At 71.0% G+C, this 56170-nt stretch carries 52 protein-coding genes, 1 pseudogene and 2 riboswitches (1 of these 55 only partly in view); of the genes and pseudogenes, 24 read left to right on the top strand and 29 right to left on the bottom strand.

Features of this window, described 5'->3' with window-relative positions; translation table 11 throughout:
* Positions 1-286 precede the first annotated feature (286 nt).
* Positions 287-844 carry an SAV_6107 family HEPN domain-containing protein gene (locus QF035_RS37665; RefSeq protein WP_307525411.1) on the bottom strand — a complete coding sequence of 186 codons (558 nt, stop codon included), beginning with the start codon at positions 842-844 and terminating at the stop codon, positions 287-289.
* Positions 845-1013: 169 nt separating this feature from the next.
* Here QF035_RS37665 and QF035_RS37660 point away from each other — a divergent pair, with 169 nt between their 5' ends.
* The 5 genes from QF035_RS37660 (at position 1014) to QF035_RS37640 (ending at position 7265) form a co-directional block, all read left to right on the top strand.
* Positions 1014-1850 carry an ATP-binding cassette domain-containing protein gene (locus QF035_RS37660; RefSeq protein WP_307525409.1) on the top strand — a complete coding sequence of 279 codons (837 nt, stop codon included), beginning with the start codon at positions 1014-1016 and terminating at the stop codon, positions 1848-1850.
* Entirely contained in the window at positions 1822-3906 is a 2085-nt protein-coding gene (locus QF035_RS37655) for a YhgE/Pip domain-containing protein (RefSeq protein ID WP_307525408.1), read from the top strand. The genes QF035_RS37660 and QF035_RS37655 overlap by 29 nt, the downstream gene beginning before the upstream one ends.
* Positions 3907-3917: 11 nt before the next feature.
* Complete coding sequence (locus QF035_RS37650; RefSeq protein ID WP_307525406.1) at positions 3918-4559, top strand: TetR/AcrR family transcriptional regulator; 642 nt, start codon at positions 3918-3920, stop codon at positions 4557-4559.
* A 359-nt stretch (positions 4560-4918) separates the two neighbouring features.
* A complete protein-coding gene (locus QF035_RS37645) occupies positions 4919-5533 on the top strand; it encodes a DUF4126 domain-containing protein (RefSeq protein ID WP_307525404.1) in 615 nt (204 codons plus the stop codon).
* Between the two features lie 220 nt (positions 5534-5753).
* Entirely contained in the window at positions 5754-7265 is a 1512-nt protein-coding gene (locus QF035_RS37640) for a phytoene desaturase family protein (protein WP_307525402.1), read from the top strand.
* 81 nt (positions 7266-7346) lie between these two features.
* Here the strand turns inward: QF035_RS37640 and QF035_RS37635 are convergent, their stop codons facing one another.
* The 6 genes from QF035_RS37635 to QF035_RS37610 all read right to left on the bottom strand — a co-directional run bounded on the left by QF035_RS37635 (position 7347) and on the right by QF035_RS37610 (position 12366).
* The gene (locus QF035_RS37635) at positions 7347-8318 is read right to left on the bottom strand and encodes an SCO2102 family sporulation regulator (RefSeq protein ID WP_307525400.1); all 972 of its coding nucleotides are present in this window, start codon (positions 8316-8318) and stop codon (positions 7347-7349) included.
* A gap of 57 nt (positions 8319-8375) precedes the next feature.
* A complete protein-coding gene (gene metF, locus QF035_RS37630; RefSeq protein WP_307525399.1) occupies positions 8376-9299 on the bottom strand; it encodes a methylenetetrahydrofolate reductase [NAD(P)H] in 924 nt (307 codons plus the stop codon).
* 119 nt (positions 9300-9418) lie between these two features.
* On the bottom strand, positions 9419-10069 hold the full coding sequence (gene thiE, locus QF035_RS37625; protein ID WP_307525398.1) for a thiamine phosphate synthase: 651 nt from the start codon (positions 10067-10069) through the stop codon (positions 9419-9421).
* Between the two features lie 77 nt (positions 10070-10146).
* Positions 10147-10518, bottom strand: a complete 372-nt coding sequence (locus QF035_RS37620) for an Rv2175c family DNA-binding protein (RefSeq protein WP_189840287.1) — start codon at positions 10516-10518, stop codon at positions 10147-10149.
* Positions 10519-10725: 207 nt separating this feature from the next.
* A complete protein-coding gene (locus QF035_RS37615) occupies positions 10726-11955 on the bottom strand; it encodes an NAD(P)/FAD-dependent oxidoreductase (RefSeq protein ID WP_373466797.1) in 1230 nt (409 codons plus the stop codon).
* Between the two features lie 66 nt (positions 11956-12021).
* Positions 12022-12366: a hypothetical protein gene (locus tag QF035_RS37610; protein ID WP_307525396.1), complete on the bottom strand. Its 345-nt coding sequence runs from the start codon at positions 12364-12366 to the stop codon at positions 12022-12024.
* A gap of 52 nt (positions 12367-12418) precedes the next feature.
* Positions 12419-12532: riboswitch (TPP riboswitch) on the top strand.
* On the opposite strand from QF035_RS37610, the gene thiO reads away from it, so the two are divergent.
* From thiO to QF035_RS37585, 5 genes are all read left to right on the top strand, one after another.
* On the top strand, positions 12530-13744 hold the full coding sequence (thiO, locus tag QF035_RS37605; RefSeq protein ID WP_307525394.1) for a glycine oxidase ThiO: 1215 nt from the start codon (positions 12530-12532) through the stop codon (positions 13742-13744). It overlaps the preceding riboswitch by 3 nt.
* Positions 13745-13746: 2 nt before the next feature.
* Positions 13747-13947: a sulfur carrier protein ThiS gene (gene thiS / locus QF035_RS37600; RefSeq protein ID WP_307531730.1), complete on the top strand. Its 201-nt coding sequence runs from the start codon at positions 13747-13749 to the stop codon at positions 13945-13947.
* A gap of 3 nt (positions 13948-13950) precedes the next feature.
* Positions 13951-14745: a thiazole synthase gene (locus QF035_RS37595; RefSeq protein WP_055612072.1), complete on the top strand. Its 795-nt coding sequence runs from the start codon at positions 13951-13953 to the stop codon at positions 14743-14745.
* A 142-nt stretch (positions 14746-14887) separates the two neighbouring features.
* On the top strand, positions 14888-16822 hold the full coding sequence (gene pknB, locus QF035_RS37590; RefSeq protein ID WP_307525393.1) for a Stk1 family PASTA domain-containing Ser/Thr kinase: 1935 nt from the start codon (positions 14888-14890) through the stop codon (positions 16820-16822).
* A 107-nt stretch (positions 16823-16929) separates the two neighbouring features.
* Positions 16930-17799, top strand: coding sequence for a deoxyribonuclease IV (locus QF035_RS37585; protein WP_307525391.1), 870 nt, complete (start codon positions 16930-16932; stop codon positions 17797-17799).
* Between the two features lie 44 nt (positions 17800-17843).
* On the opposite strand, the gene QF035_RS37580 is transcribed toward QF035_RS37585, so the two are convergent.
* Complete coding sequence (locus tag QF035_RS37580) at positions 17844-18476, bottom strand: sulfite oxidase-like oxidoreductase (RefSeq protein ID WP_189840281.1); 633 nt, start codon at positions 18474-18476, stop codon at positions 17844-17846.
* Between the two features lie 185 nt (positions 18477-18661).
* Between QF035_RS37580 and bfr the strand changes: the two genes are divergently transcribed.
* On the top strand, positions 18662-19141 hold the full coding sequence (gene bfr / locus QF035_RS37575; protein WP_143637901.1) for a bacterioferritin: 480 nt from the start codon (positions 18662-18664) through the stop codon (positions 19139-19141).
* 13 nt (positions 19142-19154) lie between these two features.
* On the opposite strand, the gene QF035_RS37570 is transcribed toward bfr, so the two are convergent.
* Entirely contained in the window at positions 19155-19397 is a 243-nt protein-coding gene (locus QF035_RS37570; protein ID WP_307525389.1) for a (2Fe-2S)-binding protein, read from the bottom strand.
* 162 nt (positions 19398-19559) lie between these two features.
* Entirely contained in the window at positions 19560-20912 is a 1353-nt protein-coding gene (locus tag QF035_RS37565) for a class II 3-deoxy-7-phosphoheptulonate synthase (RefSeq protein ID WP_055612067.1), read from the bottom strand.
* 95 nt (positions 20913-21007) lie between these two features.
* Here QF035_RS37565 and QF035_RS55930 point away from each other — a divergent pair, with 95 nt between their 5' ends.
* Both QF035_RS55930 and QF035_RS37560 read left to right on the top strand, forming a co-directional pair.
* Positions 21008-21109 (top strand): trp operon leader peptide, encoded by a 102-nt coding sequence (locus QF035_RS55930; protein WP_373467012.1) that lies wholly within the window; start codon positions 21008-21010, stop codon positions 21107-21109.
* Positions 21110-21226: 117 nt separating this feature from the next.
* On the top strand, positions 21227-23113 hold the full coding sequence (locus QF035_RS37560) for an anthranilate synthase family protein (RefSeq protein WP_307525387.1): 1887 nt from the start codon (positions 21227-21229) through the stop codon (positions 23111-23113).
* 559 nt (positions 23114-23672) lie between these two features.
* Here QF035_RS37560 and QF035_RS37555 read toward each other — a convergent pair.
* The 4 genes from QF035_RS37555 to QF035_RS37540 form a co-directional block, all read right to left on the bottom strand.
* Entirely contained in the window at positions 23673-24701 is a 1029-nt protein-coding gene (locus QF035_RS37555) for a 6-phosphofructokinase (RefSeq protein WP_143637909.1), read from the bottom strand.
* Between the two features lie 144 nt (positions 24702-24845).
* Positions 24846-25526, bottom strand: a complete 681-nt coding sequence (locus tag QF035_RS37550; protein ID WP_307525384.1) for a response regulator — start codon at positions 25524-25526, stop codon at positions 24846-24848.
* Between the two features lie 70 nt (positions 25527-25596).
* Complete coding sequence (gene macS, locus QF035_RS37545; RefSeq protein ID WP_307525382.1) at positions 25597-26847, bottom strand: MacS family sensor histidine kinase; 1251 nt, start codon at positions 26845-26847, stop codon at positions 25597-25599.
* A 34-nt stretch (positions 26848-26881) separates the two neighbouring features.
* Positions 26882-27682 carry a 1-acyl-sn-glycerol-3-phosphate acyltransferase gene (locus QF035_RS37540; RefSeq protein WP_307525380.1) on the bottom strand — a complete coding sequence of 267 codons (801 nt, stop codon included), beginning with the start codon at positions 27680-27682 and terminating at the stop codon, positions 26882-26884.
* Between the two features lie 320 nt (positions 27683-28002).
* Between QF035_RS37540 and QF035_RS37535 the strand changes: the two genes are divergently transcribed.
* Together QF035_RS37535 and QF035_RS37530 are read left to right on the top strand one after the other, a co-directional pair.
* Complete coding sequence (locus QF035_RS37535; protein ID WP_307525378.1) at positions 28003-28812, top strand: alpha/beta hydrolase; 810 nt, start codon at positions 28003-28005, stop codon at positions 28810-28812.
* Positions 28805-29482 (top strand): hypothetical protein, encoded by a 678-nt coding sequence (locus QF035_RS37530; RefSeq protein WP_307525375.1) that lies wholly within the window; start codon positions 28805-28807, stop codon positions 29480-29482. The genes QF035_RS37535 and QF035_RS37530 overlap by 8 nt, the downstream gene beginning before the upstream one ends.
* 64 nt (positions 29483-29546) lie before the next feature.
* Here the strand turns inward: QF035_RS37530 and QF035_RS37525 are convergent, their stop codons facing one another.
* From QF035_RS37525 to QF035_RS37500, 6 genes are all read right to left on the bottom strand, one after another.
* Positions 29547-30320 (bottom strand): endonuclease/exonuclease/phosphatase family protein, encoded by a 774-nt coding sequence (locus QF035_RS37525; RefSeq protein WP_307525373.1) that lies wholly within the window; start codon positions 30318-30320, stop codon positions 29547-29549.
* Between the two features lie 160 nt (positions 30321-30480).
* Complete coding sequence (locus tag QF035_RS37520; protein ID WP_055612056.1) at positions 30481-31434, bottom strand: ROK family glucokinase; 954 nt, start codon at positions 31432-31434, stop codon at positions 30481-30483.
* Between the two features lie 53 nt (positions 31435-31487).
* On the bottom strand, positions 31488-31967 hold the full coding sequence (locus QF035_RS37515; RefSeq protein WP_200398791.1) for a DUF5304 domain-containing protein: 480 nt from the start codon (positions 31965-31967) through the stop codon (positions 31488-31490).
* Between the two features lie 93 nt (positions 31968-32060).
* Positions 32061-33242, bottom strand: coding sequence for an ArsA family ATPase (locus tag QF035_RS37510; protein WP_307525372.1), 1182 nt, complete (start codon positions 33240-33242; stop codon positions 32061-32063).
* Between the two features lie 177 nt (positions 33243-33419).
* Positions 33420-33863: an SRPBCC family protein gene (locus QF035_RS37505; RefSeq protein ID WP_055618724.1), complete on the bottom strand. Its 444-nt coding sequence runs from the start codon at positions 33861-33863 to the stop codon at positions 33420-33422.
* Between the two features lie 138 nt (positions 33864-34001).
* Positions 34002-34826 (bottom strand): metallophosphoesterase family protein, encoded by an 825-nt coding sequence (locus tag QF035_RS37500; protein WP_307525369.1) that lies wholly within the window; start codon positions 34824-34826, stop codon positions 34002-34004.
* Between the two features lie 311 nt (positions 34827-35137).
* On the opposite strand from QF035_RS37500, the gene QF035_RS37495 reads away from it, so the two are divergent.
* Positions 35138-36934: an AMP-dependent synthetase/ligase gene (locus QF035_RS37495; RefSeq protein ID WP_307525367.1), complete on the top strand. Its 1797-nt coding sequence runs from the start codon at positions 35138-35140 to the stop codon at positions 36932-36934.
* Between the two features lie 214 nt (positions 36935-37148).
* Here the strand turns inward: QF035_RS37495 and QF035_RS37490 are convergent, their stop codons facing one another.
* Entirely contained in the window at positions 37149-38291 is a 1143-nt protein-coding gene (locus QF035_RS37490; protein WP_269652366.1) for a glycosyltransferase family 4 protein, read from the bottom strand.
* Between the two features lie 139 nt (positions 38292-38430).
* Between QF035_RS37490 and QF035_RS37485 the strand changes: the two genes are divergently transcribed.
* Entirely contained in the window at positions 38431-39663 is a 1233-nt protein-coding gene (locus QF035_RS37485; protein ID WP_307525365.1) for a glycosyltransferase 87 family protein, read from the top strand.
* A 157-nt stretch (positions 39664-39820) separates the two neighbouring features.
* On the opposite strand, the gene QF035_RS37480 is transcribed toward QF035_RS37485, so the two are convergent.
* From QF035_RS37480 to QF035_RS37460, 5 genes are all read right to left on the bottom strand, one after another.
* Positions 39821-41083, bottom strand: coding sequence for a hypothetical protein (locus QF035_RS37480; protein WP_373466796.1), 1263 nt, complete (start codon positions 41081-41083; stop codon positions 39821-39823).
* A gap of 32 nt (positions 41084-41115) precedes the next feature.
* On the bottom strand, positions 41116-42129 hold the full coding sequence (locus QF035_RS37475) for a C40 family peptidase (RefSeq protein WP_307525363.1): 1014 nt from the start codon (positions 42127-42129) through the stop codon (positions 41116-41118).
* A gap of 239 nt (positions 42130-42368) precedes the next feature.
* Positions 42369-43400 (bottom strand): C40 family peptidase, encoded by a 1032-nt coding sequence (locus QF035_RS37470; RefSeq protein ID WP_307525361.1) that lies wholly within the window; start codon positions 43398-43400, stop codon positions 42369-42371.
* A 376-nt stretch (positions 43401-43776) separates the two neighbouring features.
* Complete coding sequence (locus QF035_RS37465) at positions 43777-45129, bottom strand: NYN domain-containing protein (RefSeq protein WP_307525359.1); 1353 nt, start codon at positions 45127-45129, stop codon at positions 43777-43779.
* A 35-nt stretch (positions 45130-45164) separates the two neighbouring features.
* On the bottom strand, positions 45165-45404 hold the full coding sequence (locus QF035_RS37460; RefSeq protein ID WP_055615920.1) for a hypothetical protein: 240 nt from the start codon (positions 45402-45404) through the stop codon (positions 45165-45167).
* A 156-nt stretch (positions 45405-45560) separates the two neighbouring features.
* On the opposite strand from QF035_RS37460, the pseudogene QF035_RS37455 reads away from it, so the two are divergent.
* The 7 genes and pseudogenes from QF035_RS37455 to QF035_RS37425 all read left to right on the top strand — a co-directional run bounded on the left by QF035_RS37455 (position 45561) and on the right by QF035_RS37425 (position 52038).
* A pseudogene (locus QF035_RS37455) lies at positions 45561-46302 on the top strand (rhomboid family intramembrane serine protease).
* Positions 46299-46580 (top strand): Lrp/AsnC family transcriptional regulator, encoded by a 282-nt coding sequence (locus tag QF035_RS37450; RefSeq protein WP_055615922.1) that lies wholly within the window; start codon positions 46299-46301, stop codon positions 46578-46580. The pseudogene QF035_RS37455 and the gene QF035_RS37450 overlap by 4 nt, the downstream one beginning before the upstream one ends.
* 147 nt (positions 46581-46727) lie before the next feature.
* Positions 46728-46991, top strand: a complete 264-nt coding sequence (locus tag QF035_RS37445; protein WP_307525355.1) for a small secreted hydrophilic protein — start codon at positions 46728-46730, stop codon at positions 46989-46991.
* Between the two features lie 16 nt (positions 46992-47007).
* On the top strand, positions 47008-48486 hold the full coding sequence (locus QF035_RS37440) for a sensor histidine kinase (protein ID WP_307531725.1): 1479 nt from the start codon (positions 47008-47010) through the stop codon (positions 48484-48486).
* A gap of 56 nt (positions 48487-48542) precedes the next feature.
* Entirely contained in the window at positions 48543-49205 is a 663-nt protein-coding gene (locus QF035_RS37435) for a response regulator transcription factor (protein ID WP_269654581.1), read from the top strand.
* A 144-nt stretch (positions 49206-49349) separates the two neighbouring features.
* Positions 49350-50804 (top strand): SLC13 family permease, encoded by a 1455-nt coding sequence (locus QF035_RS37430; RefSeq protein WP_307525353.1) that lies wholly within the window; start codon positions 49350-49352, stop codon positions 50802-50804.
* A gap of 43 nt (positions 50805-50847) precedes the next feature.
* On the top strand, positions 50848-52038 hold the full coding sequence (locus QF035_RS37425; RefSeq protein WP_307525352.1) for a glycerate kinase family protein: 1191 nt from the start codon (positions 50848-50850) through the stop codon (positions 52036-52038).
* Between the two features lie 33 nt (positions 52039-52071).
* Here the strand turns inward: QF035_RS37425 and QF035_RS37420 are convergent, their stop codons facing one another.
* From QF035_RS37420 to qcrB, 3 genes are all read right to left on the bottom strand, one after another.
* Positions 52072-53454, bottom strand: a complete 1383-nt coding sequence (locus tag QF035_RS37420) for an aminotransferase class V-fold PLP-dependent enzyme (protein WP_307525350.1) — start codon at positions 53452-53454, stop codon at positions 52072-52074.
* A gap of 162 nt (positions 53455-53616) precedes the next feature.
* A riboswitch (SAM riboswitch) is annotated at positions 53617-53733 on the bottom strand.
* A gap of 204 nt (positions 53734-53937) precedes the next feature.
* A complete protein-coding gene (gene trpD / locus QF035_RS37415; protein ID WP_307525348.1) occupies positions 53938-55002 on the bottom strand; it encodes an anthranilate phosphoribosyltransferase in 1065 nt (354 codons plus the stop codon).
* Between the two features lie 171 nt (positions 55003-55173).
* Positions 55174-56170: the 3' portion of a cytochrome bc1 complex cytochrome b subunit gene (gene qcrB / locus QF035_RS37410; protein ID WP_307525346.1), read on the bottom strand. The gene runs 641 nt beyond the window's last position; only the last 997 of its 1638 coding nucleotides appear in the window; its start codon lies beyond the right edge, outside the window; the stop codon is at positions 55174-55176.

Genomic DNA, 56170 nt, shown 5'->3' with positions numbered 1-56170 from the left:
CTCCGTCTCGCGCGCCGGACGCCGCCCGCCTGCGGCCCGCCCTGCCGGACGGACCGGCGGACCTGCCCGGCACCGACCTGCCCGGCAGCGAACGCCACGGCGGGCACCGCGCCTCGCCGGACAGGAGCCGCGCCGGACGGCCTGGGCGGCCTCTGGCGCCCCGACACCGGCCCGGGACCCCCGGGCGCCCCCGACCGGCCACAAGGCCTGTACCGACCCGTACAGGCTCACCGGCACGGTCTCCGGCGGCTCCTGGCGGCACCCCGGACGCGGTCCCGGACGCCGTTCATCCCGCGTCCGGCACGTCCGGTGCGTCCGGCGTCTCCTGCTCGGGCTCCTGCCGTGGCTGCGGCAGGACCGGCTGGAGCACCAGCATGCGCTCGACGAGGCGGAGGAACATCGCCACATCGCGCAGCAGATCGTCGGCGTCGCGGGTGGTCGCCGCGCCCTGGATACCGGCCTCCGCGCGGGCACGGCGGCGGGCACCGGCGGCGAACAGCGCGCTCCACTCGGCGAGTTCGGGCGCTATCTCGGGGAGCACTTCCCAGGCGCTCCGGATCTTGGCCCGGCGCCTCGCGCTGGGCTCCGGCCGCCCGCGGGCGGCAAGCACGGCGGCGGCGGTGCGCAGGGCGGCGAGATGGGCCGTGGCATACCGCTCGTTCGGCGTTTCCAGCAGGGCTGCCTCGTCGAGTCCGGCACGGGCCTGGGCGAGCAGGTCGAGGGCGGCGGGCGGGGCCGTGGCCCGGCGGAGCACGGGGTGCACGTCGCTCGCCGGGCCGGTCAGTGAGGGGGCAGGGCCGGTGGCGCGTCGCCGACGGGCGGCGGCTGCGTGGTAGGTGGCCATGACGAACCTCCTGTCGTCTGTGTGACGGCTCTGTGGCCGTATGTGTCCATCGTGAGGTATGCCACTGACAATCCGTTCTGACCTGGGCTTTTGCCTCGATCACAGGTTCGGTATAGCTTTTGCACTGACCAGTCAGTTCAAAAACCCGGTCGGCTCAAGGGCCCGGAGGGTGGGGGAAGTTGTGGACGGTCCGCACGGACTCGGCGTAAGGGCCGAGGACTTCGGGCTCAAGGGGCCCCGCGGGTGGGCGTTCCGCGGTCTCGGCGTCGACGCGGAGCCCGGCTCGCTGATCGCGATCGAGGGGCCGTCGGGCTCGGGGCGTACGTGTCTGCTGCTCGCGCTCACCGGGCGGATGAAGCCCACCGAGGGGCAGGCTCGGGTCGGGCAGTCGGAGTTGCCGAAGCAGATGGCGGCCGTCCGCCGGTTCAGCGCGCTGGCCCATGTGCCCGGTGTCACCGACCTGGAGCCCGCCCTGTCCGTCGCCGAACACCTTCGGGAACGGGCCCTTCTCCAGCGACGGTTCGGCGGTTCCGTCCGCGGACTGCTGCGGCCGCGCGCGGAGCGGGTGACGGAGGCGCGGCTGCGCGTCGACAGCGCGCTGGCCGCCGCCGGGCTCGACCGGGAGGCCCTGCCCAAGGGGTCCCGGACCGCGGTGCGCGACCTGGAACGTGTCGAAGCGCTGCGGCTGTCCGTGGCGCTCGCCCTCATCGGCCGTCCCCGGCTGCTGGGCATAGACGACACCGACCTGAAGCTCTCGGGGGCCGAAGGGGCCGAGGTCTGGGCGTTGTTGCGCTCGCTGACCGAGGCCGGGACCACGGTCGTGGCCGTGTGCAGCGAGGCTCCCGAGGACGCGGTCGTGGTGTCCACAGGGCCCACCGACGGACCGGCCCGCCAAGAAGGCCGCACGACTCCGAAGGCCCAGAAGGACCAGGGCGACTCGGAAGACCGGAAAGACCCGGAAGACAAGGAGACCGCGGATGCGCTCGCCGAAGCTGGCCGCGCTTGAGCTCAGGCGCTTCGGCAGAGGAAGGCTCCCGCGCGCGGCTCTCGTCGCGCTCCTGCTGCTGCCCCTGCTGTACGGCGCCCTCTACCTGTGGTCGTTCTGGGACCCGTACGGCCGTCTCGACCGCATCCCCGTGGCGCTCGTGAACGACGACAAGGGGGCGACGGCGGCCGACAAGAAGATCGTGATGGGCGACGAGATCACCAAGGGGCTGCGCGAGAGCAAGACCTTCGAGTGGCACGAGGTGAGCGCCGCCGAGGCCCGCGAGGGTGTCGAGGACGGCAGTTACTACCTGTCGTTGACCATGCCGTCCGACTTCAGCAAGCGGATCGCCTCCAGTTCGGGCGACTCGCCGGAGACGGGCGCCCTCCAGGTGCGTACGAACGACGCGAACAACTACATCGTCGGGCAGATCTCGCGGACGGTCTTCGCGGAGGTGCGTACGGCCGCCTCGACCAAGGCGTCGCGGTCGTTCCTCGACAAGATCTTCGTCTCGTTCTCCGACATCCACGGGGAGACCGCGAAGGCCGCGAAGGGGGCCGACACGCTCAAGGGCGGGATCGGGAAGGCCAAGAAGGGCTCGAAGGACCTCGCGGACGGTCTGAAGGACGCGGAGGCGGGCAGCGGCAAGCTCTCCGCCGGCCTGAAGAAGCTCGACAAGGGCGCGGGCGACCTCGAGGACGGTTCGCGCCAGGTCTCGGAGGGGACGCAGACGCTCGCGGACAAGGTCAACGGCGTCGCGGACAAGGTGGGGCCCTTCCTGAAGGGCAACGAGAAGGAGATCGGCGACACGGCCCAGCTCGTCGCGGACTCCGCCTCGGCGATCCGCCGCAACCTCGACACGCTGGTGAAGACGGCCCCGACGGCTGCCGAGGACGCCCGCACGGCCTCCGACACGCTGAACGGCGTCTACAAGGCGCGCTGCGAGACCCTGCCGCTGCCCGACGCCGCCTGCCCCGAGCTGAAGAAGGCGAAGGAGGCCGCCGCCGACGTTGCGAAGGTCGCCGACGACGTCAACACGCTGGTGGCCGGCCAGGACGGCGACCTGGACACGCTCGACAAGCATCTGGCCGCCCTGGAGAAGCAGGCCCAGGCGCTGGCCGACCGCTCGCCGCACCTCTCCGAGGACCTCGCCACGACCGTCTCCAAGGTCAACGCGCTCAACAAGGGGGCCGGAAAGGTCGCCAAGGGAGCGAAGACACTGCACACGGGGCTCGGCACCGCCAAGTCCGGCGCGGCCGACCTGGACACCGGTGTCGGCGAACTCAGTACGGGAGCGGGCGACCTCGAAGGGGGCATGTACAAGCTCGTCGACGGCTCGGGGAAGCTCGCCGGCGGACTGCACGACGGCGCCGGCCGGATCCCCGACTACGACAAGAGCGACCGCGACCGGCGCACCGAGGTCATGGCCGACCCCGTACAACTCGCCTCGAAGGACCTGCACAAGGCACCCAACTACGGCACGGGTTTCGCCCCGTACTTCATTCCGCTCTCCCTGTGGGTGGGCGCGATGGTGGCCTACATGCTGATTCCGCCGCTCAACCGGCGCGCGCTCGCGGCGGGCTCCTCCGCCTGGCGCATCGCGCTGGCGGGCTGGCTTCCGGTGGCCGCCCTGGGGGCGCTCCAGACGGTCGCGCTGATGTCCGTGCTGCACTGGGGAATCGGCCTGGAAATGGCGCGCACGGCCGGGACGGTGGGCTTCCTGTTCCTGGTGACGGCCTGCTTCGCGGCGATCGTGCAGTGGCTGAACGCCCGCTTCGGAGCGGCCGGCCGGATCCTCGTCCTCGCCTTCCTGATGCTGCAGCTGACGTCGGCGGGCGGCACGTATCCCGTGCAGACCAGTCCCGGGTTCTTCAACGCGATCCACCCCTTCATGCCGATGAGTTACGTGGTCGAAGCCCTCAGGAGGCTCATCACGGGCGGCGGCCTGGGGCCGGTCTGGCAGGCGTGCGCCGTCCTCGCCGCGTTCACCGCCGGCGCCCTCGCACTGACCGCCGTGTCCGCGCGGCGACGGCAGGTGTGGACCCTCGACCGACTGCACCCGGAGCTGAGCCTGTGACAATCGGGGCCATGGAAAGCAGCAGGACGGTGGACAGCGGCGGCGGCCGGAGACAGGCGACCCGGCAGAAGCTCTACGAGGCGGCGGTGACCCTCATCGCGGAACAGGGCTTCTCGGCCACGACGGTCGACGAGATCGCCGAACGCGCCGGCGTGGCCAAGGGCACCGTCTACTACAACTTCGCGAGCAAGTCCGTCCTCTTCGAAGAGCTCCTCCGGCACGGAGTGGGACTCCTCACCGCCTCCCTCCGGGAGGCGTCGGAGAAGACCGCCCGGGATGGCGGCAGCACGGTCGACGCACTGGACGCGATGATCCGGGCGGGCCTCGTCTTCATCGACCGCTACCCGGCCTTCACGCAGCTGTACGTGGCAGAGCTGTGGCGCACCAACCGGGCCTGGCAGTCCACCCTGATGGTGGTCCGTCAGGAGGCCGTCGCGGTCGTCGAGAACGTCCTGCGCGACGGGATCGCCAACGGCGAGCTGAGCGACGAGATCGACACCCCGCTGACGGCGTCGGCGCTGGTCGGCATGGTGCTGGTGGCGGCCCTGGACTGGCAGGCCTTCCAGCCGGAGCGCTCCCTGGACGACGTCCACTCGGCGCTGTCCCGGCTGCTCCAGGGAAGGGTCAGCGGGGACGGGCTCGGACACAAGTGAAGCGCCGGTCCGAAGTGGCCGCGTCCCCCGCGGGCCACGCCGGACCGGCGCCCCTTTTGTGCTCCCCCGTGTTTCCCCGTACTCCCCCGTTGGTTTCCCCCGTTGCGGTCTCCCCCGGGTCCCCCGTGCCTCGCTCCCGCCGAGTTTCTCGGCGGAAGGAGCGGTTAAGGGCGCTGCACCGTTCCGCCGCCCCGTGTCGGCGGTACCGGAGCCGCGCCCCTTTCCGTGCCTCCACTCTCTCGTTCACGCAGGTCGGCACCCATCCGCGCGCGTACTCAACTCACTCACTAGGTACGGATACTCAGCCGTACGCACTCAGGCCCAGGACGTGCCGTTGCCGACTGGTTACGATCGCCTCCGTGTCCGTACTCCCCCTGGTCTTCACCAGCGGCTGGGCCAGCGGCGTCAACGCGTACGCGGTGGTGCTGCTCCTCGGCCTCTTCGGCGCGACCGGGCTGACCGACGAGGTGCCCGAGTCGCTGCAGCGCCCCGAGGTCCTCATCGCGGCGGGCGTCCTGTTCGCCTGCGAGGCCGTCGCCGACAAGATCCCGTACGTGGACTCGGTGTGGGACAGCGTCCACACCGTGATCCGCCCGGTGTCCGGGGCCGTCGTCGCGGCGCTGCTGGCCGGGCAGAGCGGTTCGCTGTCCGAGCTGGCGGCCGGCGCGATCGGCGGCTCGTCGGCGCTCGCCAGTCACGTCGTCAAGGCCGGGACGCGGATGGCGGTCAACACCTCGCCGGAGCCGTTCAGCAACTTCGTGCTGAGCACCGCCGAGGATCTCGGGGTCGCCGGGATCATCACCTTCGCGATGTTCAACCCGCAGGCCGCGGCGATCATCGCGGGCGTCCTGCTGGTGACCGGTCTGGTGGTGCTCTACTTCCTGGTCTCGCGGATCAGACGTTTCCTGCGCCGCAGGGCCCAGCGCCGCGAGGAGAAACGGCTCGCGGAACGGGTGGGGCGCCGACCGGGCTGACCGGCGGCCGACCTGGCGGCTCCGAGCAGCCCCTCAGCGACTCCTGGCCGGCCCCAGCGGCCCCGGGCCTCAGCCGGCTCCCGGTCGGTCCCAGCCCATTCCTGGCGGGCCGCCGGCGCCTCTGAGTGACCGTGCCCGCCCCTTGGCCGACCGGTCGGCGTACCCCCTGCCGCACAGGCCCGGAGACCGGCTGTCGGTGGCGGCCGATAAAGTCCCTGGCATGGCACGAATTGCGGTGATCGGCGCAGGCGTGGGCGCGATGGCGGCCGCCGCCCGGCTGGCCGTCGCGGGCCACCGGGTGGTGGTGTACGAGCGCGCGGCGACGTACGGCGGGGCGGTGGGCCGCTTCGAGCGCGACGGCTTCGCCTTCGACACCGGCCCGGGGCTGCTCCACCTGCCCGCGGTCTACCGCGACCTGTTCGTCAAGACGGGCAAAGAGCCTCTGGAGGCCTGCGTCGACCTGGTCCAGGTCGACCCGGCGGCACGGCACGTCTTCGCCGACGGCACGGAGGTCTCGCTGCCCAACGCCTCCCGCGCGGGCGTCGTCTCGGCCCTGGGCGAGGCCCTCGGGGCGGGCGCCGGTGAGCGCTGGGGCGACTTCCTGGTCCGGGCGCGCGAGGCCTGGGACCGGACGCGCCGCCCGCTCCTGGAGGAGCCGCTGTGGCCCAACTGGCAGGTGCTGGCCGAGCGCGAGCCCTACCCCGCGCTGCGGCAGCGCCGACTGCTGCGCACCCGCACGGCACGGACCCTCGCGGAGGTCGGCGCGTGGGAGCTGGCCGACCCCCGCCTCGCCGCCCTCCTGGAGAGCCACGCACTCGCGTACGGCCTCGACCCGAACACCGCCCCGGCGAGCGCGGCGGTCCTGCCGTACATGGAGCACGCCTTCGGCGCCTGGTATCTGCGCGGCGGGATCCGGGAGTTGGCGCGCGCGGTGTACGAGCGGTGTGTGGCCCGCCGGGTGGAGTTCGTCTTCGACGCCGAGGTCGTCTCGGTCACGGAGAAGGACGGCCGGGCGGCTGGCGTGGAACTGCGCGACGGGACCGTCGCCGAGGCGGACTTCGTCGTGGGCGGCCCGCCGCAGCTGCTGGAGTCCCTGACGGGTCGCGACAGCCTGTACGAGGGTGACGCGCCCGAGTCACACCCCGGATCCCTGACCTGCGGCAAGGTCGTCGTCTGCCTCGCCCTGCGCGGCCCGCGCGAGCCCGGCACCGTACACCGCACGGTCGTCCACACGACGGACCAGGCCGACGAGATGACCCTCTTCGAGATCGGCAGGCCGGCGACGCGGCCCACCGTGTGGGTGGACCGGCCTGACGACGCGCTGCTGCGTCCGGACGACGACCACGAGTCCGTGGTGCTCACGGCGACGGTGCCGTCGCTGGCGCACCACGACTGGACCGCCGAGGGTGACGCCGACCTCTTCGCCGACCGCATGGTCACGGCCGCCGAGCGGGCGATACCGGGCCTGCGTGAGCGCGTGCTGTGGCGCGAGGTCCGCACCCCGGTGGACACCGAGCGGGAGACCGGTGCCGAGGGCGGCGCCGTACCCGCTCCCGCGCTGGCCGGTGTGGGCGGCGCGCTCCTGCGGCCCGCCAACAGCACCCGCGTACCGGGCCTGTTCACGGTCGGCGGCTGGGCGCACCCCGGCGGTGGACTGCCGCACGCGGGGATGTCCGGCGCGCTGGTGGCCGGACTCGTCGTGGAGGGGCCGGACTTCCGGGGCTCGCAGTGAGTGAAGGCGACGCGGCTACGACCGGGGCGCGTTGAGCCCCGGTCGGCACCGGATCATTCAGAACCGTTACTGCCGGCTCGCTCAGAACCGGTACTGCTCGTCGTACCCGCCGCCCTGCTGTCCGTTGCCGCCATTGGTCCCGTTGTTCCCGTTGCCGTCGTACGGATACGGCTGCTCCGGCGGGAGTTCGCCGCCGTACGGGTCCTCGGTGTTGCGCTGCTGCGGCACCCAGACACCGCCGGCCGGGGTCTCGCCGACGTAGCCGCCGTTGGTGGCGTACGGGTCCTGGGTGTAGCCCTGCTGCGTGTACTGCTGCTGAGAGGCGTCGTAGGGCTGGCCGTACGAGGCGGCGTCATAGGACTGCGTGCCGATGTACGGGTCGGAGTAGGCGGCGTACTGCTGTTGCTGCCCGGTGTCGTAGCCGTACTGCTGCTGGTCGTAGCCGGAGTAGCCGTCGTACCCGTAGTTCTGGCCGAGCGGGTCCTGGCCCTGTTGCCCCTGAGCCTGCGCGGCGGCCGCGTACGCCGGGTCGGTGGCGGCAGCATAGGCGGCGTCGCTGTAGACGCCGTACTGCCCCGTGTCGTCGGGCAGCGGCTGCGGCTCGTACACGGACGTCGACTGGGCAGCGGTCTCGGGGCGTTGTCCGAAGACCGAGTCGTCGCGCCCGTAGGGGTCGTCCTGGCCGAAGTCCTGGCTGGGAAACGTCGTGGTCTCCGCGGCGTGGAGGTCGGAGACCTCCAGCGTCGGGTCCTTGCGCTCCTCGCCGCGGCGGCGCTTGCTGGCGCCCGGGCGTCCGCCGAGGCCGTTGACGGCCCAGCCGGAAGCGAATCCGCTGCGGAACGAGAGCGTGACGTACGTCTGCCCGACGGCGAAGGCCGCGGCACCCAGGCCGATGACCAGCACGTTCGGAATCAGGACACCGAGGACCACTCCGAGGAAGCCGGCGAAGGCCAGCAGCCGCCAGCGCAGCCGCGCCTTGTACTGCAGAAGTACCTCACCGAGCAGCCATAGCGCGACGATGCCGAATGCGATGTAGAGGACCGTCCAGCCCATGTACGCCCCTCTCCCAGGTGGCCGCTACGCAGTGTGTCGTACGACAATGCGACCGGTCTAGGCCTGCTGTGGGTGATGCAGGCCCAGGTTCTCGTAGATTTCCAGCGTCGCGGTGGAGTTGTTCAGCGTAATGAAATGCAGTCCGGGGACTCCCTCGGCCAGCAGCCTCGCGCAGAACTCCGTGGCGAACTCAATGCCAATGGAGCGTACAGCCGCCGGATCGTCTTTGGCTGTGAGGATCCGCTCTTTGAGGGCGTCGGGGAACGAGGCGTTGCTGAGCTTGGGCAACCGTTCCAGCATCTTCACGCTGGTCACCGGCATGACCTCGGGGATGACCGGGGTCTCGCAGCCCGCCGAGTCGACCCGGTCACGCAGCCGCAGATACGACTCCGGCTGGAAGAACATCTGTGTGATCGCGTAGTCCGCACCGGCCCGGCACTTGTCGACGAAGTGCGCGACGTCACGGTCCCAGTCGACCGAGCGCGGGTGCATCTCCGGGAAGGCCGCGACGCCCACGCAGAAGTCGCCGGATTCCTTGATGAGCCGGACGAGTTCGGCCGCGTACGTCAGGCCCTGGGGGTGTGCCACCCAGTCGGCCATCGGGTCGCCGGGCGGATCGCCGCGCACGGCGAGCATGTTGCGGATCCCGGCGTCCGCGAACTGGCCGATGATGTTGCGCAGCTCAGCGATGGAGTGGTTGACCGCGGTGAGGTGGGCGACCGGGGTCAGGGTCGTGTCGGCGACGATCTGCTCGGTCTCCCTGACCGTGCCCGCCCGGGTCGAACCGCCCGCGCCGTACGTCACCGACACGAAGTCGGGGGCCACGGCCTCGACCCTGCGCAGCGCGTTCCACAGGTTCCGCTCGCCCTTCGGGGTCTTCGGCGCGGAGAACTCGAACGAGTACGTCGCCTTGCCGGTCGCGAGCATGTCACGCACCGTGCGTGCGCGGTCCGTCCTGGTGGAAGCAGATCCGAGGGCCATACCCGCAGGTTAGTCAGGGGGCGACGGTCCCCCAACCGGATCCGGGAAATTTGCCCGGTTTGTCGATTTGTTGTCCACCACTCGGACAACCGCACCCCCGGGCTCCCACCTCGGGTCGCCTACGCGTGGCGCAGGCGCTTCGCGAATTCCGCCGCGGCCGCGGCCGGATCGTCGGCCTCGGTGATCGCCCGTACGACGACGACACGGCGGGCGCCCGCTTCGAGCACCTCGTCGAGGTTGCCGAGGTCGATGCCGCCGATGGCGAACCAGGGGCGGTCGGTGGCCAGCCCGGCCGTGTACCGGACCAGTCCGAGGCCCGGCGCGTGGCGGCCGGGCTTGGTGGGGGTCGGCCAGCAGGGTCCGGTGCAGAAGTAGTCCACGCCCTCCTGGCCGGCGGCCGCCGCGGCCTCCGAATCGGCGTGCGTGGAACGGCCGATCAGGACGTCGTCGCCGAGGATCGCCCGGGCGGCGGGCACCGGAAGGTCGCCCTGGCCCAGGTGCAGCACGTCGGCGCCGATGGCGTGGGCGACGTCCGCCCGGTCGTTCACCGCGAGCAGCGTGCCGTGCCGACGGCAGACGTCCGCGAGGACGGCGAGGTGCTCCAGCTCCTCGGCCGCCTCCATGCCCTTGTCCCGCAGCTGCACGATGTCCACGCCGTTCGCCAGGACCGCGTCCAGGAAGTCGGCGAGGTCGCCCTGGCGCTTGCGGGCGTCCGTGCAGAGGTACACCCGGGCGTCGGCGAGCCGGGCGCGTGCGGTGGATTCGGGCATGCGTGGGTCCCCCGTGTCGTGTCGGTGGCGTACGGGCCGTGAGGATCGCGGCCCGTACGCCGGACGGCGTGATCAGGTCAGACGGCGAGCGCCTGGGCGCGACGCTTCACCTCCGTGCCGCGATTCTCGCTCAGAGCCTGCGCGGGCGTACCGGGCAGGCTCTCGTCGGGGGTGAAGAGCCACTCGAGCATCTCTTCGTCGGTGAAGCCGTCGTCCCGCAGGAGCGTCAGGGTGCCGGTCAGGCCCTTGACGACCTTCTGCTCGGCCCCGTCGATGAAAGCGGCGGGGACGTGCAGCGCGCGGTTCTCACCACGGCGTACGGCGATGACCTGGCCTTCCTTGACCAGTTGCCGGACGCGGGTCACCTCGACGCCGAGCAGTTCGGCGATGTCGGGGAGGGTGAGCCAGGCGGGGACGAGAGCATCGATCTTTGCGTCAATCTCGGTCACGGACACAAGCCTGCCATCTCGGACTGACAGTCGGTACCCGGGCCGGTGCGACCGTGTCACGCCCGCGGCCCCGTCAGGGGCGCGGGGCCGTGACGTGCGCGGCTCCGCCGCGTGGGCACGATCAGCCACGGACGGCCTGCAGACATCGGCCGGCCCCCGACCAGGCGGCCCAGCGGAGCGCCACCGCGGAGCGCCACGGCCGAGCACTCAGGCCGTCGCGCCCTTGAGCGGCAACGCCGGATCCGAGAGGAGCCCCGAGTCCATCGGCGTGCCCGCCTCGATCAGCCGCTTGCCCTGTGCCAGGTCCCGTGGCCGTCCCACCGCCAGGACCGCGACCAGGCGGTCCTCGCGGAGCCAGCACACCGACCAGGACGGTCCGGCCGGGTCACTGCGCCGGACCATGGCGTCGGCGGACCCGTGATGGCCCGCGTACTGGACGAAGCGGCCGAACTGCTCGGACCAGAAGTACGGCACGGGGTCGTACGCGGCGGGCGTCTCGCCGACGATGTTCGCGGCGACCGTGCGCGGGCCCTGGAGCGCGTTGTCCCAGTGGTGGACGAGCAGACGCTCCCCGTAGCGGCCGGACGGGAACGAGGCGCAGTCGCCGACCGCGTACACGTCCGGGGCGGAGGTGCGCAGGTGGTCGTCCGCGACGATCTCGCGACGGGCTCCGAGCTCGATCCCGGAACCGGCCAGCCAGGCCGTGGCGGGCCGCGCCCCGATGCCCACGACGACGGCGCCCGCGGGCAGCCGCGAGCCGTCGTCGAGCACCACCTCGCCGGGCTCGACGCGCTCCACGCGCGCGTGGGTGCGCAACACCGCCCCGCTGTCCGCGTACCAGGCGGCCATCGGAGCGGCCACCTCCTCGGGCAGCACACCGGCGAGCGGCCGGTCGGCGGCCTCCACGACGGTCACCGCGCAGCCCGCCTCGCGCGCCGCCGTGGCGAACTCCGCGCCGATCCAGCCCGCGCCCACCACCACGATGTCGTGCTGCCGGGCGAGAACGGGGCGCAGCCGCGCGGCGTCGTCGAGCGTGCGCAGCAGATGGACGCCGGGTACGCCCTGGGCGCCCGGCAGTTGGATCGGCTCGGCGCCGGTGGCGATGACGAGGACGTCGTACGGAACCGGGCCGTCGACCGTGTCGAGTTCGTGCCGCGAGGGGTGCACGCCGGTCACTTCGAGCCCCAGGCGGAGCTCCACGTCGAGCGCTTCGAAGTCGACGTCGAAGGCGGAGTCCTCGGCCTTGCCGAGCAGTACGGCCTTGGACAGCGGGGGCCGGTCGTACGGCTGGTGGGGCTCCGCGCCGATCAGGGTCACGCTTCCGGTGAAGCCCCGTTCCCGCAGGGCGACGGCGGTCTGTACGCCGGCCATGCCCGCCCCGACGATCACGGCGCTCCGTCGCGCCGCCGGGCTCCGTCCCTGCGTCTGCTCACTCACACGATCACCATAGACACTGGTGAAATCGTCGGTCAGGGGGCGCGATCGGTGAGCTGTTGCACAGCGTCAGCCCTCGTTGACCTCTTCGACCACACTTGTCCCGCTGCCCTCCTGGGACTCCCACTCCCAGGTCTCCTCCAGGCGCACCCGTCCGTCGGGCAGTTCGACGACCAGGGAGACGCAGTGCCCGGACGAGGTGCTGCCGTCCACCTTCAGCTGCACATACCGGAAGTCGAGCCGGTCGCCCGCGCGCGTGCCCACGAGGTGACCGCGTACGACGTCGCCGCCCGCGTACTCGGCCCAGATCTCGCCGTCCTTCTCGTGGTAGGCGAACCGGGTGCGGGTGCCCACCTGGCCCGGTGCCTGGTCGGCGACCGGGGCGAGGAAGAGTCCGTCGAGCGAGCGGGCCATGCGTGAAGGCTCCCTTACAGGCTGTTGGGGCGAAGGGCTAGGGTGGCCAACGTAAAGCACTCGCGGGAGTCCGGACGCACCGGGCTGAGAGGGAGGCTGGGACGGCCTCCGACCGTACGAACCTGATCCGGGTCATGCCGGCGAAGGGAGGGGCTGGACGCCCATGTCGCGTACACCGGAGACACCCGTAGCACCCGATAGGCCCGATACGCCCGATAGAAGGCGCACGTCAGACGTCCTGGTCGTCGGGGGCGGGATCATCGGGCTCGTCACGGCCTGGCGGGCCGCGCAGCGCGGGTTCACGACCGCGCTCGTGGACCCGGAGCCCGGCGGCGGCGCGGCGCAGGTGGCGGCCGGGATGCTGGCCGCCGTCACCGAACTCCACTACGGCGAGCAGACCCTGCTCGGCCTCAATCTGGCCTCGGCGCGCCGCTATCCGGACTTCGCGGCCGAGCTGACCGAGGCGACCGGCCAGGACGTCGGATACCGGCAGTGCGGCGCACTGGCCGTCGCGCTCGACGCCGACGACCGCGCCCATCTGCGCGAAGTGCACGCCCTGCAACGCCGGTCGGGCCTGGAGTCGGAGTGGCTCAGCGGCCGTGAGTGCCGACGTCTGGAGCCGATGCTCGCGCCGGGCGTGCGCGGCGGGCTCCGGGTCGACGGCGACCACCAGATCGATCCGCGGCGGCTCGCCGGGGCCCTGGTCACAGCCTGCGAGCGGGCCGGAGTGGCCTTCCACCGGACGTGGGCCGACCGCCTGACCGTCGTACGGGACCGGGCCACCGGAGTCGTCGCGGCGGACGGTACCGAGCTCTCGGCGGGCCAGGTCGTGCTCGCCGGGGGCAGCCTCAGCGGGCGTCTGACGGGCGTCCCCGACGACGTACTCCCGCCGGTGCGCCCCGTGAAGGGACAGGTGCTGCGGCTGACCGTTCCGAAGCGGTACGCGCCCTTCCTGAGCCGCAGCGTGCGGGCGGTCGTGCGCGGCAGCCACATCTATCTGGTGCCGCGGGAGAGCGGCGAACTGGTCGTCGGCGCGACCAGCGAGGAGCTGGGCTGGGACACCACGGTGACCGCGGGCGGCGTGTACGAGCTGCTGCGGGACGCCCACGAACTCGTCCCCGGCATCACCGAACTGCCGCTCACCGAGACGCGGGCCGGACTGCGCCCGGGCTCCCCCGACAACGCGCCCCTGCTCGGCCCGACCGAACTCCCCGGTCTGCTGCTGGCGACCGGCCACTACCGCAACGGCGTACTCCTCACGCCCGTCACCGGGGACGTCATGGCGCACGCCCTGACCACCGGTGAACTCCCGGACGAGGCCCGCCCCTTCACACCCAGGCGGTTCGGCGCCGTCGCACTCTCGGAGCAGCGCGCATGAGCATGAGCATCTTCGTCAACGGGGAGCGGCGGCAGTTCGCTCCGGACACGGCCCTCGACACCCTCGTCGCCGCGCTCACCGCGGCTCCCTCCGGGGTCGCCGCCGCACTCAACGAAACCGTCGTCCCGCGCGCGCAGTGGTCGAAGACCCTCCTCTCCGAGGGAGACCGCGTCGAAGTCCTCACCGCCGTCCAAGGAGGCTGACCCATGGCCGACGATCCCTTCGTCCTCGGCGGTACGTCCTTCACGTCCCGTCTGATCATGGGCACCGGTGGCGCGCCCAGCCTCGACGTCCTGGAGCGCTCGCTCGTCGCGTCCGGCACCGAGCTGACGACGGTCGCGATGCGCCGCGTGAACCCCAGGGCCCACGGCTCGGTCCTGTCCGTGCTCGAACGGCTGGGCATCCGTGTGCTGCCCAACACGGCGGGCTGTTTCACCGCCGGAGAGGCCGTCCTGACGGCCCGGCTCGCGCGTGAGGCGCTCGGCACTGACCTCGTCAAGCTGGAGGTCATCGCCGACGAGCGCACGCTGCTGCCCGACCCGATCGAGCTGCTCGACGCCGCCGAGACCCTGGTCGACGACGGCTTCACGGTCCTTCCGTACACGAACGACGACCCGGTGCTCGCCCGCAAGCTGGAGGACGTGGGGTGCGCCGCGGTCATGCCGCTCGGCTCGCCGATCGGGTCCGGGCTCGGCATCCGCAACCCGCACAACTTCCAGCTGATCGTGGAGCACGCGCGCGTGCCGGTGATCCTGGACGCCGGTGCCGGTACGGCGTCGGACGCGGCGCTCGCCATGGAGCTGGGGTGCGCGGGTGTGATGCTCGCCTCGGCCGTGACCCGGGCGCAGGAGCCGGTGCTGATGGCCGAGGGCATGCGGCACGCGGTCGAGGCGGGCCGGCTCGCGTACCGGGCGGGGCGCATCCCCCGCCGTCACTTCGCCGAGGCGTCGTCTCCCGTGGAGGGCGTAGCCCGGTTGGACCCGGAAAGGCCCGCTTTCTGAGCTTTGGCCTGAACACCTGTCTGAATCCAGACGCCGCACGGGATCGGTCACCGTGCGACGTCCGTCACAGCTCGGCTGCAGTACCGCCCCGGAATCGCCCGTGCGGGCGGCGTTGACAGTGGCGGCTCGTACACTCACCTGCGTGGATACGACCCTTCAGGACCCGCTCGTCGGGCACGTGCTCGACGGCCGCTACCGCGTCGACGCGCGCATCGCGGTCGGCGGGATGGCCACGGTCTACCGGGCCGTGGACACCCGCCTGGACCGGGTGCTCGCGCTCAAGGTCATGCACCCGACGCTGGCGGCCGACGGCACGTTCGTCGACCGTTTCATCCGCGAGGCCAAGTCGGTGGCCAGGCTCGCCCACCCGAACGTGGTGCAGGTCTTCGACCAGGGCACGGACGGCAGTTACGTCTATCTGGCGATGGAGTACGTGGCCGGATGCACCCTGCGCGACGTGCTGCGCGAGCGCGGGGCGCTGCAGCCGCGGGCGGCGCTCGACGTCCTGGAGCCGGTCCTCGCCGCGCTCGGCGCCGCGCACCGTGCCGGGTTCGTACACCGCGACATGAAGCCGGAGAACGTCCTGATAGGGGACGACGGCCGGGTGAAGGTGGCGGACTTCGGTCTCGTACGGGCCGTGGACACGGTCACCAGCACGACGGGGGCCGTGCTCGGCACGGTGTCGTATCTCGCACCGGAGCAGATAGAGAACGACACGGCCGATCCCCGGGTCGACGTGTACGCGTGCGGCATCCTCCTCTTCGAGATGCTGACCGGCGACCGCCCGCACTACGGGGACTCGCCCGCCACCGTGCTCTACAAGCACCTCCACGAGGACGTGCCCCAGCCGTCGGCGTCCGTGCCGGGCCTGGCCTACCAGCTCGACGAGCTCGTCACGACGGCCACCGCGCGCAACCCCGACCTCCGTCCGTACGACGCCGTCGAGCTGCTCTCGCAGGTCCTGGACGCACGGAACGCGCTGAGTGCCGACCAGCTGGACGCCGTCCCGCCGCAGGCGGTCACCACGGACCACCAGAACGCGGACGACCGTACGAGCGTGATCCCGCTCTCGCTGTCGGTGCAGCGGCCGCTCCCGGTGAACGACGACGACGCCGAGCTGCACCGCACGAGCTATCTGCCGTCCCCGCCGCCCGAGCCACCGCGCCGCGGACGTGGCGGCCGCTCGATGGCGCCCCGCCGGGGCCTGCTCGCGATCGTCGCCGCGGTGCTGCTGGCCCTCGGCCTGGGCGCGGGCGTCTGGTACATCAACTCCGGCCAGTTCACCAATGTCCCGGCGGTGCTCTCGAAGACCGAGGCGCAGGCCAGGAAGCAGCTCACGGACGCCGGTCTCGACGTGAAGTACGTCAAGCGCAGCTTCAGCGACACCGTCAAGCCCGGCCGGGTCATCAGCAGCGACCCGAAGCCCGGCGCCCGGATCCGGGACAACGACACCGTGACCCTGACGGTCTCCAAGGGCCCGGAGATCGTGCGCGTGCCGGACCTGGAGGGCTACTCGCTGGACAAGGCCAAGCAACGCCTGAAGAACGAGGGCCTGGTGGCGGGCATGATCACCAAGGGCTTCAGCGACGACGTGCCCGTGGGCTTCGTGATCCGTACGGAACCGGGGGCGGGCACCGAGCGCCGCGGCGGTTCGGCGATCGCTCTCACCGTCAGCAAGGGCAGCCCGGTGGACGTGCCCGACGTCGTGGGTGACGACCTCGAGGACGCCAGGCAGGAGCTGGAGGACGCCGGCCTGACGGTCGAGGTCGCCTCCCAGCAGGTCACGTCCGAGTACGAGGCCGGTCAGGTCGCCAGGCAGTCGCCGGACCCCGACACCAAGGCGGGCGGGGGCGACACCGTCACGCTGACGGTGTCCAAGGGCCCGGAGATGATCGAGGTCCCGGACGTCGTGGGCGACAGCGTCGACGACGCGAAGCAGGAGCTGGAAGCGGCCGGCTTCAAGGTCGAGGAGGACCGCGATCTGCTCGGCCTCTTCGGCGACACGGTCAAGAGCCAGTCGGTGGACGGCGGCGACACGGCCCCCGAGGGATCGACGATCACGATCGAGATCCGCTGACGCAGACGCAGACGGGCACAACAGCACACAGGCATGCCGGGCGCCCAGGCACCCGCAGGGACATGGCCGCCGACCGGGCGACCGGGACCGCGTGACACCCTGAAGGGGTGAGCACACAGCAGTCCCGCAACCCCGTCGGCGGCCATGTCCCCGTCGCCGGAGGCCTCGCCTCCGTCGGCCTCTCGTACGCGCGCGAGCTGGCCGCCGAGACCGTCCAGGTCTTCGTCGCCAACCCGCGCGGCTGGGCGACTCCGCCCGGAAACCCCCTCCAGGACGACGAGTTCCGCGCGGCCTGCGCCGCCGAGTCGATCCCCGCGTACGTCCACGCGCCCTATCTGATCAACTTCGGCTCGCACACCGAGGCGACCGTGGAGAAGTCGGTGGAATCGCTGCGGCACTCGCTGCGGCGCGGGCGGGCCATCGGGGCGCTGGGCGTCGTCGTGCACACAGGGTCTGCGACCGGCGGCCGGGAACGCTCGGTCGCGCTGAGGCAGGTCCGCGAGCACCTGCTGCCGCTGCTCGACGAGCTGACCCACGAGGACGACCCGTTCCTGCTGCTGGAGTCGACCGCCGGACAGGGCTCTTCGCTCTGCTCACGGACCTGGGACTTCGGGCCGTACTTCGAGGCGCTGGACTCCCATCCGAAGCTGGGCGTCTGCCTGGACACCTGCCACATCTTCGCGGCGGGCCACGACCTCACCGGGCCCAGCGGGATGCACCAGACGCTCGACCTGCTGGTGGACACGGTCGGCGAGGGCCGGCTGAAGCTGATCCACGCCAACGACTCCAAGGACGTGGCCGGCGCCCACAAGGACCGCCACGAGAACATCGGCGCCGGGCACATCGGCGAGGACCCGTTCCGTGCGCTGATGACCCACCCGGCCACCGAGGGCGTACCGCTGATCATCGAGACGCCCGGCGGCAAGGAGGGGCACGCGGCGGACGTGGAGCGGCTGAAGAAGCTCCGGGACGGCTGAGCCAAGCCGCCAAAAGCCCAGGAGACCCAGGGAAACGGCGGGGCCTACAGCTCGGGGCCGTCCCCGGGCTCCTCCTGGTACGAGTACCGCTGCTCGCGCCAGGGGTCGCCGACGTTGTGATAGCCGCGCTCCTCCCAGAAGCCGCGGCGGTCGGCCGTCATGTACTCGACGCCGCGGACCCACTTGGGGCCCTTCCACGCGTACAACTGCGGCACGACGAGGCGCAGCGGGAAGCCGTGTTCCGCGGTGAGCAGTTCGCCGTCCTTGTGGGTGGCGAAGATGGAGCGCTCGGACGCGAAGTCGTCGAGCCGCAGATTCGAGCTGAAGCCGTACTCGGCCCAGACCATCACATGGGTGACGGTGGGCGCCGGCGGGGCGATCTCCAGGATCGTACGGGCCGGGATGCCGCCCCACTCCGCGCCGATCATGCTGAACTTGGTGACGCAGTGCAGATCGGCCACGACCGTGGCGTACGGCAGGGCGGTGAACTCCTCGTGGGTCCAGCAGTGCTTCTCGCTGTCGGCGGTGGCGCCGAAGACCCTGAACTCCCAGCGCTCGGGACGGAACTTCGGTACGGGCCCGTAGTGCGTGACCGGCCAGCCCCGCTGAAGTCGCTGTCCCGGCGGAAGCTCCGACTGCGCTGCTTCTCCAGATTCACGACCCACCGGCTGACCCATGACTCCATCCTGACAGACCCCGGACGATGGGCATGACCAGGTACGCACCGACTCTGACAACTCTGAACAAACGGGACTAAGCAAGTACTAACTTACTAAGCATGCACTTACTGGACGATCTTCTACGCCGGTGCAATCATGCGGCGCAACCTGCCAGTTCCCCCCGCTTGGAAGGAGCCTCTGCGATGCAGGGCGACCCCGAGGTCATCGAATTCCTCAACGAGCAGCTGACCGCCGAACTCACCGCGATCAACCAGTACTTCCTGCACGCGAAGATGCAGGAGAACTTCGGTTGGACGAAGCTCGCGAAGTACACGCGGCACGAGTCCATCGACGAGATGAAGCACGCGGAGATCCTGACCGACCGCATCCTCTTCCTGGACGGCCTGCCGAACTACCAGCGGCTGTTCCACGTCCGCGTCGGGCAGACGGTCACGGAGATGTTCCAGGCGGACCGGCAGGTCGAGGTCGAGGCGATCGACCGGCTCAAGCGCGGTATCGAGGTGATGCGGACCAAGGGCGACATCACGTCCGCGAACATCTTCGAGTCGATCCTCGAGGACGAGGAGCACCACATCGACTATCTGGACACCCAGCTGGAGCTGGTGGAGAAGCTCGGCGAGGCGCTCTACATCGCGCAGCTCATCGAGCAGCCGGACAGCTGAACCAGCCGGACGACTAAGCGGCCTCTTCCAGCGCTTCCACTTCGGAGAGCACGGGCATGCCCTGGTCGGCCAGCTCACGCCGGGGGCACTCGCCCCTGCCCAGCAGTGCCTGAATGCGTCGTACGCATGAGCCGCAGTCGGTGCCCGCCTTGCAGGCCGACGCTATCTGCCGCGGGGTGCAGGCACCGCCCTCCGCGTGCTTCTTCACCTGCGCCTCGGTCACCCCGAAGCAGTTGCAGACGTACACGCGGTTCACCTCCCGACGGGCTTTCCCTAGGTCGCGCCATCCCGATAACCGGTGAGGCTAACCTAACCTTACCCGCCGGGCCGGAGCCGCAAAAGTGCGATGGGGCGCGGATCGTATGTGATCCGCGCCCCAATACACGCTCTTGTAACAACCGAAACGGCTGCTGACCCACTACTGGTCCCGGTACATCTCCGCCACCAGGAACGCCAGGTCAAGGGACTGGCTGCGGTTCAGCCGCGGGTCGCAGGCCGTCTCGTAGCGCTGGTGCAGATCATCGACGAAGATCTCGTCGCCGCCGCCCACGCACTCGGTGACGTCGTCACCGGTGAGCTCGACGTGGATACCGCCCGGGTGGGTGCCCAGGCCCTTGTGGACCTCGAAGAAGCCCTTGACCTCGTCGAGCACGTCGTCGAAGCGGCGGGTCTTGTGGCCGGAGGCCGCCTCGTACGTGTTGCCGTGCATCGGGTCGGTGATCCAGGCGACGGTCGCGCCCGAGGCGGTGACCTTCTCGACCAGCTCGGGGAGCTTGTCGCGGACCTTGTCGGCGCCCATGCGGACGATGAAGGTCAGCCGGCCGGGCTCGCGGTCCGGGTCGAGACGCTCGATGTACTGCAGCGCGTCCTCGGCCGTCGTCGTCGGGCCCAGCTTGATGCCGATCGGGTTGCGGATCTTCGAGGCGAACTCGATGTGCGCGCCGTCCAGCTGACGGGTGCGCTCACCGATCCACACCATGTGCCCGGAGACGTCGTACAGGTGGCCCGTGCGGGAGTCGACCCTGGTCAGCGCCGATTCGTAGTCGAGGAGCAGCGCCTCGTGGGAGGCGTAGAACTCGACGGTCTTGAACTCCTCCGGGTCGGCCCCGCAGGCGTGCATGAAGTTCAGCGCCTGGTCGATCTCGCGCGCCAGCTGCTCGTAGCGCTGCCCCGACGGCGAGGTCTTCACGAAGTCCTGGTTCCAGGCGTGCACCTGGCGCAGGTCGGCGTAGCCGCCGGTGGTGAAGGCGCGCACCAGGTTGAGCGTGGAGGCGGAGGCGTTGTACATCCGCTTCAGGCGCTCGGGGTCCGGGATGCGGGCCTTCTCGTTGAACTCGAAGCCGTTGACCGAGTCGCCGCGGTAGGTCGGCAGGGTCACGCCGTCGCGGGTCTCGGTGTTCTTGGAGCGCGGCTTGGAGTACTGGCCGGCGATGCGGCCGACCTTCACGACCGGCACGGACGCCGCGTACGTGAGGACGGCGCCCATCTGGAGCAGGGTCTTGAGCTTGTTGCGGATGTGGTCGGCGGACACGGCGTCGAAGGCCTCGGCGCAGTCGCCGCCCTGAAGCAGGAACGCCTCGCCCTTGGCGACGGCTCCCAGCCGGGCGCGCAGCTGGTCGCACTCGCCGGCGAAGACGAGCGGCGGATAGGACTCGAGGTCCGCGATCACATCGCGCAGAGCCTCGGCATCGGGGTACTCGGGCTGCTGCGCCGCGGGCAGGTCTCGCCAGGTGTTGCCAGCGCTTGCGCTGGACTTAGCGTTCACGGTCACGACCCCAACATTACGGGGTCGTGTCGGGCGTCCATCCCCATGCTCATCAATTGAGACGGGCCGCGCTCGATCGAACGCCCCGACGCGTACGCCGTATGTACGCCGTCACACAGGGTTTCGCATGGGGTAAGGTGCGGCGCATGTTCGCGCACTCGATCCAGAACTGGTGGTGGACCGCTCATCCGGCGGCCCACTGACTGCGCGTACGCAAGACTTCGCGAAGGCCGCCCGAGGGGCGGCCTTCGGTGTTTTCGCGACCGGGACCGTTCCTCTCCACTCCTCTCCCACGAGACGCCGAGAAGGAACCCGGACCCATGAATCTGCTCGACCTGCTGGACGATCCCCGCCCGTTCGCCCTGCTCCGCCGCCGCACGCCGGGACATGATCACGACACCGTCGAGCTGCTGCTCGGCCCGGTCACCGAGTACGAGCGGCTGGCCGACATCCCCGAGGGCCTCGCCCTGATCCCGTACCGCCAGATCCGGGAGCGCGGCTTCGACGTCCGCGACGACGGCACCCCGCTCGCGGTGCTCACCCCTGAGGAGTCGTACGAACTGTCCCTGGAGCAGGCCCTGTCGGAGCTGCCCGCGCACGACGTGCGGGTCGAGGGCGGTGGCTTCGACGTCGCGGACGAGGCGTACGCGGAGATCGTCGGGCGGGTGCTGCACGAGGAGATCGGGCGGGGCGAAGGCGCGAACTTCGTCATCCGGCGGACGTACGAGGGCGGGATCCCGGGGTTCGGACGGGCCGACGCGCTGGCGCTCTTCCGGCGGCTGCTGGTGGGCGAGCGGGGCGCGTACTGGACGTTTGTCGTGCACACCGGAGAGCGGACCCTCGTGGGGGCGAGCCCCGAGGTCCATGTCCGGATGTCCGGCGGGACGGTCGTGATGAACCCGATCAGCGGAACGTACCGCTATCCCGCCGAGGGGCCGACGCCCGAGGACCTGCTGGAGTTCCTGGCCGACGGCAAGGAGATCGAGGAGCTCTCGATGGTCGTCGACGAGGAGCTCAAGATGATGTGCACGGTCGGTGACATGGGCGGTGTCGTGATCGGGCCGCGGCTGAAGGAGATGGCCCACCTCGCACACACCGAGTACGAGTTGCGGGGCAAGTCGTCGCTGGATGTGCGGGAGGTACTGAAGGAGACCATGTTCGCGGCCACGGTCACCGGGTCGCCGGTGCAGAACGCCTGCCGGGTCATCGAGCGGTACGAAGTGGGCGGGCGCGGTTACTACGCGGGGGCGCTGGCTCTGATCGGGCGGGACTCCGGCGGGGCCCAGACCCTCGACTCCCCCATCCTCATCCGGACCGCCGACATCGACGGGGGCGGCCGGCTGCGGGTCCCGGTCGGCGCGACGCTCGTACGCGGGTCGGACCCGGCGAGCGAGGTCGCCGAGACACATGCGAAGGCGGCCGGGGTGCTGGCGGCGCTGGGGGTACGCCCCGGACGGCCCGGCGCCGAGAAGGTACGGGCGAGCCTCGCGGACGATCCGCGGGTGCGGGCGGCGCTGGACGGGCGGCGGGCGGCGCTGGCGCCGTTCTGGCTGCGGATGCAGGAGCGGTCGGCGGAGCTGGAGGGGCATGCGCTGGTCGTGGACGGGGAGGACACCTTCACGGCGATGCTCGCGCATCTGCTGCGCTCGTCCGGGCTTGGGGTGACCGTCCGGCGGTACGACGAGCCGGGGCTGCGGGAGGCGGTGCTCGCGCACGAGGGTCCGCTGGTGCTGGGGCCGGGGCCGGGGGATCCCTCGGACACGACGGACCCGAAGATGGCCTTCCTGCACGGTCTGACCGCGGAGGTGATCCGGTGCCACCGGCACGGCGTGCTGGGGGTCTGCCTCGGGCATGAGCTGATCGCTGCGGAGCTGGGGCTGGAGACCGTCCGGAAGGAGGTCCCCTACCAGGGCGCCCAGACGGACATCGACCTCTTCGGGCGGACCGAGACCGTCGGTTTCTACAACAGCTTCGTGGCGCGGTGCGACGACGAGGAGGCGGTGGAGCTGGCGGCCCATGGGGTCGAGGTCAGCCGCAGCGGGGCGGGCGAGGTGCACGCGCTGCGCGGGCCCGGTTTCGCCGGGGTCCAGTTCCACCCGGAATCGGTGCTGACGCTGCGCGGCACGGACGTCGTACGGGAGCTGGTGGCTCAGGTGTGTGCGGGGGCGGGGGCGGGCACGTTCTCGGAGCGGCGGCCCTCCGTGTAGCCGAGGACGTTCCGCACCGTGGTGTCGAAGATCTGCCCGGCGAATGTATGAAGGCTGAGGTCGTCTGTGCGGCGGGGCTTTTTCTCGCCCCCGCCGCCCCTACCCATTCCCGTCCCTTACTCAGGCGCTCCGCCCCCGAACCCCCGCTCCTCAAACGCCGGAGAGGCTGCGGGGCGGGGCGGGCTGCTTGTCTGACGTTGGTTGGGTGCGGGTTGTGTGTGGCTGGGCGCGCAGTTCCCCGCGCTCCTTACGGGGCGCGCCTTGCCGCCCGGTCCCTCACCATCCGGCCCGTCCGGCGCTTGAGGACGAGGCCGCAGGCCGATTTCCCCACCCACCCACGATCAGCCCACCCGCCTCCGCCAACCCCGCACCATCCAGCCCGTCCGGCGTTTGAGGACGAGGCCGCCAGGCCGATTCCCCACCCACCCCTGTCAGCCCCCACCCACCCCCAGCCCGTCCGGCGTTTGAGGATGAGCGCGGCAGCGCGATACCGGGGGCTGGGGGCGGCAGCCCCCAGGGATGGGACGGGTAGGGGCGGCGGGGGCGAAGAACGTTGGGGTCAGCCGAAGAAGACTCCTACCTCCTCGTAGAGGCGGGGGTCCACCGTCTTCAGGCGGGCCGTGGCCTCGGCGATGGGGACTCGGACGATGTCGGTGCCCTGGAGGGCGACCATCTTGCCGAAGTCGCCGTCCCGGACGGCCTCGATGGCGTGGAGGCCGAAGCGGGTGGCCAGCCAGCGGTCGAAGGCGCTCGGGGTACCGCCCCGCTGGACGTGACCGAGGACCGTCGTGCGGGCCTCCTTGCCCGTGCGGCGCTCGATCTCCTTGGACAGCCACTCCCCCACCCCGGAGAGCCGGACATGCCCGAAGGAGTCCAGCGACCCGTCCTTGAGGACCATGTCGCCGTCCTTCGGCATCGCCCCCTCCGCGACGACCACGATCGGCGCGTACGAGGCCTTGAAGCGCGAGGTCACCCACGCACAGACCTGGTCGACGTCGAACCGCTGCTCGGGGATGAGGATGACGTTCGCGCCGCCCGCGAGGCCCGAGTGGAGCGCGATCCAGCCCGCGTGCCGCCCCATCACCTCGCAGACGAGCACCCGCATGTGCGACTCGGCGGTGGTGTGCAGCCGGTCGATCGCCTCGGTCGCGATGCCCACGGCGGTGTCGAAGCCGAAGGTGTAGTCGGTGGCGGAGAGGTCGTTGTCGATGGTCTTCGGGACGCCGACCACCGGGACGCCGTACTCGTCCGTCAGACGCGCGGCGACACCCAGCGTGTCCTCGCCGCCGATCGCGATGAGCGCGTCGACCTCCAGCTTGGCGAGGTTCTCCTTGATCCGGCGGATGCCGTTCTCGACCTTGAGGGGGTTGGTGCGCGAGGAGCCGATGATGGTGCCGCCGCGGGGCAGGATGCCCCGCACGGCGGGGATGTCGAGCCGGACGGCGTCGCCCTCCAGGGGCCCCCGCCAGCCGTCCCGGAAGCCGGTGAAGTCGTAGCCGTACTCCTGCACGCCCTTGCGGACGATGCCCCGGATGACGGCGTTGAGCCCGGGGCAGTCGCCGCCTCCGGTCAGTACTCCGACCCGCATGGAAAAGTCCCTTCGCCGCGGTTGGCTGATGGGACTCACGCTAATAGTGATCCAGGTCACTTCAGCAGGGGGCTGAAGGTCAATTCCGGTGAATTGTGCGGGGGTTGATCATGCGTCTTCACTCTTTGGTGGGACGCGGACGGTTTACGCGTCGTCGAGGCCCCGCTCTATGGCATAACGCACCAGCTCCACACGGTTGTGGAGTTGGAGCTTCCCGAGGGTGTTCTGCACATGGTTCTGGACCGTGCGGTGGGAGATCACCAGACGCTCGGCGATCTGCTTGTAGCTCAGGCCCTTGGCGACCAGTCGGAGCACCTCGGTCTCGCGGTCGGTGAGCTGTGGAGCCTTGGGCCCGTCGCCACCCGTGGCGGGTCCGGGGTCGGAGGCGAGCCTGCGGTACTCGCCGAGGACCAGGCCCGCGAGCCCGGGCGTGAAGACGGGGTCCCCGACGGCCGTGCGGCGCACCGCGTCGATCAGCTCGTCCGTGGACGCCGACTTGAGCAGATAGCCGGTGGCCCCAGACTTGACCGCCTCCAGGACGTCCGCGTGCTCGCCGCTCGCCGAGAGGACCAGGACCCGCAGGGCGGGATTGACCCCGACCAGCTCCTTGCAGACCTGCACACCGGGCTTGGCCGGCAGGTTCAGGTCGAGCACGAGGACGTCGGGGGCGGCGGCCTGTGCGCGGCGCACCGCCTGTTCGCCGTCGCCCGCCGTGGCGACCACGTCGAACCCGGACTCGGCCAGGTCGCGCGCGACCGCGTCGCGCCACATGGGGTGGTCGTCCACCACCATGACCCTGATCGGGCCGCCCTGTCCGTCACTCATCGCCGTCCCGCCTTCGCCATGGCCTCCGTGGTCTGCCCCGCCGGCTTCCCCGTGGTCCTCGTCGCCCTCGTCATCGCTGTTCCGCCTTCCCCCGTGGACCCTTCGGGTCCTTCACATCCGTCACGTCCGACTTCGGGACCTTCAGTTCGACCTCCGTGCCCTGGCCCGGCACCGAGATCAGCTCGGCCGTGCCGCCGATCTCGCGCAGCCGTCCGCGGATCGACAGGGCCACGCCGAGGCGGCCCTCCCCCTCGGCCTGGGCGAGCCGGCCCTCGGGGATGCCGGGGCCGTCGTCGCGCACGGTCACGATCACCTCGTCCGGCTCGTCCTCGACCAGGATCCACGCGCGGGCCTCCGCGCCCACGTGCCGGTGGACGTTGTCCAGGGCGGCGCCGACGGCGGCGGCCAGCTCCTTCGCGGCGGCCGGGTCGAGCGGCACCGGGGTGCCCGGCGCGGAGAAGGTCACCTTCGCGGTGGCGTACGGGGCGAGCAGCGAGCGCAGGTCGCAGGGGCCGCCGCCGTCCGGGTCCGGCTCGTCCACCGCGCGCACCAGGGCGCCCTCGGCCTCGTCCTCCGACACGCGTGAGACCGGTACGAGCCCGCCCGAGACCAGTGTGCGCAGCGCGACCTCCTGCTCGCCGGCGAGGCGGCCCAGTTCCGCGGCCTCTCCGCCGAGCGTGGCACCGCGTCGCTGCACCATGGCCAGCACCTGGAGGACGCCGTCGTGGATGTCGCGGGCGAGCCGCTCGCGCTCGCGGGTCGCGGCCTCGATCTCCAGGGCGCGGGCGAGGGTGCGCTCGGAGGCACGGGCCACCTCGACGACGTATCCGATGGCGATGGAGGCGACCCAGACGAGCAGCACGTTGTGGAGGGTGTCCTGGCTGAGCGCGCCGCGCTGGACGACGTTGGCGACGCCGACGAGCGCCGAGGCGAAGGCCGCCCAGCGCCAGCCGCCCTTGATCGCGAACGCCAGCACGGAACCCGCGGTCCATATCGACGGGAGGGTCGGGCCGCCGTCCACGATCCGGTCGTGGGCGTCCGCGACCGGCGTGAGGAGGATGCCGGTGAGCGCGATGGTCAGGTCGGCGGCGAGGAAGCGCTTGGTGCAGCTGGCCGCGTTGGCCACCCTGGGCAGGGTCCCGAAGGTCCACGCGATGAGCACCAGGTAGTAGCCGATGGCCACTTCGGGACGGACGAAGCTGCCGTAGTGGGTGGCGAAGAGGCCGATCGCGTAGAACATCGTCAGGACGCGGTATCCGGTCAGCGCACGCCACAGCGGCTGCTCGACCGACATTCTCATGACTCTCTCGCGCTTGGCCATGTCCCCCACTACCCCATCCCCCCGACGGCCGCGTCTAGGAGTCGGACCGTTCCTTCTCGTCCTTCTCGGTCTGCTTCTCGGCCTGCTTCTCCGCCTGTGCGGCTTCCTTCAGTGCCTGTTCCGCTTCCTTCTGGGCTTCCTTGAGCGCCTGCTTCTGCGCCTTCGCCTCGTCCGCGATCTGCCGTTTGGCGGCCGTCGCGTAGATGTCGACGTACTCCTGACCGGAGAGCTTCATGATCTCGTACATGACCTCGTCGGTCACGGCTCGCAGGACGAACCGGTCGTGCTCCATGCCGTTGTACCGGCTGAAGTCCAGCGGCCTGCCGATGCGGATGCCCGGGCGCATCAGCTTGGGCATCACCTTGCCGGGCGGCTGGATCTTCTCGGTGTCGATCATGGCGACCGGGATGACGGGAGCGCCGGTGGCGAGCGCCACGCGCGCGAGGCCGCCGGGCTTGCCCCGGTAGAGGCGGCCGTCGGGCGACCGCGTGCCCTCGGGGTAGATGCCGAACAGCTCGCCGCGCTCGATGACGTCCACGCCGCTCTTGATCGCCGCCTCGCCCGCGCCGCGCCCTCCGGAGCGGTCCACCGGCAGCTGGCCGACGCCCTTGAAGAAGGCGGCCGTCATCCGGCCCTTGACGCCGGGCGTCGTGAAGTACTCGGCCTTCGCGATGAACGTCACCTTGCGGTCCAGGACCGCGGGCAGGAAGAACGAGTCCGAGAACGACAGGTGATTGCTCGCCAGGATGGCCGGGCCCTCGGCGGGAATGTTCTCGAGGCCTTCCACCCAGGGCCTGAAAGCGAGCTTCAGGGGCCCTCCGATGGAAAACTTCATTGCGCCGTAGATCAACCGAGTGCCTCCTGTGTCTGTCGGTCAGACCTTAACCCGGAGCACTGCCAAAGGGCCCGACGGCCCTGGTCGGTGTCAGTGCGGTCGCGTACGGTGAAGTACGCCTCGAAGCTTCGGGGTGGTCGTAGCGTCGCCCCGGAATGAACAGGAATCCGTTCTCCCGAATGAACAGTTCTCGATGAACAGCCGTCCCTCTTCATGAGTCGTCCTTCTTCGCAGAGCGCCCTTCCTTCGTCGTCCAAGAGCGTCCTTCTTCCATGAGTCGTCCCATGAGTCGTCCCTCTTCAATGAACAGGAGACCGAAGGTGCCGGTCCTTCCTGGAGCCGAGCCGTTCCGCCACGAGGGCGGAGAGGTCGGGGTCCTTCTCTGCCACGGGTTCACCGGTTCTCCGCAGTCGCTGCGCCCCTGGGCGGAGTATCTCGCCGAGCGCGGTCTGACCGTCGCGCTGCCGCTGCTGCCCGGGCACGGCACGCGCTGGGAGGACATGCAGCTCACGGGCTGGCAGGACTGGTACGCGGAGGTGGACCGCGAGCTGCGCGCCCTGCGCGAGCGCTGCTCCCGGGTCTTCGTCTTCGGCCTCTCCATGGGCGGCGCCCTCACCCTGCGGCTCGCCGCCAAGCACGGCGACGAGATCAGCGGCATCGTGGTCGTCAACCCGGCGAACAAGGTGCACGGTCTTTCCGCGTACGCCCTCCCGGTATTCCGTCATCTCGTCCGTACGACGAAGGGTCTGACCAGCGACATCGCGAAGGAGGGCGGCATCGAGATCGGCTACGACAAGGTGCCCCTGCACGCGGCGCACTCGTTGCGGAACTTCTTCCGGCTGGTCGACGGCGAGCTGCCGCAGGTGACGCAGCCGATGCTGCTCCTGCACAGCCCGCAGGACCATGTCGTGCCGCCCGCCGACTCGGCCCGCATCCTCAGCCGGGTGTCGTCCACCGACGTCGCGGAGATACTCCTGGAACAGAGCTACCACGTCGCGACGTTGGACCACGACGCGGACCGGATCTTCGAGGAGAGCTTCGCCTTCGTCTCCCGGCTCGCACCCGGCGCCGGCAAGGAGACCGGCGCGGGCCAGGCGGGTCAGCAGGAAGGGACGGCCACTGGTGGCTGAGCACGACGCGGACCGCGAACCCGAGGAGAAGGACGCGCCGTCCGGCGAGGAACAGGGCCCGTCGTTCGACGAGGCCGCCGCGTGGGAGGCGATCGTCGCGGGGTACGGCGACGAGCCGCCGGACCCGCCCGGCGCCAAGCCCTTCAAGTCGATCGAGGACCTGGCGCTCCTGGAGCCCGAGACGAACGACTCGGGCGACACCGACACGAAGAGCGCCAAGAGCTCCAAGAGTCCCAAGGAAACGAAGGGCTCCACGGACACCACCGAGGCCACGGAGCCGGCGGCGGAGGACGAGCCCTCCGCCGAGACCGAGAAGCCGCTCGGCAGCTCCGTCGCGTTCGCGCCCGGTGTCTCCGGCCCGCGCGACTACTCGATGCCCGAACCGGCCGAGGAGGACTTCGACGAGGACGACGAGGACGACGAGGGCCACTTCGTGCCGCCCGAGCCGCCCCCGCTGCCCGCCGCGGACGCGACGGCCAAGTTCGCCTGGCTGGCCGTGATCGGCGGCCCGCTCCTGCTCCTCCTCGCCGTCCTGCTCGGCTGGACCATGACCTGGTGGCTCGCCACCATCGGCATCGGCGGCTTCCTCGGCGGCTTCGCCACGCTGGTCGGCCGCATGCGCGGCGACGACGAGGACGAGGACGACCCGGGGCGCGGCGCGGTGGTCTGACCCGTCCCGGCCCGTATCGGTATGTACGAGGGCCCGTCCGGCAGCACGCCGGGCGGGCCCTCGCCTATGGCCGGGGGGAGGCGGGCACCCTGAGGGCCGCCAGGACCGGCAGGTGGTCCGTGGCCGCCCTCAGATCGGCCTCCGTCACTCCGGGGTGGCCGAGCGGCACCCCGCAGCCCAGGACCTCCACGCCCTCCGTGGCGAAGAGCGCGTCGATGCGCTGGTGGGGGTCTGTGGGCGTCGAGGTGTTCTCCGCGCCCCAGGGAGCCACCGCCCAGCCGTCCTGGAGCTCTGCGGCGAGGCGTTTGAAGGTGCGGCCGTTCGGCCGTTCATTGAGGTCGCCGCCCGCGACGGCGTGCGGGGTGCCCAGGGCGGCGAGGCGGTCGAGCAGCATGCCGCCCTGCTCGTGGCGCTCGTCCTTCTGGAGGGAGAGGTGGCAGCTCAGTACGCCGAGACGGGCGCCGCCGAAGCGGACGACCGCGGTGGCGAAGCCGCGTCTGTGCAGTCCTGGTGTGAGCGGGAGCAGTACGTCCTCGGTGTGCTCGACCGTCGCCCGCAGGGAGCAGAGGAGGGCGGGGCCCGATGCCGTGCCACCACCGGACAGGATCACCTGGCCGGACGCGGCTGCCAGACGGGCCAGTTTCTTGCGCCACCTGAAGAAGCGGGGGGCTTCCTGGAGCAGGACGAGGTCCGGTTCGCAGGCGGTGATCACTCGGGCGAGTGCGGTGGTGTCGTCTCGCATGGAGCGGATGTTGTAGCTGAGGACCCGGATGACGGCCGAGCCGTCGGATTCCGTATGGGGCGCTGGTAGCGGACTGGCGGCAGGGCTGGTCGGCATGTCGATCAAGATATATGCCCCGCCGGTTCCGGGTCGCCAGATTCACCGCCAGCCCCCACCGGCCCGCAGATCCCCACGACCCTCACCCCCCAACCTCTCAGCCCCTCAAGCAGAACCGCCCGCCGCCCCCGGAGGGAAACGGCGGGCGGTCGAAGCGCGACTACATGATCGGATCGGGCTCCCGAGCCAGATCCGCCGCACCCACCAGCCCCGCCTCGTTGCCCAGTCGGGCGGCGATGACGTCGGCGACGGGACGCCAGTTGCCGCCCACGAGCCAGCGCTTGTACGACTTGCGAATGGGGTCGAGAACGAGCTCGCCCTCGTCCGAGAGCCCGCCGCCGACGATGAACGCGGAGGGGTCGAAGAGCGAGGCCAGATCGGCCAGACCGGCACCGGCCCAGCGGGCCAGCTCGCGGTACGAGTCGACGGCCACCGCGTCACCCTGGCGGGCGGCCATCGAGATGTGCTTGCCCTCGATGCCGTCGGGGGAGCCGTCGCCGAGCGACAGCAGGATCTCCGCGTTCTCGGGGGTCGCGTTGGCCCGCTGCTTCGCGTACCTGACGAGGGCGCGCCCGGACGCGTACTGCTCCCAGCAGCCCTGGGAGCCGCAGCCGCACAGCAGGCCGTCGGGAACCATCCGGATGTGGCCGAACTCGGCGGCCACACCGAAGTGCCCGCGGCGCAGCTTGTTGCCGATGATGATGCCGCCGCCGAGGCCGGTGCCCAGCGTGATGCAGATGACGTTGCGGTGGCCTTTGCCCGCGCCGAACTTGTACTCGCCCCACGCCGCCGCGTTCGCGTCGTTCTCGACGACGACCGGCAGGCCCACGCGGGCCTCCACCTCGTCCTTCAGGGGCTCCTGCCGCCAGTCGATGTTCGGCGCGAAGTAGACCGTCGAGCGCTGGCGGTTCACGTATCCGGCGGCGCCGATGCCCACGCCGACGATCTCGTGCCCCGCCCGTGCACCCTCTACGGCCGCGGCGATCGCGTCCACGATGGCCTGCGGCGTCGTCGGAGTCGGCACCTTGAAGGTCGAGAGGATGTTGCCTTCCTCATCGACCACGCCGGCCGCGATCTTCGTGCCGCCGATATCGACGCCGATGGTGAGTCCCATGAATCCCTCAGTTTCGGTCGAGCCCCGCTACGGCCAACCGTACCCGAGGGGCTTCAGTCGAGGTCGATGTGTTCACCGGGACCGGTGCCCTCGTCACGGGGGCCCTGGGCGGTGTCACGGGTGGTCCAGCGCCGCTCCTGCGCCTCGACGGCGGAGCGGTAGGCGGCGAGCAGTTCGGAGCCGGCGGTGGCGAGGTGGTCGAAGACATCGGGGTTGCGCTCGATGACGGGCTCGACGGCGGCCTTGGCCTGCTGCACCACCTGGTTGACCATCTGCTGCGCGGCGCCGCCCGCGACCGCGCCGAGCAGCGGCGACTGCAGCCCGGAGAGCTTGTCGGCGACGGCGTCGACGAGCTTGCGCAGTTCCTCGGCGGCCGAGCCGGGCGGCTGGCCGTACTGGGTGCGGCGGCGGGCCTTCTCCGCGGCGAGGTCCTCGGCGCACGCCTTCGCCCAGGCATCGGCGTCGGTCGCGCGCACCTCGTCGAGCGCGTCCTTGGCGGCGTCGGCGTCGGACGTGGGGCGCTCATCGCTCATGGCGGACTCCAAGCGTGGGATCTGTATCTCTCGACGTTACCCGAACGGGGGTACGCCGTTCATCGTGTGCGCCGCCACAGAAACGGGACTCGGTCACCTTCCGCGGGGCCACAGGTCCGGGTCCGGTGCGAAGCGGACGGCCAGTTCGCCGTCGCGCAGGGAGGCACCGTCCACCGTGCAGCGTCGCAGGGCGGACGGAAGCGGGACGATCCGGCGGAACTGCCCTGCCGTGACTACGAGTTCGTCGCCACGGCGTACGAGGTCGAGCTCCTCCCGTATCGCGCCGGGGAGCGGGATGTGCCAGACGAGCACGCCGTCGTCGGCGAGCCGGTCGGCGACGGGCCACTCGACCGGTCCCGGGGCCTCCCCCGGCGCGGGCACGGGCAGCGCGGCGAGGTCCTCGGCGCCGCGCGGGTCCCGGCCGAGGTGGGGGATCTCGCGTACGTCGAACGTCCGCCCCCACTCGTCACGCCACTCGTCGAGTGCCTTGCGCTGCTGTACGGCGAGGGCGGCGAGCCAGGTGTCGGGGGACGCGTCGGGCAGGACGCGGTTCGCGACCAGGGCGTCGGTGCGCAGGCCGCGCAGGGCGAGGCCGGTGGCGGCGGTGCGTACGGCGTCGGTGCCGGCCGGGCCCGGCTCGGCGACCAGCCGTACGGTCGTGGCCGCGTCCTCGACGGCCAGTTGGACGGCGGCCAGCTCGACGTCCCAGCGGGCTGCCGTCTCGTACAGCCACTCCGAGGGCATCGGGACGCCGGCGAGACGGCCGAGTACGGGGCGCAGCGCGCGGGCGGCCTGGCGCTCCGCGGGGAGCAGGCGGCGGAGGTAGCGGCGCAGCTGTTCGGGCAGGGCGAGGAGGGCGAGTGCCTGGGGGGTGGGCGGCAGGTCGACGACCAGGAGGTCGTACGTGTCCGCCGTGGCCGCGTCGCGCAGGGCGCGGAGCAGGGCGAGTTCCTCGGCGCCGGGCAGGGGCGTGAGTTCCTCGCCGTCCAGACGGGCGGCGCCCAGTAGGCCGAGGGCGGTGGCGGCGCGGTCCTGGAACGCGAGGAGGTCCGTGCGGAAGGCCTCGGTGGCGTCCGGTCGCCAGGTGGTGAGGTGAGGGGCGGCCTCGGCGGGGGTGGGGCCGGTGGGGGTGCCGAGGATGGCGCCGAGGGTGTCGGTGCGGTCGGCTGTGAGCACCAGGGTGCGGGTTCCCTGGCGGGAGGCCTCCAGGGCGGTGGCCGCGGCGACGGTGGTGCGGCCGGAGCCGCCGGGGCCGGTGATCAGGATGGTGCGCATGTAGGTCAACGGTACCGGTGCCTGGCCGGCGGGCTGAGCAGAGAGGGTTTCGCCCCCGCCGCCCCTACCCGTTCCCATCCCCTGGGGGCTCCGCCCCCAGACCCCCGTATCGCGCTGACGCGCTCGTCCTCAAACGCCGGACGGGCTGAAGATTCGGCCGCCACTCACCCGTGCCGCCTACTTCTCGCCCGACTCCACCCTCTTCTTCAAGCCCGCCAAGGCACGGTCGATGATGACCTTTTCCGCCTTGCGCTTGATCATGCCGAGCATGGGGATCTTGACGTCGACGGTGAGCTGGTAGGTGACCTGGGTGGCGCCGGTGCCCGCGGGCTTGAGGATGTACGAGCCGTCGAGGGAGCGGAGCATCTGGGACTTGACCAGGGTCCAGGAGACCTCGTGGTCGCCGGTCCAGGTGTAGCCGAGGGTCTGGTCGTCCTTGATCGCGCCGGCGTCCATGACGAGGCGCACCTGCTCCGCGCGGCCCTTCTCGTCCGTGGCGAGCACCTCCGCCTCCTTCACCTCGCCGGTCCAGTCCGGATAGCGGGCGAAGTCGGCGATCACCGCCATGACATCGGCCGGTGCCGCCTCGATCGTGATGCTCGAGCTGGTGTGTTCCGCCATCGCCGTGGCTCCTCCAGATGCGGTCCGGACATAGGGGTGTTCGTCGGGGTACGAACGCTTCCTACCTGTGTATGCAGCGTGAAGGCTACCGCGCGCCGGACTCCCGGCCGCCCCCGGCCCTGCGACCGCCGGTAGCCCTCACCACTCCAGCCCCCACGGCTTCCCCGTTCCGGCGAAGTGGCCCACGTTGACGCACTCCGTGGCGCCGACGCGCATCCGCCGGGCGAGCGGCTGATGGACGTGGCCGAAGAGCGAGTAACGCGGCCGGGTGCGCCGGATCGCGTCGAGCAGTGCCCGGCTCCCCCGCTCGAAGCGCCGCGCCACCGTGTCGTAGACGAGCTCGGGCACTTCCGGCGGGATGTGCGTGCACAGCACGTCGACCTCGCCGACAGCCTCGATCTTCGCCGCGTACTCCTCGTCGCTGATCTCGTACGGCGTCCGCATGGGCGTACGCAGGCCTCCGCCGACGAAGCCGAAGACGCGGCCGCCGATCTCGACCCGCTCGCCGTCGAGCACGGTGGTGCCGGGCCCGGCGTACTCCGACCACAGGGGCGGCACGTCGACGTTGCCGTAGGTGGCGTACGTCGGAGTGGGGAACGCCGCGAACAGTTCGGCGTACTGCTTCCGTACGGCCTTCTCGATGGCGGGTCCGCGGTCGACGCCCGCCCACAGCCGCGCGCCGAAGGCCCGGGCCTCCTCGTAGTGGCGGGCGGTGCGGAGCTCGACGATGCGGTCCGTGTTCTCGGTGCCGAAGAGATCCGGGAAGATGCCGCGGGAGTGGTCGGCGTAGTCGATGAAGAGCACGAGGTCGCCCAGACAGATCAGGGCGTCCGCGCCTTCACCGGCCCTGACCAGGTCACGGACGTTGCCGTGTACGTCGCTCACCACGTGGACGCGCGTCTTTCGGGCCTCGCCGCCCGGGCCGCCGATGTCGTCGGCGTTGCCGCCTTGTGTGCCTGCCATGGCGATCAAGGGTAAGCCTGTGGAGCAAACGTGTGTAGACGCGGGCGGACCTGCGGTTACCTCCCAGTCAGTAACGTGGTGGACTACTGTGCGCGGAGGAACACTCAAGAGGAACACCAACGCGTGTGACGCGGGGAACATCTCACCCGACCCCCCTGTCGTAGAGGCAGTACCGGCGGGTAACGTCCGGGCAGTCCAGTCGTGCTCAGGGTTTCAACCACCTTGGGTCCCAGAGCACACGCCCGAGCCTTGGACCGCTCCGTCGCATCACACGAAGTCGTGGCGTCGGCGCCCTATGAGGAGCAGCAGTCTTGCGCGAGTTCAGCCTTCCGGCTTTGTACGAGGTCCCTGCGGACGGCAATCTGACCGACATCGTCCGCAGAAACGCCGCGCAGCATCCGGACGTGGCGGTCATCGCCCGTAAGGTCGGCGGCACTTGGACGGACGTCTCGGCCACGACCTTCCTCGCCGAGGTACAGGCCGCCGCCAAGGGCCTGATCGCCTCGGGCGTGGCGCCCGGCGACCGGGTCGGCCTCATGTCGCGTACGCGCTACGAGTGGACGCTCCTCGACTTCGCGATCTGGAGCGCGGGCGCGGTCACCGTGCCGGTGTACGAGACCAGTTCGGCGGAGCAGGTGCAGTGGATCCTCGGCGACTCGGGCGCGACCGCCGTCGTCGTGGAGCTGGACGCGCACGCGGCCGCCGTGGAGTCGGTGCGGCACGGGCTGCCCCACCTCAAGCACGTCTGGCAGATCGAGGGCGGCGGTGTCGAGGAGCTCGGCCGGGCCGGCAAGGACGTCACGGACGCCGCCGTCGAGGAGCGCAGCTCGCTCGCCAAGGCCGACGACCCGGCGACCATCGTCTACACGAGCGGTACCACCGGGCGCCCCAAGGGCTGTGTGCTGACCCACCGCAGCTTCTTCGCCGAGTGCGGCAACATCGTGGAGCGGCTGCGTCCCCTGTTCCGTACGGGTGAGTGTTCGGTGCTGCTCTTCCTGCCGCTCGCGCACGTCTTCGGGCGGCTCGTGCAGGTCGCGCCGATGATGGCGCCGATCAAGCTGGGCATGGTCCCGGACATCAAGAACCTCACCGACGAACTGGCCTCGTTCCGGCCGACGTTGATCCTCGGTGTACCGCGCGTCTTCGAGAAGGTCTACAACTCGGCGCGGGCCAAGGCGCAGGCGGACGGCAAGGGCAAGATCTTCGACAAGGCGGCGGACACGGCGATCGCGTACAGCCGCGCGCTGGACACCCCGTCGGGCCCGTCGATCGGCCTGCGGATCAAGCACAAGACGTTCGACGCACTCGTCTACAGCAAGCTGCGCGCGGTGCTCGGCGGCAAGGGCGAGTACGCGATCTCGGGCGGCGCCCCGCTGGGCGAGCGGCTCGGCCACTTCTTCCGCGGTATCGGCTTCACGGTCCTGGAGGGCTACGGCCTCACCGAGTCCTGTGCGGCCACCGCCTTCAACCCGTGGGACCGGCAGAAGATCGGCACGGTCGGCCAGCCGCTGCCGGGTTCCGTGATCCGCATCGCGGACGACGGCGAGGTGCTGCTGCACGGCGAGCACCTGTTCAAGGGGTACTGGAACAACGAGGCCGCGACCGCCGAGGCGCTCGCCGACGGCTGGTTCCACACAGGTGACATCGGCACGCTCGACGAGGACGGCTATCTGCGGATCACCGGCCGCAAGAAGGAGATCATCGTCACCGCGGGCGGTAAGAACGTCGCCCCGGCCGTGATCGAGGACCGTATCCGGGCGCACGCGCTGGTCGCGGAGTGCATGGTCGTCGGCGACGGGCGTCCGTTCGTGGGCGCGCTGGTCACCATCGACGACGAGTTCCTGGGCCACTGGGCCGAGGAGCACGGCAAGCCGGCGGGGTCCACCGCGGCGTCGCTCGGACAGGATCCGGATCTGCTCGCGGCGATCCAGAGCGCTGTCGACGACGGCAACGCCGCGGTGTCGAAGGCGGAGTCGGTGCGGAAGTTCCGGATTCTCGCCCACCAGTTCACCGAGGACTCCGGCCACCTCACGCCGTCCCTGAAGCTCAAGCGCAATGTGGTGGCGAAGGACTACGCGGACGAGATCGAGGCCATCTATCGAGGCTGAGCCTCACTGGAATGGCCTTGTGGCGCGGGTCCGGTGATCGTGATGGCTGCGGCCCGGTGGGGGCTGATCGCGCAGTTCCCCGCGCCCCTGAAGGGGCTGGGGCTGCACCCACCGTCTTTTTAGGGGCGCGGGGAACTGCGCGATCAGCCACAACTCACCCGCAGTCACCCGACAACCTGCTCTGCCGAGCTCCAAGAAGCAGCAAGGCGCAGCCCTACAGCAGCTCCTTCAGCCTCTCCGCCAGCAGGTCCCAGCGCCACTTCTCCTCGACCCACTCCCGCCCCCGCTCCCCCATCCGGCACCGCAGCTCCGGATCGCCGAGCAGGGCGGTGATGCGGTCGGCCGCGTCCTCGGGGGAGCCACCCCGGACGACCCAGCCGGTCTCGCCGTCGAGGACGGCATCAGGCGCACCGCCGGAGTCGCCGGCGACCACGGGCAGCCCGGTCGCGGAGGCCTCCAGGTAGACGATGCCGAGCCCCTCGACGTCGAGGCCTCCGCGGCGGGTGCGGCACGGCATGGCGAAGACGTCACCGGCGCCGTAGTGGGCGGGCAGTTCGGACCAGGGGACGGCCCCGGTGAAGCGGACGGAGTCGGCGACCCCGGTCTCGTGCGCGAGCCTGCGCAGATCCTTCTCGTACGGCCCGCCGCCCACGATCAGCAGCACAGCCTCGGGCTCGCTCGCCAGGATCCGCGGCATCGCGAGGATGAGCGTGTCCTGGCCCTTGCGCGGCACCAGCCGGGAGACGCAGACGACGACCGGGCGGTCGGTCAGGCCGAGGCGGGCGCGGACGACGTCGCCGCCCGAGCCGGGGTGGAAGGTCTTCTCGTCGACGCCCGGCGGCAGTTGGGCCATCCGCGCGGCCGCCCCGGGCGTCAGCGCGGCGGCGATCCGCGAGCGCGTGTACTCGCCGAGATAGGTGATCGTGTCCGTCGACTCGCCGATCCTGCGCAGCAGTTCGCGCGAGCCGGGCAGTTGCGCCCACCCCGCCTCGTGCCCGTGCGTCGTGGCCACGAGACGCTCGGCGCCGGCCTTCCTCAGCGCGGGCGCCAGCAGCCCGAGCGGCGCCGCGGCACCGAACCACACCGACGTACAACCGTGTTCCCGGAGCAGCCCCACGGCCCGCTGGGAGACCCTCGGAGTGGGCAACAGCATGGTTGTTCGGTCGCGTACGATGGCGAAGGGCTGTTCGGCGTCGAAGGCGGCCGTCGCCTCGGCTCCCTCCCGGCCCCGCTTCCAGGTGGAGGCGTAGACGACGAGCCGCTCGGGGTCCAGGCGCAACGCCATGTTGTGCAGGAAGGCCTGGATGCCGCCCGGCCTCGGCGGAAAGTCGTTGGTCACGATCAGGGTCTTGTGCATCGCCGTCGACAGTACCGAAAGCACGGAAGTACCGAACCCGCACCCAGCAGCTCCGCACGGCCGCGCTTCAAGGCTCTCGCACAGCCGCGCGGGGAATCATGGCCGCACACAGGATCCGTACGGAAGAGGACAGGTGGGCATGACGGGAGCGAGGGGGGCGAGGTTCCCGTATCCGCTGGTGGGGGCCTGGGGCCTGACCAGGCTGATGCTGCTGCTCTTCGTCTTCAAGGTGTGGATCTTCCCCGGCCCCGATGTCACCAGCGACGTCTCGGTGATCTACCAGGGCTGGTACGAGGTCCTGCGCACCGGCACCTTCCCGCTGGACGACGTGACCTGGCAGTACCCGCCGGCCGCCGCGCTCGCGATCCTCTCCCCCGGGCTGCTGCCTTTCCTGGAGTACACCTCGGCGTTCTTCGTCATGGCCTTCCTCGCCGATCTGGTGGCCTTCGGTCTGCTCCTGTACGCGGGCCGGCGCCCGGGCAAGTCGCTGCGCGGCGCCTGGGTGTGGGTGGTGGGCGTACCGCTGCTCGGGCCGACGGTGTACTCGCGGTACGACGTGATGGTGACGGCAGTCGTCGTGGCCGCGATCCTCGCGGGTGCCCGGCATCCGCGCGTGATGGGCGTGCTCGCCGCGTTCGGCGCGATGCTGAAGGTGTGGCCGGCGCTGCTGCTCGTGGGCTCGGCGAAGCGGAGGGCATGGGGCGCGGCGGCGGCGACGGCCGCGGGGCTGGCACTGTTGTTCGCGGTGTCGATGCCCGGCGCGTTCGCGTTCATGACCTTCCAGCGCGACCGGGGTACCGAGGTCGAGTCCCTCGGCTCCCTGGTCTTCCACATCGCCCGGCACCACGGGTGGGAGGGCCAGGTCCTGCTCAACTACGGCTCGGTGGAGTTCCTCGGCCCGTACGTCGACCTGGTGAGCACGGCGGCCCTGCTGCTGACGGCGCTCGCGTTCGGCTGGCTGCTGATGTGGCGGCTGCTGGCGACGCGCTTCCTGGCGCACACGGTCGCGGACGCCGCGTTCGTGGCGGTGCTCCTGTTCACGACGACCAGCCGGGTGATCAGCCCGCAGTACATGGTGTGGCTGGTCGGTCTGGCCGCCGTGTGCCTGGTCTTCCGCGGCAGCCGGATGGGGCTGCCGGCCGGGATGGTCCTGACGGCGTGCTTCTTCACGGTCCTGGAGTTCCCCGTCTATTTCGCCAACGTCGTCGGCAGCGACGGCCTCGGCATCACCCTGCTCGTGATCCGCAACGGCCTGCTGGTCGCCGCGTCCGTCACGGCCGCCGCCCTCCTCTGGCGCGACACGGTGTCGTACGCGCCCCAGGCCGAGTTGCCCGCTCAGACGGCCCGCGCTCAGGAGCCACTGAGCTCCTGAGCGGCTGCGCCGGACGTCCGGCGCATCGTGTGCGGGTCCGTCGTGGCTGGTCGCGCAGTTCCCCGCGCCCCTAAAAGACGGCAGGTGCAGCCCCAGCCCCTTTAGGGGCGCGGGGAACGGCGCGACCAGCCCCCACCGGGCCCGCAGCCATCGCCCATCACCCAAGCCGATCCCGCACATACGCTCGCCACGCCCCCGTGAACTCCTCCAGCGACGTACCCAGGACCTCCTCCAGCCCCGCCTCCACGGCCCCGGCCCGTTTCTCCCGCTTCCCCACGGCCCGGTAGAACTCCCCCAGCCGCACCTCACCCCACCGCTCGGCGATCATCCGGCAGGCCAGCCACCCACCCTCGTAGGCCCGCGCCAGCGAACCCGCGTCGCCGCCGAACCCGAAGTCCTCGTCGCCCGGCAGCGCGTCGGGCACCCGCCCCTCGGCCACCGCCCGGGCCAGCTCCGGCGCGGCCTGCGGAGCCGTGCGCCCGGTGCCGCGGTAGCCGACCCAGTCCGCGTACCCCTCGGAGAGCCACAGCGGCGTGGCGGCCGAGGTCGACGCACGGGTCGCGACATGGGTCGTCTCGTGTGTGAGGACGACCTGCCGCCCGAAGGCGCCGAGCACCCCGTACGCGTCGGGGTTGACGATGATCCGGTCGGCGGGCGCCTTCGCCGATCCTCCCCCAGCCTCCGGCCGGGGGGACCCCCATTTCGCTTCGCTCACCTCGCCCGTGGTGACCGCGGCGATCCCCCGGTACCCGGACGCGGGCGCCCCGAGCAGCCCCGCCATCCCGTCCAGCGACTTCGGTACGAGGACGACGACCCGCCGCGACCACTCCTCGCCCCACGCCTCCCGCACCGCGGGCACCGCGCGGTCGGCCAGCTCCGCGTAGTGGCGCAGCGCGCCGCGGGGGCGCCCGACGCCCAGGACGAGGCTGTGCTCGCCACGTACGGCCAGGACCGCCCCCTGCTCCCACAGTTGCTGGCTGGAGTCCTTGGCGGGCCGGTCGGCGGTCACGTACCAGCGCCCGTCGGCCCGTGCCAGGCTCAGCGTGCGGGCGGTGACGATGGGGGCCTTGTCATAGCCCTCTATGCGGTAGCGGAGCTCCGCGTCGGCCGTGGCGCGGTCGCCGGAGCGGTGGAGGCCGGTCACGCGGTACGCCCAGTCGGCCAGCGGGACCCCCCGCAGGTTCCTGAACTCGGTGCGCGCGGCGGCGCGTTCCCCTGCGGCGAGGGTGGCCGGTGCCTGCGTCGCCACGAACTCCCGCTCGCTGCCGTCGCGCACCGCCGCCGCCCGCGTGTCGAGCACGCGCTGGACGTCACCGGACGCGCTGTCGGTCCCGGAGCCGCCACCGCAGCCGGCCGACGCGGTCAGAGCCGCCAGCAGCACTCCCACGACCCACCTCGGCGCACGCCCACGACCAGCCACGACCCTGATCGTACGGCGCTCCGCCCGTGGGGTCAGGGGCGCGTCACGGTGTTGACGGGCATCATGCCCACCGGGTCGTAGCGCACCGGGGCGCCCGGGTAGGGCGCGTGGATCACCTGGCCGTTGCCCACGTACATCCCGACATGGCTGGCGTCGCCCCGGTAAGTGACAATGTCGCCGGGCTGCGCCTGGGAGAGCGGCACCGACCGTCCGGTGTGCGCCTGGGCCTGCGAGGTGCGCGGCAGACCGACACCGGCCTGCGCGTACGACCACTGGGTGAGGCCGGAGCAGTCGAACCCGGAGGGTCCGTTGGCGCCCCAGACGTACGGGCGGCCGACGGCCGAGCGGGCAGCGGCGACGGCGGCGGCCGCGCGGCCGGAGGACGGGACAGCACCGGTCAGGTCGGGGACTCGGCCGCCCGAGCGGGAGGCCCGGTCGTAGGCGGCTCGGTCGGCGCCCGGCATGGCGTTGAGCAACTGCCGTGCCTTGGACAGCTTCTGCTCGACGGTGCGCTTGTGCCGGGCGACCGCCTTGCGGCTCCTGTCCAGTTCGCCGAGCTTGCGGGTCGCCTCCTCGCGCTCCTGGGAGAGATCACGCATGGCGCCCTGCAGTTCCTTGAGTTCCCCGGCCTGCCGGGAGGTGATCCGGTCGAGCACGGCCGCTTTGTCGAGGTACTCGTCGGGGTCGTCGGAGAACATCAGCGCCAGCGAGGGATCGAGACCGCCGGAGCGGTACTGGGCCCCGGCGAGCGAACCCAGCGCGTCCCGCATGGTGTTGATGCGGTCCTGCTGTCTGGCCATCCGGTCCTGCGCCCTGTCCACCTGGTCGCGCAGTGTGTCCGTGCGCTCGTCGGCCTTGTTGTACGACTCGGTGGCGTGCTCGGCCTCCTCGTACAGCCGGTCCACCTCGGCGCGGGTGTCGTCCTGCGGCGCGGCGCCGGCCGGCAGGACGCCGAGGGCCGCGGCCGCGGCGGTCAGTACGCACAGGGTGGCGCCTCGGGCGCCCCGGTCGAAGCCGGACGGTACAAGGCGGCGATGGGACCCCACAGGAAGCCGCACTCCCTTCCGCTGACGTGCCCCCGGAGTTGGGGGAAACGCGGCAGACAGTAGCCGTGCGACTACGCGGTGGCCAAAGACCCATACGGGTACACAACGTGACGCCCCGCCTCAGACGCAGGTCATCAGCGGGGCGTGGGGTCAGCGGGAGTTACGGGAATTCGCCCGTTCGGGCGGCGTGGCGATCAACTTCCCGGCGGGCCCGGAGAGGTTCCGGGCCCGAGGGGGGATCAGACCCGGACGCCGAACTGGAAGGTGCCGATCGTGCTCATCGACTCGAGGCGGACGACGGCACCCGGCTTCGGGGCGTGCACGATGACGCCGTTGCCCGCGTACAGACCGACGTGGCCGAGGCTGTTGAAGAAGACCAGGTCGCCGGGCTTGAGCTGATCGCGGCCGATCTTCACGCCGTCGTTCTGCTGCGTGTAGGTGGTCCGGGTTATCGACACACCGGCCTGGCCGTACGCCCACTGCGTCAGACCCGAGCAGTCGTACGAGTTGGGGCCGCTGCCACCGGAGACGTACGGCTTGCCCATCTGGGTCTTGGCGGCGGCGAGGGCGGCGGCGCCGCGCTCGGAGGCGGGCACCTCGTTGCCGAGCTCGATGCGGTCCCCGGCGTCCCGGCTGGCACGCGTGTCCGCGGCGGTCAGGGCCGCCTGCTCCTTGGCGGTCAGGGTGTTGAGGAGCTTGCGCGCGTCGGCGAGCTTGGTCTGGACTTCCTTCTTCTTCTGACCCAGGGTCTTGCGGGTCTCGGAGAGGTCCTTGAGCTTGCCGGCGGCTTCCTGACGCTGCTGGGCGAGGGTCCGCTGCTTCTCCTGGACCTTCTTCAGCGCCTCGACCTGCTGAGCGCTCAGCTGGTCGATCGTGGACGCCTTGTCGAGGTAGTCGTCCGGGTCGGAGGAGAGGAAGAGCTGGACGGAGGGATCGATCGCGCCCGTGCGGTACTGGGAGCTGGCCATCAGACCGAGGCTGTCGCGCATGGTGTTGAGCTCGTCCTGGCCTCGCGCGACCTGGTCCTGGATGGTGTCGATCTCTTTTTCGAGCTTTTCCTGCTTCTCCTCGGCCCCGTTGGCCTTGTCGGTGGCGCGCTCCACCTCTTCGTAGAGCTTGTCGACCTTGGCCTTGACCTCGGCCTTGCCCGGCTTCTCGCTGGGCGCGGCGTTGGCCGCCTGCGAACTGAGGGCCACGGCTGCAGCGGCGGCGGTGGTGAGCACGGTCACGCGGGTGCGGCTCGGCTGCTTCGGTCGACGGTGGGACGCCACGGAGGCGAGCTCCTTCATTACCTCAGCCGCCCACCGAGAACACCGGTTGGCGGTGCCCCTCCACCGTCACTCCCAATGAGTGATCACCCGAGTAGAGGTTCGACGCCCGACCCTAGTGATGTTCTTGTGATCAGTTCAAATCCTCCTCGGAAAAATCTCGGTCACCGACCGCATTCTTTGCACTCAACTCACATGCAGTAACGCTCGCTTGACGCTACGTTGCGTGAAGGTTTCGCCAATTCGGGCAAGCTGCACATGTGTTGCACTTGGGGCGCCTGTTACGTAGGTGACGTACACCATCAGAAGGTCGGCCCCGCGAAATTCCCTTGCGCGCCTGCTTGAAACCCACTCGCCCGGCCGCCCGAGCCCCGCTCGCTCAGCCGCGCGAGAACCGCTTCAGGAGCACCGCGGAGGCCACCGGGCGCGCTCCCGCCTTCGCCACCCCGTCGGCCACCTCGCGGTCGGTCGAGACGACGATGACGGGCCGCCCGGGCGGCTCGGCGCGCACGAGCTGGCGGATCAACTCGTCGGCGGTGACGCCGGGTTTGGAGAAGAGCACCCGCACCCCGCGCGGCGGAGCGAGCAGCACCGGAGCGGCCAGCTCGGCCCCGTCGAAGACACAGGTGACCTCGGCGCCGGTCTGCGCGGCGAGCTGCGAGAGCTGCCCGAGGAGCCGCAGCCGCTGCTTCTCCAGCGGCATCTGCGGATAGCCGGTCTTGGTGACGTTGTAGCCGTCGACGACCAGATGCGCCTGCGGCAGCGCGAGCAACTGGTCGAGGATCGCGGGATCGTTTTCGGACAGCGCACGGGCCGCGATGTCTTTTGGTGTCATCCGTCCCGGTTCGACCGCGTCCACGGTCTCCGCGGGCCGCACCGACACCGGCGGCAGGGCGAGTTCGCGCCGCAGCCCCTGTGCCGCGTCGAGCACGGTGTCAAGCAGCAGCCGTACGCGCATGTCCTCGACACTGCGCCCCTCGCGGGCCGCGCGGCGGGTGGCCTCCAGAGTGGCCTCGACCTCGCTCAGCCGCGCCTTGAGCCGCCGGGTCTCACTCTCGGCGGCGGACACGTGGGCCTGCCCCTCGCCGCGGACGGACTCCATCTCACCCCGCAGCTTGCGCAGGGCCGCCTCGCCGCGCTTGACGTCACTGAGGGCCCCGCGCAGCTTGCGGTGAAGCGATTCGGCTTCCTTCTTCGCCGACTCCAGCTCCGTCCGCAGCCGCTCCGTCTCGGTGCGGGTCTGGCCGCGCGCCTCGGCGAGCTCCTCACGAAGCCGGTCCAGCTCGGCGCGAGTCTCCTCGTCGGCGCGCTCGGCGTCCGCCCGCAGGGCCTCCTCGCCCGCGGCGGTCACCAGCTTCACCCAGCCCGGGGGACGCAGCACATAGGCCGCGGCCGCCACGTCCAGCGGGTCCGCGGCCGGGGGCGGCGAGCCGGAGTCGAGGGCGCCGGTCAGCTCCGACTGGGCCTCTCTGAGCTTCTCGGCGATGCGCTGTCTGAAAAGCGGGTCCGTCTCCAGGGCCGCCGCCATCGCGTTGCCCGCGAACTTGGCACGGCGATTGGGGGCGAACCGGGCGTACTGCCGCAGCTGTACGGGCAGTTCGGCCACGGTCAGGCCGCCGAAACCGTCCGAGACGATCTGTACGACCCTGCGGCGCACGCCGTCGGGCAGCGGACGGTCGAGCACCTCGGCGGCGCCGTCGTCCGGCTCCCCGCCCGTGGTGGTCTCCACCATCCTTCACCCCATCGTCCGTGCGGGGCCCGCTCCTGTCAGGAGCCGGCGCCCGGCCTGTCCACCAGTTCCACCTGATCCACCGCGTTGCACCAGCGACAGCGCACCGACTCGATGGTCTCACTGACCACCTCGCGCTCCTCGATCTTCGGTTCCCCGGCCAGGTCCAGATGCACGTACTCGACGACCTTCGACGAACGCGTCACGTCGAATCGCGTGAGGTTGCCGCAGAGCGTGCAGCGCCACCGGGTCTCGGCGGTCGGCAGGGGTACCGTCATCGTTGCAGTCGCTCACTTTCCTGAGTCCTCATGCCGCACCAGGTTCCCTGGAGCGTGTGGCTCGTAACCCTAAGGCCTGGCGGGTACTCGACGCCCGTCCACCGGGAGCGGCGAGGCGCTCTGTGCGCTTCGGTCCCGTTACGTCATGCTCTGTTCATGATCGGCAACTGGGGTAGGCCCGTCGACAGGGCAGTCAGGGCGGTCCGGGGCCAGTCCGCTCCGGTGACCTACGGACTGATCGCCCTGTGCTGCCTGGTCTTCGTGATCGGGCCGGGCTCGGGCCTCAGTCCCGCGTACGGCACCGGCGACGAGCTCCTTTCCGCGCAGCGGGCCTATTTCGAACGCTGGGGCGTGGTGCCCGTCGAACTGTTCGAGGGGACACCGCGGGCCGCCGTCACTCCGGCCACCGCCCTCTTCGTGCACGGCAGCTGGCTGCATCTGCTGGGGAACATGCTCTTCCTCTATGTCTTCGGGGCGATGGCCGAGGAGAGGATGGGCCACTTCGCGTTCGCCCTCTTCTATCTGGGCTGTGGCTACCTCGCCCTGTTCGGCTACGCGGCCGCCCACTCCGACTCCGCGCAGACGTTGGTCGGCGCGTCCGGGGCGATCTCCGCGGTCCTCGGTGCGTTCCTCTACCTGTTCCCCAAAGCCCGGGTGACCAGTCTCTTTCCGTTCCTCTTCTTCCTCCCGCTGCGGTTTCCGGCCTGGGTGGTCCTGCCCTTCTGGGTCTCCCTCCAGTGGATGGCGGCGAGCCGTGCGACCCAGGGGCCCCGCGGTGGCGTATCTGGCGCATTTGCTGGGGTTCTCGGCGGGGTTCCTCTACGCGTGGGTCCGCTATGGCCGTACGACTAGAGTGAAATCCCCAGCGACGGCCACCGAGGGAGAAAACCAGCCGTGATCACCGCGATCGTGCTCATCAAGACCAGCGTGGACCGGATCCCTGAGATCGCGGAGTCGATCGCCGCGCTGGACTCCGTCAGTGAGGTGTTCTCCGTGACCGGCACGTATGACTTGATCGCCATGGTCCGGGTGAAGGCGCATGACGATCTGGCGGATGTGATTCCCGGGATGATCAGCAAGATTCCGGGGGTGGAGGGGACGGATACGCATGTGGCGTTCCGTACGTACTCTCAGCATGATCTTGAGGCTGCGTTTGCGATTGGGCTCGACAACTAGGTCGGGTCGTGGCGGGTGTGTGCCGGGTGCGGGTCCGTTGTGGCTGGTCGCGCAGTTCCCCGCGCCCCTGACGGGGCCCGGCCCGGATGAAGAGTTCTTCATCCGGCGCTCATCCGGGGGCACCGGTGAGGCCCGCAGCATCGGGCCATGGTTTTCTCTCATCGGATGGCGGCTCTTGCCGCTGTGGTGGTGATTCCTCTGGGGATCGCTGCTACCAGTTACGCCCTGACCGACAGTCCGGAGTCTCCGAAGGTTCCGCCCAAGGTGGAGCTGGAGAGTGGGTCGCCCTCTGCGACGCCCACGTCGGCCGCCTCTCCCACGCCGACTCCGACGCCGAGTGACGAGGTCGTGTCGCGGCCTCCGGTGAGTGACGACGATGACGATGACGACGGACCCGGGGACGACGGCTGAGCCCGTACCCGAACCCATGTCCGATCCCGCTCTCGATCCCGTTCCCGTGCGTCGGCGGATCTCGGCCCGGGTCCGCATCCTGCTCTGGCTGCTGCTCGTGATGGCCGTCGCCCTCGCCGCCGTGGCCACGACCACCCGTTCGATCCTCCTGCGGGACGTCGACTCCCGCGTCAGCGGTCTGCTCGCCCAGGAGGCGGGCGAGTTCGCGAACTTCGAGGAGCGGGGGGTGGACCCCGCGACCGGAGAGCCGTTCACCGAGCCGGGGCGGCTGCTCAAGGTCTTCCTGGAGCGGCAGTACGCCGATCCGGACGAGGAGCTGATGGGGCTGCTCGCGGGAGGCCCGGACGCGGCCCCGGCCAAGCTCGTCCAGGACCGTGAGATCCCCGCGGGACTGCCCCTGCACGAGGACGAGGACGGCCGCCGGCAGATCTTCGAGTCCTCCGAGTCCACCGGCACACTGCACCGCGCCGCCGGGGACGTCCGGTGGGCCAAGGTCGCCATCGCCCGCTCCGGCGGTGAACCGGAGGCCGCCTTCGTGGTCGCCTTCCATCCGGGGCGCGAGCACGACCGCGTGGACGAGGTGTTCCGCATCCTGCTCGCCATCTCCGGGGTCGCGCTGCTGATGACGACGGGGATCGGCTGGGTGGTGGCCGGGCGGATCCTCAAGCCGGTACGTCTGGTGCGTACCGCCGCCGCCCAGCTCACCGAGCAGGACCTCACCCGGCGCATCCCGGTCCGCGGCCACGACGACATCGCCGCGCTCGCAGAGACCTTCAACGCGATGCTCGACCGGCTGGAACGCGCCTTCGCGGCCCAGCGCGAGTTCGTCGACGACGCGGGCCATGAGCTGCGCACCCCGATCACCATCGTGCGCGGCCATCTGGAACTGATGGGCGACGATCCGGCCGAGCGCGAGGAGACCGTCCGGCTGGTCACCGACGAGCTCGACCGGATGAGCCGCATCGTCGAGGACCTGCTGCTGCTCGCCAAGGCCGAGCGCCCCGACTTCGTCACCCCCGAGCCGGTGCAGCTCGCCGAGCTCACCGCCGACGTCTTCGTCAAGGCCCGCACCCTCGGCGACCGCCACTGGGAACTGGCCGAAGTCGCCGACGGGGAAGCCCAGTTGGACCCTCAGCGCATCACCCAGGCGATGGTCCAGTTGGCCCAGAACGCCGTGCAGCACACCGTCCCCGGCCAGTCGATCCGTATCGGCTCGCGCGTCACCGGCGGCCGCATCGAGTTGTACGTCGCCGACTCGGGCCCCGGTGTGCAGCCGCAGGACGCCGAGGTGATCTTCGAGCGGTTCCGGCGCGGCACCTCCCGGCGCGGCACCCGGGGCAGCGGCGCGGGCCTCGGCCTGTCGATCGTGCGGGCCATCGCGGAGGGGCACCGGGGCGGGAAGGTCGGGCTGCGGCAGACCCCGGGCGGCGGGGCCACCTTCGTCGTCGTGCTCGACTCCGTGCCGGACCAGCCCCTTGAGACGGACCGCTCATGAACACCCGAACATGAGCACCCGCACATGAACACCCGTACCGGAAAGGCCCGTTGGACATGAAGCGCATCCTGATCGTCGAGGACGAGGAGCGCATCGCCTCCTTCGTCGAGAAGGGGCTGCGCGCGGGCGGCTTCACCACGACCGTCGTCGCGGACGGCGACTCGGCCTACGAGTACGCGCTGACCGGCGGCTTCGACCTGGTGATCCTGGACATCGGGCTGCCCGGCCGGGACGGGTTCACCGTGCTGCGCGAACTGCGCGAGGCCCGGGTGACGGTCCCGGTGATCGTGCTGACCGCCCGGGACTCCGTACGCGACGCGGTGGCGGGTCTGGAGGGCGGCGCCGACGACTGGATGACCAAGCCGTTCCGCTTCGAGGAACTCCTCGCGCGGGTGCGGCTGCGGTTGCGTACGGCGGCGGGGGTTCCTGAGGTCACCGTGCTGCGCGGGGGTGACCTCACGCTGGATCTGCGTACGCGGCGGGCTCGGGCGGGCGAGCGGGTGGTTGACCTGACGGCCCGTGAGTTCGTGTTGCTGGAGCTGTTTCTGCGGCATCCCGGGCAGGTTCTGTCGCGTGAGCAGATCCTGTCGCATGTGTGGGGGTACGACTTCGATCCCGGGTCCAACATCGTTGATGTGTACGTGCGTTCGCTTCGGAAGAAGCTTGGGGCTGAGCGGGTGGAGACTGTGCGAGGTATGGGGTATCGGCTCCCCGTGTGAGTGTTCCGCTGGGTCGGTTGTCTGATGGCTGCGGGTGCGTTGTGGCTGATCGCGCGGTTCCCCGCGCCCCTTACGGGGCTCGTGTGAAGGTTCCCTCATGTGGGGCTCATTGGAGGCTCACCGCCCCGCTGAACTCTGAATGTCGTGAGTCTGAATCTTCGGCAAGCCGCCGCCCTCTGTGTGGCCCTGAGCCTCTGTGCCCTGCTGATCGTGCCCGGGAACTTTCCGGGGCTCGGTGGTGACGCGCGGCTGACGCTGGCCGTGTTCGCGCTGGCGACCTGTGCGTGGATCGGTACGCCCATCGACGACACGTACATCGCCCTGGGCGCGGGACTCGCGCTCACGGTGACCGGTGTGATCAGCAGCGAGACGCTCTTCGGCACGCTCGGGGACTCGACGGTCTGGCTGCTGATCTGCGCCTTCGTGCTGGCGGCCGCGGTGGCCCGGACGGGGCTCGCGGGGCGGGCGGCGGCCTTCCTGGTGGGCGGGGCGCGATGGGGGTCCCCCCGCTCGAGCGAAGCCGAGAGTGGGGGAGTCAGGCAGTTGGTGCATCTGACGACGGCCGCGCTGGTGGTGACGGCCTTCGCGGTGCCCGCGACCTCCGGACGGGCCGCGCTCGCGCTGCCGGTGTTCCTCGCGCTCGCCAAGGTGCTGGCCGACCGGAAGCGACTGGTCGTGATGCTGGCGCTGCTCTTTCCGACCGTGATCCTGCTGTCGGCGGTGGCGACCCTGATCGGTGCGGGTGCGCATCTGATCACGGTGTCGGTGCTGTGGGAGACGACCGGGGACCGTATCGACTTCACTCAGTGGCTGCTGCTCGGACTGCCGTTGGCCGTGGCGTCCTCCCATCTGGCCGCCGAGACCGTGCTGTTGACGACGACTCGGCGCGCGGACCGCCGAACTCCCGTACGGATCACGGCCGATGACATCCAGCAGCACAGCGAGCAGCCTGTCACCGGCCCCTGGTCGCCCGCCGAGTCGCGCTGCGCGCTGCTGCTCGCCACGGTGGTCGCGCTGTGGTGCAGCGAGCCCCTCCACCAGGTGTCCCCCGCGGTCGTCGCCCTGATCGGCGCGGTCGTCGCGGCCTCGCCCGCTCTCGGGACCGTGGGCCTGAAGGACGCTCTGAAGACCGTTCCCTGGTCGCTGCTCCTCTTCATGGCCGCGACGATGGCGATGGGCGTCGCGCTCGCGGACTCGGGGGCGGCGGGATGGCTGGTGTCCGGGCTGCCGGCCGGCGTGGACCCGTGGCTGTTCCTCGCGCTCGTCGTCGCGGTGAGCACGGCCGCCCATCTGGTCCTCCAGTCCCGCTCCGCCCGCTCCTCCGTCCTCGTGCCGCTGGTGGTCGCGGCGGCGGTGGGCGCGGGGGTCAATCCGGTCGCGGCCGCGCTGGCGTCCACCGCCGCGGCGGGCTTCTGCCACACGCTCCCGGCCTCGGCCAAGCCGGTCACGCTCTTCGCCGAGATACCCGGCACACCGACGTACACCCCGCGTGACCTGCTGCGCCTGTCCGCGGTCCTGGCCCCTCTGACGGCGACGCTCGTCCTGCTCTTCGCCCTCACCGTGTGGCCCCTGCTCGGCGTCCCGGTCCTGAAGCCCTGAAGCCCCACGCCGTCCTAGCCGCAAAGCCCTCAAGGAGCCCCTCATGCTGACCCGTTTCGCCGTCGCCCCCAGTGGCTTCAAGGAGTCCCTGTCCGCCCAGGCCGCCGCCGACGCCATCGCGGCGGGCGTACGCCGTGTCGTACCGGACGCCGAGGTCGACCTGATCCCCCTGGTGGACGGCGGCGAGGGGACGGCCCGGGCCCTGGCCTCGGCGACCGGGGGCCGGCTGGTCGCCCTGCCCGCCACCGGCCCGCTCGGCGAGCCCGTGGGCACCCACTTCGCGCTGCTCGGCACCGGATCCCGCACCGGATCCGGCCTCGGCTCCGCCGACACGGCCGTCGTGGAGATGGCCGCGGTGGCCGGCCTCTCCCTCGTCCCGCACGGCCTGCGCGATCCGGGCGCCACCACCACGTACGGCGTCGGCGAGCTGATCCGTGCCGCCCTCGACACGGGCGTACGCCGCATCCTCGTCGGCTGCGGCGACTCGGGTACGTCGGACGGGGGCGCCGGAGCCCTGCAGGCGCTCGGCGCCCGCCTCCTCGACGAGGACGGCTTCGCACTCCCCCAAGGCGGCCGGGAGTTGATCCGCCTGCACCACATCGACCCGAAGGGCCTCGACCCCCGCCTCGCCCACACGGAACTGCTGGTCGCCTGCAACCCGTACAACGTGCTGTGCGGCGAGCGCGGCGTCGCCCGCGTCTTCGGTCCGCAGAAGGGCGCGACCCCCGCGCAGGTCGAGGAGCTGTCCGCTGGCCTGGAGAACTGGGCGTACGTCCTCACCCGGGACCTCCCGGTCACCTGCGACCTGTACGGCGGCCCCGGTACGGGTGCCTCCGGCGGCCTGGGCGCGGGCCTCGCCGCGCTCGGCGCCCGCCTCCTCCCCCGCTTCGAGGTGCTCCTCGACCATCTCGACCTGGACGCCCGCCTCGCCCGCGCCGACCTGGTCCTCACCGCCGAGGGCGCCCTGGACCACCAGACCCCGCGCGGCAAGGTCCCGGCCGAGGTGGCCCGCCGCGCCAAACTGAACGGACGCCCGGTCCTCGCCCTGGCGGGCACCCTCGGCGAGGGCGCCCACACCGTCCCGGGCGTGGACGCCTTCACCGGCATCCTCCCCGCCCCGATGGCCCTCGCCGAAGCCCTCGTACGAGCCTCCGAACTCCTCACCGACGCGACCGAGCGCGCCCTGCGGATGATCCTGCTGGGGGCGGGGCTGCCACGAGGGGCGGGTGTGTGACCGCACGCGGCAGATGCACGGGGATCTCCCGGGTCACACCGCCGGGACGCAACGCCCTTCCACCGTGCGGTAGTTCCACTTCGCGCCGTCGCTCACGAGTTCCTTGACGGCTCGGACGAACCGCTCGACGTGCTCGTCGGGCGTGCCCGCGCCGAAGCTCACGCGGATCGCGTTGAGGGACTTCTCGCCGGGTGCCGCCTCGGGGGCACCGCACTCGCCCTGGGTCTGCGGGTCGGTGCCGAGGAGGGTGCGGACGAGCGGGTGCGCGCAGAACAGTCCGTCCCGCACCCCGATGCCGTATTCGGCGGAGAGCGCGGCGGCGAAGTGCGAGCTGTTCCAGCCCTCGACGACGAAGGAGATGACGCCGACGCGGGGCGCGTCGTCGCCGAAGAGGGAGAGGACGCGCACCTCGGGCACTTCGGCGAGACCGGTCCGGACGGTGTCGATCAGGTGCTGCTCCCTGGCGACCAGCGTGTCGAAGCCGGCCTCGGTGAGGGCCTTGCAGGCGGAGGCGATGGAGTAGGCGCCGATGACGTTGGGCGACCCGGCCTCGTGCCGTGCGGCGCTCTCGTGCCACTCGACGTCCACGCCGCCGTCCACCCGCCGTGAGACCTTCCGCGAGGCGCCCCCGCCCGCGAGGTACGGCTCGGCCGCGGTCAGCCAGTCGGCGCGTCCGGCGAGGACTCCCGACCCGAAGGGCGCGTACAGCTTGTGACCGGAGAAAGCGACCCAGTCGACGTCCAACTCCCGTACGGACACGGGGTGGTGGGGTGCGAGTTGGGCGGCGTCGAGCACGATCCGGGCGCCGTGTGCGTGGGCGGCGGCGGCCAGTTCCCGTACGGGCCACAGCTCGCCGGTGACGTTCGAGGCGCCCGTCACGCACACGAGCGCCGGCCCGTGGGGGTCCCGCTCGGCGAGCGCCCGCTCCAGCGTCGCGACGGCCTCGCCCGGGGTGCGCGGGGCGTTGAGGTAGGTGACGCGGGCGTCCCGCCACGGGAGCAGGGACGCGTGGTGCTCGGTCTCGAAGACGAAGACCTGGCAGTCGGCGGGGAGTGCGGCGGCGAGGAGGTTGAGCGAGTCGGTGGTGGACCGGGTGAAGACGACCTGGTCGCCGTCGCGGCAGTCGAGGAACTCCTCGACGGTCCTGCGGGCGTTCTCGAACAGGTCGGTGGACAGCTGGGAGAGGTACCCGGCCCCGCGGTGCACGCTCCCGTAGTACGGGGCGTACGCGGCCACGTCGTCCCACACCCGCTGGAGGGCCGGGGCGCTGGCGGCGTAGTCGAGCGCGGCGTAGGTGACCTCGCCACCGGTGACGAGCGGGACGGTGACGTCCCGCCCCAGAACGGGCAGGGACCCGGAGGTGTCACGGCAGACGCTCTGGTCGGCAGCAGTGGAGACAGCGGTGGAAACAGACATGGCGAACTCCTGTGAGGCAGGCGGGAACACCACGCGAGCGGGTACGGCTCGAGCGTGGGTGAAGGTGAAAAGGGGTGTGCGGAGGCGGGGCTCTACGCCCTATCGCATTCGCTTGCTCACAGAAGGCTCCCTCGGACGACCAGGACCCCTGGTGATGCGAGGGGTCCGCGCTTGCCGTAGACCTCACTGCCTACGGCCTGGTCTTCACCCGGGGCACCCCGCCACGGACGGAGGGTTGCCGGACAGTCGGCCGGGGCCTGATGACTGTCGCTCATGACCTGCCTGCATCTTGCCACACGATGATCCGACCGCAACCCCACTGTCCGCATCGCGGGACAGCGCGCCCCTTCTTGGGGGCGCGGGGAACTGCGCAATCTTTTGGCGGGGGTTCGGGGGCGGAGCCCCTGAGTAAGTGACGGGAATGGGTAGGGGCGGCGGGGGCGAAAAAAGCCCCCGCCCCCCGACACCAGCCGCAGCCGGGGCCTACGCGTTGGTCGCCGCCACCCACCGCTCCAGCGTGGCCTTCGCCGCCCCGGAGTCGATCGCCGCCGCCGCCTTCGCCATCCCCGCCCGGAGCTGGTCCGCGAGCGGCCCGTCCCCCGGCGACAGAGCCACCAGCGCAGCCGCCGAATTCAGCAGCACAGCGTCCCGCACAGGCCCGGTCTCCCCGTTCAGCAGCCGCAGGGCCACATCCGCGTTGTACGAGGCGTCAGCCCCCCGCAACGCCTCCACGGGCACCAGCTCGATCCCCACGTCACGCGGATCGAACGACTCCTCGCGCACCTTGCCGTCCCGCACGACCCACACCCGCGACGTGGCCGTCGTGGCCAGCTCGTCCAGCCCGTCGTCCCCGCGGAAGACGAGCGAGGAGTTGCCGCGCTCGGCGAACACCCCGGCCATGATCGGCGCCATCCGGGGATCGGCGCACCCGACGGCCTGCGCCTTCACCTTCGCCGGATTGGTCAGCGGGCCGAGCGCGTTGAAGACCGTACGGATCCCCAACTGCCCGCGCGCGGCACCCGCATGACGCATCGCGGGGTGGAACTTGGCCGCGAAGCAGAAGGTGATCCCGGCCGTCTCGGCGATCTGGGCCACGCGGTGCGTCGGCAGCTCCAGATTGACGCCGAGCTTCTCCAGCACGTCGGACGCCCCGGAGGCCGAGGAGGCCGCCCGGTTGCCGTGCTTGACGACCTTGGCGCCCGTACCGGCGATGACGATGGCCGACATGGTGGAGATGTTGACGGTCTTCGCCCCGTCGCCGCCCGTACCGACGATGTCGACGGTCTCCCCCGGCACCTCGATCACGTTCGCGTGCTCGTACATCGCCCGGACGAACCCGACGATCTCCTCGACGGTCTCGCCCTTGGCCCGCAGGGCCACCACGAACCCGGCGATCTGCGCGTCGGTCGCCTCGCCCCGCATGATCAGGTCCATCGCCCAGGCGGTGTCGGCGGCGCTCAGGTCACGTCCGTCCAGCAGGCCGTTCAGCAGGGCGGGCCAGGAACGGACCGCCGCGGTGTCGCCTCCGGCGGGGGTCACAGCGCTCATATGCCGCTCCTGGGTCGTCCGTCCCGCGTTGGGGACGCCTGTGGGATGTGAGATCTCGCCCGTAGCTCATGGCTCGTACGGGAACAGGTCCACCCTATCCAGCCCCGGGGACGGCAAAGAGCCCCGTCCGGGCAATGGACGGGGCTCCTGCCGTGGCGAACAGGTCGAAGATCAGTGGTGGCCGTGGCCGCTCGTGATCTCCTTGTACTCCTCGGCGGTGGGCTTCGGGATCTGGTTGTCCTCGCCGAAGTACGCGTTGCTGAGCTTGGCGCGCAGCTTCTGCGGGCCCTTCACCTTGCGCTCGACACCGTTCTCGTCGACCGCCGGGCCGATCGCGGCCGGCTCGTACTGCTCGTGCGCCGTGAGGGTGTGCAGAGCCTCCTGGCTGAGGGGCTCGTGGACCTCGATGAACTCACCGTGCGGCAGGCGCTTGATGATGCCCGACTCGCGGCCGTGCAGCACCTTGTCCTTGTCGCGGCGCTGGAGGCCGAGACAGATCCGCTTGGTGACGACGAACGCGACGACCGGTCCGACGAAGAACCCGACCCGGACGAACCAGGTGACCGAGTTGATCGACAGATGGAAGTGGGTCGCGACGATGTCGTTGCCACCGCCGATCAGCATGATCATGTACGCGGTCACCCAGGCGACACCGAAGGCCGTACGGGTCGGCGCGTTGCGCGGCCGGTCCAGGATGTGGTGCTCGCTCTTGTCCCCGGTGATCCAGGACTCGATGAACGGGTAGAGCGCCAGGATGCCGAGGAAGAGACCGAAGAGCACCAGTGGGATGAACACACCCAGGACGAGCGTGTGACCCCAGAGGTTGATCTCCCAGCCTGGCATCGCGCGGATCAGACCCTCGGCGAAGCCCATGTACCAGTCCGGCTGGGCGCCCGTGGACACCTGGTCGGGCCGGTACGGTCCCAGCACCCAGATCGGGTTGATGGACGCGACCGCGGACAGCATCGCGATGAAACCGAAGACCAGGAAGAAGAAGCCCCCGGCCTTGGCCATGTAGACCGGCAGCAGCGGCATGCCGACGACGTTCTTGTTGGTCTTTCCGGGACCCGCGAACTGCGTGTGCTTGTGGTAGAAGACCAGGATCAGGTGGCCGACCACGAGCCCCAGCATGATGCCGGGCAGCAGCAGGATGTGGATCGAGTAGAAC

It is taken from the genome of Streptomyces umbrinus (genome assembly GCF_030817415.1).
GTDB classification, from domain to species: Bacteria; Actinomycetota; Actinomycetes; order Streptomycetales; family Streptomycetaceae; genus Streptomyces; species Streptomyces umbrinus_A.
This window is presented reverse-complemented; position numbering and strand designations above follow the sequence as displayed.

Bases quoted from the DNA above. Each gene is read 5' to 3' on its own strand.
- QF035_RS37665 (WP_307525411.1), bottom strand. From the start codon at position 844: ATGGCCACCTACCACGCAGCCGCCGCCCGTCGGCGACGCGCCACCGGC.
- QF035_RS37655 (WP_307525408.1), top strand. From the start codon at position 1,822: ATGCGCTCGCCGAAGCTGGCCGCGCTTGAGCTCAGGCGCTTCGGCAGA.
- QF035_RS37650 (WP_307525406.1), top strand. From the start codon at position 3,918: ATGGAAAGCAGCAGGACGGTGGACAGCGGCGGCGGCCGGAGACAGGCG.
- QF035_RS37640 (WP_307525402.1), top strand. From the start codon at position 5,754: ATGGCACGAATTGCGGTGATCGGCGCAGGCGTGGGCGCGATGGCGGCC.
- QF035_RS37635 (WP_307525400.1), bottom strand. From the start codon at position 8,318: ATGGGCTGGACGGTCCTCTACATCGCATTCGGCATCGTCGCGCTATGG.
- metF (WP_307525399.1), bottom strand. From the start codon at position 9,299: ATGGCCCTCGGATCTGCTTCCACCAGGACGGACCGCGCACGCACGGTG.
- thiE (WP_307525398.1), bottom strand. From the start codon at position 10,069: ATGCCCGAATCCACCGCACGCGCCCGGCTCGCCGACGCCCGGGTGTAC.
- QF035_RS37610 (WP_307525396.1), bottom strand. From the start codon at position 12,366: ATGGCCCGCTCGCTCGACGGACTCTTCCTCGCCCCGGTCGCCGACCAG.
- thiO (WP_307525394.1), top strand. From the start codon at position 12,530: ATGTCGCGTACACCGGAGACACCCGTAGCACCCGATAGGCCCGATACG.
- thiS (WP_307531730.1), top strand. From the start codon at position 13,747: ATGAGCATCTTCGTCAACGGGGAGCGGCGGCAGTTCGCTCCGGACACG.
- QF035_RS37595 (WP_055612072.1), top strand. From the start codon at position 13,951: ATGGCCGACGATCCCTTCGTCCTCGGCGGTACGTCCTTCACGTCCCGT.
- QF035_RS37580 (WP_189840281.1), bottom strand. From the start codon at position 18,476: ATGGGTCAGCCGGTGGGTCGTGAATCTGGAGAAGCAGCGCAGTCGGAG.
- bfr (WP_143637901.1), top strand. From the start codon at position 18,662: ATGCAGGGCGACCCCGAGGTCATCGAATTCCTCAACGAGCAGCTGACC.
- QF035_RS55930 (WP_373467012.1), top strand. From the start codon at position 21,008: ATGTACGCCGTCACACAGGGTTTCGCATGGGGTAAGGTGCGGCGCATG.
- QF035_RS37560 (WP_307525387.1), top strand. From the start codon at position 21,227: ATGAATCTGCTCGACCTGCTGGACGATCCCCGCCCGTTCGCCCTGCTC.
- QF035_RS37555 (WP_143637909.1), bottom strand. From the start codon at position 24,701: ATGCGGGTCGGAGTACTGACCGGAGGCGGCGACTGCCCCGGGCTCAAC.
- QF035_RS37550 (WP_307525384.1), bottom strand. From the start codon at position 25,526: ATGAGTGACGGACAGGGCGGCCCGATCAGGGTCATGGTGGTGGACGAC.
- macS (WP_307525382.1), bottom strand. From the start codon at position 26,847: ATGGCCAAGCGCGAGAGAGTCATGAGAATGTCGGTCGAGCAGCCGCTG.
- QF035_RS37540 (WP_307525380.1), bottom strand. From the start codon at position 27,682: ATGAAGTTTTCCATCGGAGGGCCCCTGAAGCTCGCTTTCAGGCCCTGG.
- QF035_RS37525 (WP_307525373.1), bottom strand. From the start codon at position 30,320: ATGCCGACCAGCCCTGCCGCCAGTCCGCTACCAGCGCCCCATACGGAA.
- QF035_RS37520 (WP_055612056.1), bottom strand. From the start codon at position 31,434: ATGGGACTCACCATCGGCGTCGATATCGGCGGCACGAAGATCGCGGCC.
- QF035_RS37515 (WP_200398791.1), bottom strand. From the start codon at position 31,967: ATGAGCGATGAGCGCCCCACGTCCGACGCCGACGCCGCCAAGGACGCG.
- QF035_RS37510 (WP_307525372.1), bottom strand. From the start codon at position 33,242: ATGCGCACCATCCTGATCACCGGCCCCGGCGGCTCCGGCCGCACCACC.
- QF035_RS37505 (WP_055618724.1), bottom strand. From the start codon at position 33,863: ATGGCGGAACACACCAGCTCGAGCATCACGATCGAGGCGGCACCGGCC.
- QF035_RS37500 (WP_307525369.1), bottom strand. From the start codon at position 34,826: ATGGCAGGCACACAAGGCGGCAACGCCGACGACATCGGCGGCCCGGGC.
- QF035_RS37490 (WP_269652366.1), bottom strand. From the start codon at position 38,291: ATGCACAAGACCCTGATCGTGACCAACGACTTTCCGCCGAGGCCGGGC.
- QF035_RS37485 (WP_307525365.1), top strand. From the start codon at position 38,431: ATGACGGGAGCGAGGGGGGCGAGGTTCCCGTATCCGCTGGTGGGGGCC.
- QF035_RS37465 (WP_307525359.1), bottom strand. From the start codon at position 45,129: ATGGTGGAGACCACCACGGGCGGGGAGCCGGACGACGGCGCCGCCGAG.
- QF035_RS37460 (WP_055615920.1), bottom strand. From the start codon at position 45,404: ATGACGGTACCCCTGCCGACCGCCGAGACCCGGTGGCGCTGCACGCTC.
- QF035_RS37445 (WP_307525355.1), top strand. From the start codon at position 46,728: ATGGTTTTCTCTCATCGGATGGCGGCTCTTGCCGCTGTGGTGGTGATT.
- QF035_RS37440 (WP_307531725.1), top strand. From the start codon at position 47,008: ATGTCCGATCCCGCTCTCGATCCCGTTCCCGTGCGTCGGCGGATCTCG.
- QF035_RS37435 (WP_269654581.1), top strand. From the start codon at position 48,543: ATGAAGCGCATCCTGATCGTCGAGGACGAGGAGCGCATCGCCTCCTTC.
- QF035_RS37425 (WP_307525352.1), top strand. From the start codon at position 50,848: ATGCTGACCCGTTTCGCCGTCGCCCCCAGTGGCTTCAAGGAGTCCCTG.
- QF035_RS37420 (WP_307525350.1), bottom strand. From the start codon at position 53,454: ATGTCTGTTTCCACCGCTGTCTCCACTGCTGCCGACCAGAGCGTCTGC.
- trpD (WP_307525348.1), bottom strand. From the start codon at position 55,002: ATGAGCGCTGTGACCCCCGCCGGAGGCGACACCGCGGCGGTCCGTTCC.